The 44593-nt window shown below is 44.7% G+C and carries 29 protein-coding genes and 2 rRNA genes; 16 read left to right on the top strand and 15 right to left on the bottom strand.

The window, feature by feature from the left end; genetic code table 11:
- Positions 1 to 197: 197 nt before the first annotated feature.
- On the top strand, positions 198 to 1952 hold the full coding sequence (locus HUJ21_RS00230) for a PQQ-dependent sugar dehydrogenase (protein WP_291366266.1): 1755 nt from the start codon (positions 198 to 200) through the stop codon (positions 1950 to 1952).
- Here the strand turns inward: HUJ21_RS00230 and HUJ21_RS00225 are convergent.
- Entirely contained in the window at positions 1944 to 3224 is a 1281-nt protein-coding gene (locus HUJ21_RS00225) for an Nramp family divalent metal transporter (RefSeq protein ID WP_291366264.1), read from the bottom strand. The genes HUJ21_RS00230 and HUJ21_RS00225 overlap by 9 nt on opposite strands.
- 345 nt (positions 3225 to 3569) lie before the next feature.
- Here HUJ21_RS00225 and HUJ21_RS00220 point away from each other — a divergent pair, with 345 nt between their 5' ends.
- From HUJ21_RS00220 to egtD, 6 genes are all read left to right on the top strand, one after another.
- Positions 3570 to 4853: an amidohydrolase/deacetylase family metallohydrolase gene (locus HUJ21_RS00220; protein ID WP_291366262.1), complete on the top strand. Its 1284-nt coding sequence runs from the start codon at positions 3570 to 3572 to the stop codon at positions 4851 to 4853.
- Between the two features lie 10 nt (positions 4854 to 4863).
- On the top strand, positions 4864 to 6087 hold the full coding sequence (locus HUJ21_RS00215) for an amidohydrolase/deacetylase family metallohydrolase (protein ID WP_291366261.1): 1224 nt from the start codon (positions 4864 to 4866) through the stop codon (positions 6085 to 6087).
- Positions 6056 to 7708: an aminotransferase class V-fold PLP-dependent enzyme gene (locus HUJ21_RS00210; RefSeq protein WP_291366260.1), complete on the top strand. Its 1653-nt coding sequence runs from the start codon at positions 6056 to 6058 to the stop codon at positions 7706 to 7708. Before HUJ21_RS00215 ends, HUJ21_RS00210 begins: the two co-directional genes overlap by 32 nt.
- Before the next feature lie 184 nt (positions 7709 to 7892).
- The gene (locus tag HUJ21_RS00205) at positions 7893 to 8474 is read left to right on the top strand and encodes a RidA family protein (protein WP_291366258.1); all 582 of its coding nucleotides are present in this window, start codon (positions 7893 to 7895) and stop codon (positions 8472 to 8474) included.
- A gap of 120 nt (positions 8475 to 8594) precedes the next feature.
- Complete coding sequence (gene egtB, locus HUJ21_RS00200; RefSeq protein ID WP_291366257.1) at positions 8595 to 9785, top strand: ergothioneine biosynthesis protein EgtB; 1191 nt, start codon at positions 8595 to 8597, stop codon at positions 9783 to 9785.
- Complete coding sequence (egtD, locus tag HUJ21_RS00195) at positions 9782 to 10714, top strand: L-histidine N(alpha)-methyltransferase (RefSeq protein ID WP_291366256.1); 933 nt, start codon at positions 9782 to 9784, stop codon at positions 10712 to 10714. Before egtB ends, egtD begins: the two co-directional genes overlap by 4 nt.
- A 2-nt stretch (positions 10715 to 10716) precedes the next feature.
- On the opposite strand, the gene HUJ21_RS00190 is transcribed toward egtD, so the two are convergent.
- On the bottom strand, positions 10717 to 11460 hold the full coding sequence (locus HUJ21_RS00190; RefSeq protein WP_291366255.1) for a hypothetical protein: 744 nt from the start codon (positions 11458 to 11460) through the stop codon (positions 10717 to 10719).
- 112 nt (positions 11461 to 11572) lie between these two features.
- Between HUJ21_RS00190 and phnW the strand changes: the two genes are divergently transcribed.
- Positions 11573 to 12670: a 2-aminoethylphosphonate--pyruvate transaminase gene (gene phnW / locus HUJ21_RS00185; protein ID WP_291366254.1), complete on the top strand. Its 1098-nt coding sequence runs from the start codon at positions 11573 to 11575 to the stop codon at positions 12668 to 12670.
- A gap of 75 nt (positions 12671 to 12745) precedes the next feature.
- Here the strand turns inward: phnW and HUJ21_RS00180 are convergent, their stop codons facing one another.
- The 7 genes from HUJ21_RS00180 to cysS form a co-directional block, all read right to left on the bottom strand.
- Entirely contained in the window at positions 12746 to 14200 is a 1455-nt protein-coding gene (locus tag HUJ21_RS00180) for a sialate O-acetylesterase (protein ID WP_317168788.1), read from the bottom strand.
- A 587-nt stretch (positions 14201 to 14787) separates the two neighbouring features.
- Positions 14788 to 16023: an APC family permease gene (locus HUJ21_RS00175; protein WP_291366253.1), complete on the bottom strand. Its 1236-nt coding sequence runs from the start codon at positions 16021 to 16023 to the stop codon at positions 14788 to 14790.
- Between the two features lie 365 nt (positions 16024 to 16388).
- Positions 16389 to 18011 carry a hypothetical protein gene (locus tag HUJ21_RS00170; protein WP_291366252.1) on the bottom strand — a complete coding sequence of 541 codons (1623 nt, stop codon included), beginning with the start codon at positions 18009 to 18011 and terminating at the stop codon, positions 16389 to 16391.
- 304 nt (positions 18012 to 18315) lie between these two features.
- On the bottom strand, positions 18316 to 19956 hold the full coding sequence (locus HUJ21_RS00165) for a tyrosinase family protein (RefSeq protein ID WP_291366251.1): 1641 nt from the start codon (positions 19954 to 19956) through the stop codon (positions 18316 to 18318).
- 717 nt (positions 19957 to 20673) lie between these two features.
- Positions 20674 to 21828, bottom strand: coding sequence for a galactokinase (galK, locus tag HUJ21_RS00160; RefSeq protein WP_291366250.1), 1155 nt, complete (start codon positions 21826 to 21828; stop codon positions 20674 to 20676).
- A 22-nt stretch (positions 21829 to 21850) separates the two neighbouring features.
- The gene (locus HUJ21_RS00155) at positions 21851 to 22834 is read right to left on the bottom strand and encodes a M28 family peptidase (RefSeq protein ID WP_291366249.1); all 984 of its coding nucleotides are present in this window, start codon (positions 22832 to 22834) and stop codon (positions 21851 to 21853) included.
- Entirely contained in the window at positions 22824 to 24317 is a 1494-nt protein-coding gene (gene cysS, locus HUJ21_RS00150) for a cysteine--tRNA ligase (RefSeq protein WP_291366248.1), read from the bottom strand. The genes HUJ21_RS00155 and cysS overlap by 11 nt, the downstream gene beginning before the upstream one ends.
- Before the next feature lie 156 nt (positions 24318 to 24473).
- On the opposite strand from cysS, the gene HUJ21_RS00145 reads away from it, so the two are divergent.
- The 3 genes from HUJ21_RS00145 to infB all read left to right on the top strand — a co-directional run bounded on the left by HUJ21_RS00145 (position 24474) and on the right by infB (position 29244).
- Positions 24474 to 24944 carry a ribosome maturation factor RimP gene (locus HUJ21_RS00145; protein ID WP_291366247.1) on the top strand — a complete coding sequence of 157 codons (471 nt, stop codon included), beginning with the start codon at positions 24474 to 24476 and terminating at the stop codon, positions 24942 to 24944.
- A gap of 5 nt (positions 24945 to 24949) precedes the next feature.
- The gene (nusA, locus tag HUJ21_RS00140) at positions 24950 to 26194 is read left to right on the top strand and encodes a transcription termination factor NusA (protein ID WP_166151841.1); all 1245 of its coding nucleotides are present in this window, start codon (positions 24950 to 24952) and stop codon (positions 26192 to 26194) included.
- 71 nt (positions 26195 to 26265) lie between these two features.
- Positions 26266 to 29244 carry a translation initiation factor IF-2 gene (infB, locus tag HUJ21_RS00135; RefSeq protein ID WP_291366246.1) on the top strand — a complete coding sequence of 993 codons (2979 nt, stop codon included), beginning with the start codon at positions 26266 to 26268 and terminating at the stop codon, positions 29242 to 29244.
- A 294-nt stretch (positions 29245 to 29538) separates the two neighbouring features.
- On the opposite strand, the gene HUJ21_RS00130 is transcribed toward infB, so the two are convergent.
- The 4 genes from HUJ21_RS00130 to HUJ21_RS00115 form a co-directional block, all read right to left on the bottom strand.
- Entirely contained in the window at positions 29539 to 30471 is a 933-nt protein-coding gene (locus HUJ21_RS00130; protein WP_291366245.1) for a TIM barrel protein, read from the bottom strand.
- Between the two features lie 46 nt (positions 30472 to 30517).
- The gene (locus tag HUJ21_RS00125; RefSeq protein WP_291366244.1) at positions 30518 to 31402 is read right to left on the bottom strand and encodes a metallophosphoesterase; all 885 of its coding nucleotides are present in this window, start codon (positions 31400 to 31402) and stop codon (positions 30518 to 30520) included.
- A 540-nt stretch (positions 31403 to 31942) separates the two neighbouring features.
- Positions 31943 to 33130, bottom strand: coding sequence for a class I SAM-dependent methyltransferase (locus tag HUJ21_RS00120; RefSeq protein WP_291366243.1), 1188 nt, complete (start codon positions 33128 to 33130; stop codon positions 31943 to 31945).
- Positions 33131 to 34120 carry an aspartate-semialdehyde dehydrogenase gene (locus tag HUJ21_RS00115; protein ID WP_291366242.1) on the bottom strand — a complete coding sequence of 330 codons (990 nt, stop codon included), beginning with the start codon at positions 34118 to 34120 and terminating at the stop codon, positions 33131 to 33133.
- Between the two features lie 102 nt (positions 34121 to 34222).
- Between HUJ21_RS00115 and HUJ21_RS00110 the strand changes: the two genes are divergently transcribed.
- The 5 genes from HUJ21_RS00110 to HUJ21_RS00090 all read left to right on the top strand — a co-directional run bounded on the left by HUJ21_RS00110 (position 34223) and on the right by HUJ21_RS00090 (position 42933).
- Positions 34223 to 39493 (top strand): lamin tail domain-containing protein, encoded by a 5271-nt coding sequence (locus HUJ21_RS00110; RefSeq protein ID WP_291366241.1) that lies wholly within the window; start codon positions 34223 to 34225, stop codon positions 39491 to 39493.
- A gap of 90 nt (positions 39494 to 39583) precedes the next feature.
- On the top strand, positions 39584 to 40573 hold the full coding sequence (locus tag HUJ21_RS00105; RefSeq protein WP_291366240.1) for a TRAP transporter substrate-binding protein: 990 nt from the start codon (positions 39584 to 39586) through the stop codon (positions 40571 to 40573).
- The gene (locus tag HUJ21_RS00100; RefSeq protein ID WP_291366239.1) at positions 40570 to 41031 is read left to right on the top strand and encodes a TRAP transporter small permease; all 462 of its coding nucleotides are present in this window, start codon (positions 40570 to 40572) and stop codon (positions 41029 to 41031) included. The genes HUJ21_RS00105 and HUJ21_RS00100 overlap by 4 nt, the downstream gene beginning before the upstream one ends.
- The gene (locus HUJ21_RS00095; RefSeq protein ID WP_291366238.1) at positions 41028 to 42302 is read left to right on the top strand and encodes a TRAP transporter large permease; all 1275 of its coding nucleotides are present in this window, start codon (positions 41028 to 41030) and stop codon (positions 42300 to 42302) included. Before HUJ21_RS00100 ends, HUJ21_RS00095 begins: the two co-directional genes overlap by 4 nt.
- A 175-nt stretch (positions 42303 to 42477) precedes the next feature.
- A complete protein-coding gene (locus tag HUJ21_RS00090) occupies positions 42478 to 42933 on the top strand; it encodes an Hsp20/alpha crystallin family protein (RefSeq protein WP_291366237.1) in 456 nt (151 codons plus the stop codon).
- Between the two features lie 508 nt (positions 42934 to 43441).
- Here the strand turns inward: HUJ21_RS00090 and rrf are convergent.
- Positions 43442 to 43553: ribosomal RNA gene (rrf, locus tag HUJ21_RS00085) — 5S ribosomal RNA — on the bottom strand.
- Between the two features lie 84 nt (positions 43554 to 43637).
- Positions 43638 to 44593: ribosomal RNA gene (locus HUJ21_RS00080) — 23S ribosomal RNA — on the bottom strand; the annotation flags it as partial.

The following is a 44593-nucleotide window of genomic DNA, read 5'->3' as shown; positions in this document are numbered from 1 at the left end:
TGTTAAGTATTTTGTAGAAATAAATTAATTAAAACAACATATATATTTTTGTTTATTTATAATTAAATTCAATGCATTTTGTTCGTAAAACTTATTGATTCCATTTTAATATTTTATTTTTATATATTTTTACATTAGCATATATTGTTAAAATCAAAACTTTTTGCTATTTACCATTGAAAATTTACTATTAACCAATGAATCGCATCTCTTTACCGTCCATCTGCAGTTTCGTCCTTTCAGCCGTTTTATTTATTTTTTTTAATTCCTGTGAAAGCAGAGATTCTTTACCTCATCCCGATCCGGAAAATGGAGGCCTTTCTTTACCCGAGGGTTTCGGAGCCCTGATAGTAATAGATAGTATTGGTAAGGGCAGGCATATGGCGGTCAACGAAAATGGTGACATCTATGTAAAATTGAGATATGCGGAAGGTATGGGCAGCAATGTGGCCCTAAGGGATACCACTGGTGATGGTAAAGCAGATTTAATCAGGTATTTTGGGGATTATGAAGACGAAGGCAGTCTGGCAAACGGAATGCGAATCCATGATGGCTACCTGTATTACAGTTCTGCGAGGGTGGTCTACAGAAACAAACTGAACCAAGGCCAACTTATACCTGACACGCCCATGGAAGTAGTGCTTACCGATGATCATGAACACGGTATTCACTGGCACATCACCAAACCCGTATCTTTTGATCGGGAGGGGAATTTATATGTCCCATTTGGAAGTCCCTCAAACGCCTGCCAGGATTTGGAAAACAAACCCGGTGGCATTCCCGGATCCCAGGGACTGGATCCCTGTCCCGAACTGATCGAACATGGAGGAGTCTGGAAATTTCCTAAGGATAAAATGGGAATGACCCAGAAAGATGGTGAATTGTTTGCCACTGGGATCCGAAGTGTTGTGGCCATGGACTACAACCCGGTAGACAATCACATTTATGTGGTGATGCATGGCAGAGATAACCTGCATTTGCTTTACCCTGAAACCTTCTCTCCCTGGGAAAGTGCTGTTTTGCCTTCAGAAGAGTTTATCAAAGTAAGCCAGGGAGCAGACTATGGCTGGCCCTATTGTTACTATGACCAGATCAAAAAGAAAAAGGTCCTTGCCCCTGAGTACGGAGGGGATGGTGAAATGGTAGGCCGGTGTGCTGGTATGGACGATCCGGTCATGGGCTTCCCGGGCCACTGGGCTCCCAATGACTTGTTATTTTATACGGGAGATCAATTTCCCGACCGGTATAAAAACGGCGCTTTTATCGCCTTTCATGGTTCTACCAATCGGTCTCCATACCCACAATCAGGTTATTTTGTCGCCTTTGTACCCTTTCAAAACGGGCAAGCAGCAGGTGATTGGGAAGTTTTTGCGAATGGTTTTGCGGGAAAAGAACTAATTGTCAATACCAATGATGCTGCATTCAGGCCTATGGGTCTGGCGCAAGGACCTGATGGTTCATTGTATGTCTCTGATTCAAGAGTAGGCAAAATCTGGCGAATTTTATTTACAGGAGTAAAGGCTTCATTTGGAAAGGCTGAACTAGAAAAAATGGATGCACAAAAATTAGTAGCCAATATCCGCAACCCTCATCCCGAAGAGGACAACCTGGATAAAGGTCAACTTCCTGAAGGTAAAAAGGTATACAATACCTATTGCTCCCCCTGTCACCAAAGAGATGGCAACGGAGCAACAGGAAGGATACCCGGTCTTAGGCAAACGGACTGGGTTACAGGAAGCAAAAAACGGCTGATCCAATTGGTACTGGAAGGCCTGGAGGGAGAAATAGAAGTCAACGGAGAATGGTATGACAATGTAATGCCGGCCCATCAATTTTTAAGCGATGATCAAGTTTCAGAAGTATTGACCTTCATAAGGCAGAATTTCGACAATAACGCTTCGGCTGTTTCTAAAGAAGATGTAGCAAATATCAGGGCTGAAATTTCAAACTAACTCTATTAAGGCCAGAGCCCCTGTGTAGGAGATGATACAGGCAAATATAAAGGCGGTAATTAACCCAATATTCAACCAGAACCCCGCCTTGTGGTCACCCATCAACGCTTTTTGATTTACCAGGTATAGTATACAGGCGATAACCAAAGGTAAAACGAAAACAGCAGCCACCTGGGTCAATATTTGAGCAAATATGGGATTGGCACCTAAAGCAGGAACTGTCAAACCGACCAGACAAGCCACGCCCGTCAAAACCTTAAAACGGGTGGACCGGATGTCTAGCTCCCCTTCTTTATAATCCGCCACCAGTAGCGGGGCCACCATTAGTATTGGGAAAACAGAGGATAATCCGGCACTCAGTGCTCCCGTCATGAATAGCGCAACTGCAAATTTGCCGGCCACCGGCTCCAGGATATAAACCATGTCCATTACTTTTTCTATGGTTTTGCCATCTGCATAAAGTGCCCCTGTTGCCGCCGCCATGATCGAAAGATTAATTACCAGCATTAAAATTGCGCCGGTCAGCGCATCATTTGATTGTTCCCGTGTATGGGCAGGCCCCCATCCCTTGCCCTTCATCAGCAGGGGCCGCACCACAAAGGTTGGGGCTGCCATTGTCGTTCCTACAAAAGCTGCCACCAATAACCTCCCCCCTGGCACATCTGGCACGGAGGGGACAAGCCCTTTAACCATCCGCGCCGGATCAGGCAGTACCACAAACATCGAAATGATAAAGGCAATACCCATAATGGTCACAAAAACGATCAACACTTTTTCAAAAAATGAGTATTGACCAACCCATAAGAAGGAATACATCACCAAAATCAATACAACCGCAATTCCCAGAACCGGCCAGTAGGAGTTTCCCGACAAATCCGGAAAAAACAATACTGCCATTTCGTAAATGGCATTGGCACTTAACCCCAATATACCCGACAAGGAATTCCATTGCGCCAATATGATTCCGCCCACTATCAGGTAAGAAATAATTTTACCTGCTTTCAATTTAGTCTTAAAGCTGTAGATGGAAGTTTGACCAGTAACAACGGCATACCTACCATAAGCTTCCATTAGCACCCAAGAAAAAACGCAACTCAGCACCAGCACCCAAAGCAACTGCATACCGAATTCGCTCCCGGCCTTGGCCATAGAAGTTACACTTCCGGTTCCTATCGTATAGCCAATACAAAAAATCCCCGGACCGATGCCCAACATCCAAAGCCATATTTTTTGCAATAAGTTAGTATTCGGAGTTTTATTCGCTTTGTTCATAGTTTAACGGAAGAATATGATTTAGCAAGTCGTTAATTTGAATATTTTTCTCCTCAATAAAAAGGAAATCTGTAGTTTACCGGACTTTTAATAAAAGAGGGCTTTGTAAAAACAATTTTTTTTGCAATATTTCCGTAAATACCCGGTGAAAACCCTGCTTAATTTGACCTGTGCCTGGTCGGTACTTGAATGACCTTATATTTTGAGATAAGTCATGGCACAAAAATCAAATTGGCTATATGAGGCCTTTTGAAAAGCTGATATAGCTCAAAAGATGCAGCGGATTATCCGCAGGTTTTGGCTTTACTTTACGCTAATTTAACCTAAACACATTAATCTCTGCCCATGTCTGTTTTACATCTGACCAAATTGTTGTGCCTGCAATTGCTTTTGATTTGTACTGCTTTGTTATCAACCCTAACAGCCCAGGCACAGGAAATTGACCTGCTTTTAAAAGGAGGCAGGGTGCTGGACCCAAAAAACGAAATCAATGGCATCATGGACATTGCCATTTCCGGCAAAACAATACTGAAGGTAGAAAAGGACATTCCGTCAAGTAGCGCAAAAAAAACCATTGACCTCAGCGGTTTTATCGTAACCCCGGGTCTATTGGACATGCACGTGCATGTGTTTCATGGTGCCGATACGGAGGCATACATTGCCAATGGCCTCACCAGCCTGCCACCGGATGGTTTTACCTTCCGTTCAGGAGTCACTACCGTGGTAGATGCAGGATCTTCTGGCTGGAAAAATTTCCGGGAATTCAAAAAACAAACCATAGACCGTTCCCAAACGAGAATTTTGGCACTACTTAACATTGTGGGTACCGGCATGTACGGGAGATTTGAAGAACAGAATGTCATGGACATGAACCCCAGCATGACCGCTCATATGATTACCCGCCTGTTTCCTGAAATCCTTGTAGGAATAAAATCCGCCCATTACTGGGGCGATTTTACGCAGGTAGACCTGGCTGTAGAGGCGGGCACCCTCGCCAATGTCCCCGTAATGGTGGATTTTGGGGAACACCAGCCTCCCAACTCCATTGAGTCGCTTTTTATGGAACATCTCAGGCCTGGCGATATTTTTACCCATACCTTCTCTTATGGACCCAATAACAGGGAAACGATTGTGGATGAAGACCTGAAGCTTAAACCCTTTATTTTGCCGGCGCAGCAGAAAGGAATTCGTTTTGATGTGGGACATGGAGGTGGCGCCTTTTCCTTTCGACAAGCAATTCCGGCTATTCAGCAGGGCTTTCTTCCGGATGTGATCAGTTCGGACTTACATAAAGACAGCATGAACGGAGGGTTTAAGGATATGGCCAATCTACTTTCCAAATTCATGAACATGGGACTCAGCCTGGAGGATGTCATCCTGAGAGCAACCTGGAACCCTGCACAGGTAATTCACAGGGAAGACCTGGGTAACCTGGACCCGGGTTCGGAAGCAGACATTGCAGTATTCAGCCTCAGAGAAGGAAGTTTTGGCTTTCAGGATATCCGAAGGACCAAAATTGACGGAGATAAAAAACTCGAAGCGGAACTTACCATCAGGGCCGGGAGAATTGTGTGGGACCTGAACGGGCTCAGTGTACCTTATTGGGAAACAGAACTGGGCAAACGCTAGATACATCAACATGAAAAGATGGCCGCTTCTTTTTCTTCTAATCAGCCTTTGCCTGCAGCTGCGGGCTCAGGACCTGGACATATTGATCAAAGGAGCCTATCTGATCGATGCAAAAAATGGCATACGTGACAGCATGGATGTAGGTGTTTTGGCTGGAAAAATTGCCAGGGTTGCTCCGCAAATTGCTTCGGAAGATGCAAAAAAAGTGATTGATGCCTCTGGCTTGATCCTCAGCCCCGGATTGATTGACCTCCACACGCATCTATTCGTAGGCAGCCAGGCAAGAACCTTTGCAGATGGGTTTTCCAGCGTATCACCGGATGATTTCTCCTTTCGATCCGGTATTACTACCATGGTAGATGCCGGAACCTCCGGCTGGAGAAATTTTGAAACTTTCAAAAAAAATGTCATTGATGCTTCCCAAACCAGGGTACTGGCATTTTTAAATATCGCCGGTACCGGAATGAGCGGAAATCCAGAACAGGAAAACCTATTGGACATGGATCCTGAAAAAGCCTTTGAAACCCTGCTACAGTATCCTGACATTCTGGTGGGAATCAAAATCGGTCATTATACTGGTCCGGAATGGACACCCTTTGAAAATGCACTCCAGGCGACTGAGATGGCTAACAAGCCTTTGCTGGTGGAATGCCACCTGCCCCAATACACCCTGGCCCAACAATTGGAAAAAATGAGACCCGGGGATATCCTCACGCACAGCTTTGAAGAAATTGAAGAACGCATGCCCATTGTGGATGAGCAGGGCATGCTACGCAGTTTTGTCAGAGCAGCTTATGATAGGGGCATATTATTCGATGTGGGACATGGAGGGGCCGGATTTTGGTTCAGTCAGGCCATACCTGCCGTACGACAGGGTTTAACCCCACACAGCTTCGGTACAGACCTTCACCGATTCAGCATGAACTCCGGAATGAAAAACATGCTGAATGTCATGTCTAAATTTATTAATATTGGAATGGAAGTAAATGATGTGATCGAAAGGGCATCCTGGCAGGCTGCGCAAGCCATAAAACGAACTGACCTGGGCCACCTTAGTGAAGGAGCTGTGGCAGACCTTACCTTATTGAAATTACATGAAGGGGAATTTGGTTTTATTGATGCAGGAGGTAATAAAATTGAAGGAAAATATAAATTGGAAACGGAGCTTACCATGAAAGGCGGGAAAATCGTCTATGACTTGAATGGATTGGCTGCAAAAAAATATACTTATTGATATGGACAGAAGAGAAATGATCAAAAACCTGGCAATCCTACCCATGGGGGGCAGCCTGATGAGCATGTCACCAATTATGGGAAGTCAAAGAAATAAAAAGCCCAGTGGTCCTTTGGCACTTGATGAAAATATTTACCGTTCATTGGGAGTAGAACCTATCATCAATTGCAGAGGCACCTTTACCATTATTGGCGGGTCCATTGAAAGGCCTGAAGTACATCAGGCAATGGCTGCAGCAGCAAAAAACTTTGTCCAATATGATGAACTGGCCTTTGCCATTGGAGAAAGGCTTGCTGAAATCACCAAAGCCGATTTTGGTATCATAACGGCAGGTTGTGCCGCAGCTATGAAACATGCCACTGCTGCTTGTGTGACCGGCGGCAACCCGGAAAAATTACTAAAAATCCCGGACCTCAGCGGATTTGACAAAACCGAGGTTATCATTCCCAGGCATTCCAGAAATGTATACGACCATGCTGTAAGGAATATTGGCGTTACCATAGTGGAGGTTAATAGTCCCGAAGAACTGGAAAAAGCCATCAACTCTAAAACGGCAATGATTTACCTGATTTCCGGCAGGGGTGCAGATACAGGTCAGCCCTTATCCTTGGAAAACATTGCCCGTATCGCAAAAAGTAGTAATGTCCCCATCCTCATGGATGCCGCAGCGGAAAACCTGACCATTCCTTGTGTGCATTTTGAAAGGGGAGCCACCATGGTGGCTTATTCAGGCGGTAAGGCCATTTGCGGTCCGCAATGTGCCGGATTGCTACTGGGCAGAAAAGACCTGATGCTATCCGCCTGGCAAGCCAGTTCTCCGCACCATGGTCCCGGAAGGGATAATAAAGTGGGTAAAGAGGAAATGCTTGGCATGTTGGCAGCAGTGGAAGCCTGGACTACCCGGGACCATGACAAGGAATGGGATACCTGGATGGAATGGCTCAACAGCATTGCTGACAGGGCCACAAAAATCAAGGGAGTGACCCACCAGATCAACCAGCCCAGTGGATTGAATAACCGTGCCCCCATGCTTCAGATCCTTTGGGACCCGGAGCAATTGCATATTAGTGGTGAGGAAGTGGCTGAGCTTTTCGGAAGAACTGCGCCCAGGATTGCCGTTGGCAGCCGCAATCAGGACGGGCTGACATCCATTACCATAAGTCCCAACCAGATGCAGCCTGGAGAAGCCGGGGTAGTTGCAGACAGAATCCACAAAACCCTATCCGCCAAAAGAAAACCCACCGATAACGCTATGGCTGCTCCTGCAGATAATCTTAGTGGGAAGTGGGAGGTGGAAATGTCTTTTTTCAGTAGTAAAAGCACCCACAAGTGGATTCTGGAGCAGGATGGGAACTGGCTGAACGGTACACACATGAGTGATTTTGCGGACCAGGACCTGTATGGAACAATCGAAGGAAATACAGTTAAAATGCGCAGCAATTTCCGTAAACCGGGAGATTCAGTCACTTTTATGTTTACCGGCAAAATGGAAGGCAGCCAATTGAAAGGAGAAGTATTTATGGGAGAATACCTCACTGCAGAATTTACTGCCAAAAGACCGGAAGGCAGCCCAAGAAAAGAAAAAATAATGGTGCCCTCTGGTCCTCCGCTGGCCACCTGAAAAACCTTTTAAGCAGATAAAAACCCATACCGGTTACCAAAACCTTTATTAAATAAAAAAACATGAAATCGACACGATTAAAATCATCATTAAACACACAGGGCAATGATTATTTTAATCGTCAAAGATTCCATAGCCTGCCCCGACTAATCGGGGTGGCCTATTAAAAATAAATTATAAACACATGAAAAAGCTATCCTTAATTTTCCTATTGTCCGCTTTTTGTCTCATTTCCTGTGGTGAAAAAGCAACAAATGCTTCCCTAGAAAATCAGGAAACCACCGAAGAAGTGCCTAATGATGGCATAGATGCTGAACAAAGGATCAAGGACCTGGGTATAACCTTAATCCAGCCTAATGCCCCAACTGCCAATTACCTGAAAGCCAAAACCCTTGGCAATGTGGTCTACCTTGCAGGACATGGACCGGATAGACCGGATGGTACACAGGTCATAGGCAAGCTCGGCACCGAGCTGGAACTGGAACAAGGGATTGAAGCCGCACGTTTTACGGGCATTTCCCTGCTTTCTTCACTCAAAGCTGAAATCGGTGATCTGAACAGGGTAAAAAACATCATCAGGGCACAGGGCATGGTCAATGCTGCCCCTGACTTTAAACAGCACTCACAAGTCATCAACGGCTTTTCGGATTTAATGGTAGAAGTATTTGGGGAAAAAGGAAAACATGCCAGGGCTGCCATAGGCATGAGCTCTCTACCCAATAATATTGCCGTAGAAATCGACATGATTGTCGAACTCTATGAATAAAAAATGATGGAAATTGCCAAAACAAACTATTTCAGCCTGAATCTTGCTTTTGTTTAGGGGTAGCGCAAAACTTTAGCCCTATTCATTAGTTTCATTCATCCAATCAAATCCATTCACCGCATGTCAGTGAAATTGAGCCAATCTGAAACCAAATCAACATTACTATTAAATCAATTTAAAAACTGCAGGGAGCAAACCGAAAAGATTTGTGCTCCCCTCGAACTGGAGGATTATGTTCCCCAGCCTATGGCGGATGTTTCTCCTCCTAAATGGCATTTGGCACATAGCAACTGGTTTTTTGAACAATTTCTGCTCAGTACCTTTAAGCAGGGATATACCGTTTATGACTCCGACTTTGCCTATTTGTTTAACAGTTATTACAACAACGCAGGAGATAGGGTGTTGCGTCCTAACAGAGGTTTGATGAGCCGGCCACCGGTACGTGATGTAATGGCCTACAGGGACTATGTAACAAAGGAAGTCCTGGATTTTATTGGCTCAGGCGAGGCTGAAAAGGAAGCATTGGATATCCTTGAATTGGGAATCAATCATGAACAACAGCACCAGGAGTTGCTGGTGTATGATATCAAATACATCCTGGGCCACCAGCCGACATTTCCGGTATATGGGGATACTTTCAATCTGCTGCAGGAAAGCCAGGAGCAGCGATGGATTTCCATGGAGGAAGGGCTTTATGCTATCGGGTTTTCCGGAAATGGTTTTTCTTATGATAATGAAAATGCCAGACATAGGGTTTTCCTTGAGTCCTACCAGATTTCTAACAAACTGGTAAGCAATGCAGCATACATGGAATTTATCAGTGCCGGTGCCTACCAGGACTTTAACTTGTGGCATGCTGATGGATGGGATTTCATCCAAAATCAACAAATCAAAGCTCCCCTTTACTGGCACCAAAAAGGAGGGGAATGGCGACAATATACCTTTAGGGGCTTAGAACCCATAGACCCAAACTTACCGGTTCAACACCTGAGTTTTTACGAAGCCTATGCCTTTGCGGAATGGAAAGGCATGCGCCTACCTACTGAATTTGAATGGGAGGCAGCATCCCAACATTTTACCTGGGGGCAACTTTGGGAATGGACCGGCAGTGCCTACCTTCCCTACCCGGGATTTCAAAAAGCAGCAGGAGCACTGGGAGAATACAATGGCAAATTTATGGTCAATCAGCATGTTTTGCGAGGGGCATCTGTAGCTACTCCGCAAGGACATAGCCGGGCTACCTACCGCAACTTTTTTGCACCACCGTCCAGATGGATTTTTTCAGGAATCAGACTTGCTAAAACAAAATGACACAAACCAACTTTGAAAAAGACATCCTCAATGGTTTACAATCGAACCCTAAAAGGTTATTTTCAAAATACTTTTATGATGAAAAGGGTTCTGCCATCTTTCAGGAGATCATGCACATGCCGGAATATTATCTGCCCGGCTGTGAAACAGAGATTTTAAGGCTACGTGCAAAAGATATTATCAGAGAACTTCCCAGCAAAGGCTACGATGTGGTGGAACTGGGAGCAGGTGACGGAACAAAAACGGCACTTTTTCTGGATGCCTTACTCCGCGAGAAAAAAAACATTACTTATATCCCACTGGATATTTCCCCAGATATCCTTTCGGTAAATGAACAATTCATGCGCCAAGAGCTTCCGGAATTAGCTGTAAAACCCATTGCCGGAGATTACTTTGACACCCTCAAAAGCATCAAGGAGAGGGATAAACCAAAAGTCATTCTTTTTCTTGGTAGCAATATTGGAAATTTTGAAGGGGAAAAAGCCCTGGACTTTATTCAATTTGTAAAGTCCTTTATGGCAAAGGGAGACTACTTCATGCTGGGAGTGGATCTAAAAAAACATCCCAAAACCATACTCTCCGCCTATGATGATCCCGCAGGTATAACCAAGAAGTTTAATATCAACCTTTTGGAAAGAATCAACCGGGAATTAGGTGCTGATTTTGACACAGCCGGGTTTGACCATTATGCCAGTTATGATCCCCTGAGTGGGACCACGAAAAGTTTCCTGATCAGTAACATTACGCAAAAAGTGCAGGTGGCTGGTCAGACCATTGGCTTTCATGCATTTGAACCCATTCACATGGAGGTATCACAAAAATACAGTTTGGAAGACCTGGACCAGATCAGGTTTAAAGCAGGTTTCAGCGCGGACCATCATTTTACCGATAGCAAATCCTATTTCAGCATCAGCCTATTTGAAGTATAATTTCATTCATCAAATCCGGGCCTGATAAAATGATCCATGTTTGGAAATGCCATTTCCAACACCTGTTGGGCTTGCTGCAAACTGGCTAAAATCCGAAAAATCGCACTTTCTTCTTCCTCAAAAAAACCCAGTAAACTTGCCCATGCCCGCATCGACCTTTCGATCGCAATCCTGGCTATTTTGGCGCTTCCGTTATAATCCCGTTCCTCTTCAGCAAAGTGTTTATTATATTCATCCTCTTTTCCCAGCAGTGCCCTGTGGCATTTGGCAGCGATAAATGGTTGGTACCAGCGGATTACTTCCAGGCTGTCTCTGAGGAGCAAAATTTCTCTTTCGCCTTCCTGCATGCTCTTTATTCCAAGGTTTACCTCTTGAAAAATTTTATCGGTATTGTCTTTCACCTGACCTTTTTCCAGCCATTCCCGGGAGAGTTCTATGTAGTCCATGGATTTTTTCATTAAAGGATGATTCTCTACCCTTGATTTTTTGTCTGCCCGCTCCTCTTCAGATTCCTGATCCGTTTCAGACAAGTTAATGCCTTCCTCATTTGCCATTCTCTCCAGCATCATCCTGGCTTCTTCCAGGGTTTTGGTAATGGGTTCAAGGGAGGTCTCCCATTTGGGATCATGGGCGGAGATCTTTCGGTCTTTTTCCTCCATGTAAAAAACCCTGCACCTGTCGGTAAATACACACCGCTCACACCACCGGTCACAATAATTGTGTACACCTTCAATAAAACGTTCCATGATATTTTTAAAGGTTATAGAATAAATATAAGGAATTCCAGGCAGACCCCTGAAATTGTTTGGGGGAAACCCTATATTTAATCCCAATATTCATCCTGTTATTACCATTCCCATGATACCAGAAAACCCCTACCTGCTGCTAACCCCTGGACCATTAAGTACCAGCAAAACTGTCCGTGCCGCCATGGACAGGGACTGGTGCACCTGGGATACGGACTATAAGTCCATCGTTCAAAAAATCCGGGAATACATACTGGATTTAAGCCATGGCGGTGAAGCCTATACCAACGTTTTGATGCAAGGAAGCGGTACCTTCTCCGTGGAGGCAGTCTTGTGGACAAGCCTCAGGCCAAAAAGCAAAATCCTGGTGCTTTCCAACGGAGCATATGGCCAAAGGATGGCCAGGATAGCTACATCAATGCAGGCAGCAACGGTAGTTGTCGAATTTCCGGAGAATAAGCAAGCAGATCCCGAAACTGTAGAAAAAACCTTACAAACCCATCCCGACATCACACATATTGGCATGGTCCATTGTGAAACCACTACCGGCATGCTCAATAATTACGCCCCCATTGCAGCATTGGCGGCCCGATGGGGAAAGGTATTCATACTGGATGCCATGAGTAGCTTTGGAGGGATTCCATTGGATGTCAAGTGGCCGGAAATTGATTTTTTGATCAGCAGTGCCAATAAATGCATACAGGGAGTTCCGGGCTTCGGATTTGTTATTGCCAAAAAAAGTACCCTTCAGGAATGCAAAGGAAATTCGAGAAGCCACTCTCTTGATTTATACGATCAATGGGAAACCATGGAAAAAGATCCTGGCAAATGGCGGTTTACCTCCCCTACGCATACTGTGAGGGCATTTTTACAAGCACTTACTGAATTGGAAAATGAGGGTGGCATATCCGCCAGGCATGCACGGTACGCAGCAAATCACCAAACCCTGGTGAGCGGAATGGAAAAAATCGGCATAAAGCCTTTTTTAGAAACCAAAGACCAGTCTCCCATCATTACCGCCTTTCATGAGCCTCAAAGCACTGCCTTTTCTTTCGAAAAACTTTATCAGTTGCTAAAATCAGAGGGGTTTGTGATCTATCCTGGCAAGGTATCTCAGGCAGCAACCTTCAGAATTGGCCATATAGGCCATGTATTTCCGGAAGACATTCACCGCCTGGTAGCTGCAGTGGAAAAGATAAAATTTTGGTAAAAAAATAGTGTCCGGAGATCAAATGCTTCGCACCTGGTAATGCCCGGACACTATTTGGATTAAAACCATTCGACTTTATTTTTTTCCGTAGGTAATTCCCTGCCATTCATCTGTACGAAATGGATTGGCAGGTAAACCCTCTTTGTTGTAAAGATTTACATCATCAGGGTTATCTGCCCAGGCATACCTGACAGCAACAGGATCATCGATATCTCCGGTTTCCAAAACGATCTGGTTTCCATCCTGAAAGCCTTTGACCCAGTGGAATTTTTTGTCCGCTCCAGCCACTGCAAATCCTTTTACATAACCATACTTGTCCTTAACCATCAAACCGGAGCCAATATGGTCAAAGCTAATTCTGATTTGATCACCCTGAATTTCCATGGATTTAAAAGTAGGTCCACTATACACTACATCCATGCCATAAGCTATTTTTTTGGCGGCCTTTGCCAGTCTTTCACCAACGGTCCATTTGTCTCTTGGGTGTATGTCATCAGCTTCTCCCTTGTCTATGATTACTGCCTGCCCTGTATTGGGTAGGGATAAAGTCATGCTCTGGGCTTCCCGAAGTTCTGCCCAGTCACTGTCAGCAGGTTCATCTTTTGGCTGTCTGAAATTGGCCAGCTGAACCCATAAAAAAGGGAAATCTCCTTGTCCCCATTTATCCCTCCAGTCAGTAATCAGCAAAGGAAATATTTCCCTGTACTGATAAGCCCTGCCTGCATTGGATTCTCCCTGGTACCAGAGGGCACCTTTGATCGCAAATGGAATAACAGGCTCCAGCATGCCATAATACAGGCTGGTCGGCCAAAGATTGGGTTTCCTTACCTCTGGATCCGAAAAATCCTTAGGCCCTTCTGTTTGGTTGGTAACCACCCGCTCTCTGAAGTCCTCATGGCTCATCAGGGCTTCCGGACTGGTCCATGCCTCAGATAGGGTCCCTCCCCAGTTGATGTCCAACAGACCTATGGGTACATCTAAATCAGTTTGTATCCTTCTGGCAAAATAATAGCCGATAGCTGAAAAATTTTCCACCGTTTCTGGAGAACAAACAGACCACTTCGCCTCAGGGACATCATCTATGGGTTCCAGGCTAAGGTTTCTTCCTACTTCAAACAATCGAATGTCAGGGTGCTTGGCGGTCTTGATGCTATCTTCACCATTATTGGTGTTTTTCAAAGCCCATTCCATATTGGATTGGCCTCCCAGCAACCAAACGTCTCCTATCATGACATTCTCATAGGTAACGGATTCATCTCTTGTGGTTACGGTAAGGGTATAGGGCCCTCCCTTTGACAGCGCATCCATTTTGAGCTCCCAGTTTCCTTCCCGGTCTGCCCTCACGCGATACTCTTTGCCTTGAAAGGATACCGTCACGCGCTCCCTCGAGTCAGCGGATCCCCATACAGGAATTTCTTGTCCTCGTTGCAAAACCATATGATCCGCAAATACCCGCGGTAATCTAAGTTCCGCCTGTACCTGAAACATCCATAGGCATAAGGCGATAACCATTCCAATTTTTCTCATCATTATCTGGATTTAGTTTAATTGAAAAAAGAATTGATAATATACGATTTTTGACCTAAAATTCAGAAATCCACCATTTTTAACTTTTAGGTTTTTTTATAATTATTTTTCCCAAATGAACTGAAATACCATGTTTCGGGTCGTATGGTACTAGTTTTCCCCATTCAAAGCGTCGTTTTTTTTTTCATTAACTGACTTATTAATTTATCCGTCAAGTTTTTCCAGAATCCGATATATGGTTCCAAATAATCCCTAAAATCAATTTCTTTAGGTGGATGGTAGCTTGTTCTCAAATGTTCAGATTCAATTAATGGGCCTATAACAATGCATACAGCAGGTTCAAAGACTACTCTTGGAATGACGCTTGTTGTTGATATGCCTACCGTATATTTCTAATTCTTCAGTCATCTTCCAGCCACACTTGAGCTTTGGATCATCCATGAACTCTTCTTTATCGTATTGTCTCAACCTGGTGAGTCCAAATTCAGTTAACACAAACATCGCGTTCATGAGAATCAAAAACGACTCCACTCAAAAATCTTAGGCCAATATGGAGGGCACTCATAACAGTTAGATTTTATTAGGTCGCATTAACCGATCAAATTATAAATATTATAAACAAAAAGCCCTATAATCGTTATCAGAGCCAGAACCGTAGGAGCGGGAATATTATTGACGTTTAAAGGGATTTTAAAAATACCTTCTTGATTTCCTTCTTTGGAATTTGAAGCCCTGAACTTCAGCAGTGCCACATTTACCATCCCAAAAACAGTAAAGACAAAAATATTACTGATGGACGCTACTACCTTTAAATTACCTATAAGACCAAAGGCGATCGTAACAATCGTGATGGCTATAATGGCATAATTAGGAGTATTGACCCCTATTCCCTCTAAGGTGGTAAATTTCTTCAACCATTTTATACCGCTGTCGCGTGATACGTCATAAAGCAGGCGGGAAGTACCCAGTATATTGCTTAAAATGGTTTTACTGGTTGCAAAAAGAGCAACGATGGCAAGCACGGTTCCACCTATCGGTCCCCATTGAGAATTGATCACTGCGGCAAGCGGCCCATCAGATTCGGCAAGGCGCTCTGACCCAAGAACACTGATAGCACTAATTGCAATCAAAACATAGAGTATCAAAACTATGATACCGCTTAGTAGAACGCCTCTGGGTAGATTTTTCTTGGCGTCTTTGGTCTCTTCTGCCATTTTAACCAGATCCTCAAAACCTACATAACTGAAAAATATAAGAGCTGATCCTGATAAAATTCCAGTCATGCTCGTACCCTCCATGTTCATCAGATCTATCGAGCCCCATTCGGGGATACAAAATGCGATGACAATTCCCAGCCCGGCAATTGTTATTGCGGTTGCTATTGTATTATAATGAGAACTGATTTTTGTGCCGAAAATATTAAATAGACCCATAGCAATTATGATTGCCACTATTGCTATCCATTTAGGGACCTCAACCAGCCTTCCCAGGTATTCTGCAAAGCTTATCGCAATCGCTGCCGGTGCAACAATTCCCGTAAAGGTCATCGCTATCGATAGCACCATTGCGGTACGTTTTCCCAACCCTTGTTTGATATATTCAAAGCTTCCACCAGCATCTGGGAATCGGCTTACAAACTCTGCATATGATAATCCTGTTAATAGCGCTACCGCTGCTGCTATGGCAAAGCTGATCCATAAAGCGTTTCCCGCCAGTCCTGCTGCCTGTCCTATGATGGCATATATCCCAGCACCTACAATGCCCCCTACACCAAACATGAGAATGTTCCAGAAACCTAGAGATCTTTTCAGATTTTTGTCAGCCATAGAAAATTAATTTCGCAAAAGATTAAGCGTATATGCAAATGATTAAGTTAAGTAATTTAAGTTTATGCTAAGAGTCGATAAAGGTTAACAGTACCTTAGCATGTTCAAAATTTTTATGTGGTAAACGCAAATTGTTTGGTTCTTGACCATTACAATACTGCGTTGAAATCAGCAGAAAACAAAATTCAAATGGCCTTATTGAGCTGGCTCACCTTTTTTTCTGCTTTTATTTCTTCGAAGCAGCACAATCGCCGTCTCAGGAAATCTTTTGCGATTTAGCTGTAATATTGTCTTTTATTTAGTTCGGGAGAAAAGACCATCACCCGGCGGTATAGCCGAATGGAATTTATATTTAGTCTGCTTTTTTACTTCTGAATCGGGTGGGGAGGCGGAATTGAATCGTTGTACTTGGCTTTACCTAAAAGCCAGCTAAAATCTCCAGAGAGTTGCGGTCCGTTATTACTGACTTCACCATCTATAATTTTATAGATCCCAGCACTTGAATGACAACCCATACAGCTTTCGGTTCCAAAAATGGTTATTGCGTTTTTGGGATTGCCTTCCATTAAATCAGATGCACTTTGGTTTCCTCCCTGAAAAAATGTCTCCATAGTTAAATTGGTTAGCAAAGTAATATTTGGATCTCCACCCGGCTTGTTTACTACAGACTCAGGAACCGTATTGTCGTCATTACCATAAGGTCCAGGTAGCGCGTTTTGATTTAACGGGTACTGTGTGTCCACTAGCATATAATACTGCCATATACTACCTTCTTGTGCAAAATAGGCTTGCATTTGTTTGTTAATGTTTTTTACACGAACTGGAATGTCAACCATTCTAAAAGCCTGCGTTTTCATTACCTTTTCCGATGCCCAATACTGCGCTGGGTAAATACTATCTTGTTTTTGCTGATCCTTACCTGTTAATTGCCAATAATTCCCTTGTGAGTCTTCCTCAAATTTAAAGGTGGTACCGTTAGACACATCGTAATTTACCGGGCAAATTTCGCAATTCGGATCACGTAGGGTTGGGTGAATTAATTTTCGTTTACCATTAACTTCAATAACATTCTGATCCAGGTTATCGACGTGCTCAAAAGTGGACCAAACCCACTGCTTTGCGGTTGGCGTTTTTTGGCTTATATGCATTCCAATTAACCCAATGTCTTTTTTGACTAAATCTCCGGCATCATTATATACGTACCCTTCGTCCTGGTAGTAGCGGGATTTAATGTCTGTGTCTTCCAAAATCTTCCATGCAAATTTAATTTCTACTGCTCCTAAATTTCCAGCGTTGTAATCTCCGGCAGGAAAGTCCGCAATCGCACCTGTACTTGTAAAATCTAATTGACCATTTATGTTGTACAATTGTTTCTCTACTACATAATCAAATTCAATTTGATTCATAAGTACCTCGTATACTACCACATTCCCGTTTTGATCGTACAACTTCCCAGCAAAAGCTTGATCGGTTTCATCGGCTATATTGCTAAAATTGTCGGGATGGGTTGGTGTGTTCGATGATAGTACAATTCTAGCGTCAGCATCAGCTAAAACCTCTTTGGGAATTTTCAGGCCAAAGTCTGTTCTGGGAGCTCCCCATGGAGCTGGTTTTTGACCATCTTCCCGATACACCTGAAAGGCCTCTTTCCAACCTAACCAGGCTGGTTCACCAGCATCTGTAAATTTAGATTTAGGGGTTCCATCTTCAGCTACGGGCCATTGAATAGCCATAAATGCTTGCCAGCTGTAGCGATTAAAGCTTTCATTTAAGGCGTAAATATCCCCTTCTTTTTTTAGTTTTTCTTGTAATGCAGGGTCAACATCGACGGGAATATTAGGTGAAAATGTAACTGGCGGAGGAATTTCATCATGGCTCCCTCCCTCTTCACAGGAGAAGAGCATCATTCCCACAAATACGAAAAAAAAGAGGCTCAGTTTAGTCGTAAATAGATGTGACACTCGTTTAAAACAAATTGATCGTTCCATAATGGTGAGTTATTTGAATAATATTAATTTTATGATGCTGCCTTTTCTACGGTTCCAAAATCGAAATTTTCGAAATCGTTTTTCTTCGGAATAATTGGCATGCAGCTTTTTTGGTAATTCAGATACTGCTTACTCATAATCCGATCTTATTTCAGAAGCCCTATAGGCTCTCCATTCAAACAACCTAAAGTAGCATCGGCTCCATAAATACTAACAGATACCATAGTTTTCACTACCATGAGGAATTTAAGCTTTTTCTCCTGGCCTATCTACTCATTTCTTTATAATAGTAGATGGTATCCGATTAGTGTATGAGGCGAATATTGATAGTAGGATTGCCTATTTCCCTAAAAGGAATCACTGGGCGGTTACCTTCTTCGTCCGTACGTGAAAGTTGTATCTCGACCTTTACTTTTCCGTCTGCTTTTTGCAGCCTTTCGTTTTCAAATTCAAAATCAAAGCTGACAAGTGCTTGTTTCACACAATTAGCACAATTTCCTGGTTCTGTCGCCTGGAAGAAGAATCTCTTTTGTAGAAATTCCCCTCCTAAATACAAGGAAACTGTAAACGAACCAGGTATTTTTAAGCGATTTACATCTTTCACTCTGAGAGATACATAAGACATATTGCTTAGTGTAAACTCATTTTTGTTGGATTGGCCTTTATTAGCACTACGATGTGAAGGCATTTCATCGGCTGAAAAATTTTCAGGCTTTGTTAGCGGAAGTGGAGGCTCCACATAGTTGACTCCCATTTTATTTAGATCGATGGTCTGATCCACTGTAAGTCCTAACGTTTCCGTAAAGGGATCCATAATATTTAGTCCAACTCCGTCAATCCAATCTGTAGTATCACCACAAGCTTTGACATTTTTCTTAAAATCCTCCACGTTGGTCGTATGGTGTAATTTTTGCCATTGCCACATCAAACGATCCCAGTTTGCATGGAATAACCAAAATACGGGTTCAAAACCAGTTACGTCCTGATTTGCAGTAGTAGCCCCGTTGCTGTTATGGATCATATCATGTGCATGCATCAATGATTCTGATGCAACATATACTCCTTTATTAGTTAATCCGTTAAAGGCATTCCACGTTGGAAATTGAATAATTTTATCAAGATATACCTTATTCGTATTTGTAGGATCGTGGGTGGCATCTCTGAGATATTTCCATTTTTCCTCATTGTAGGTGGCAGCATCATTCCGAATAATACTTCCATCTGCCTTTAGTGATCCATTTTTAACCTCCTGCGGGTACTGATTTATAAACTCCTGAGGCACTTTATACGTAGCGAATGGTCCTTCCGAGAAGATTTCAGGATATCGATCATCCGAAATGTCCCAGTAAGGAAGGGTCACATCCTCACATCCGGGAATAGCGCGTAATGCATTTTCAAATTGAAGAATATATGCCCGATGCCAAGCTAAAAAGGGATGAATATGGTGTTCACAATAGGTGGGGGCCGGATACCAATGGATTCCTCCTAATTGGTAAAAACTATTTGGATCATTGTTATCCAAATCCATGATGCCCTGAAATGCTTTGAGGAGGTTTTCCTTTTCAACCCCTTGAATGTCATTTACATTTTTCCTGTGACGCAGGCTTGTATCTTCGGCAATAGCAACTTGCTTCTTTTTGAATGCATCCAAAGCTGCTTGATCTTTGGGACAGCCATGGGTAAGCCAGTTACGAAATGAGTAGGCCTTATTTTCGTTCCAGGGAGTTGGTTTTGGCCCCCAGGGCGCCGGCATCATTTTATAATAGACGTAGTAATATATTTTCGCGCTCAAGCTACTGACCTCCTGGTAGCTAGCGAGATCAATAATACCTTTCATATGAGGTACGTCATAGTCCTCTCTGAAAAACCATTGAACTTCATTATCCCAGATGGGTTCGGCGATAATAGACGGAAAATCAGGGTTGTTTAGTTCTGCTTTGGTCATAATAGTTTCTCTTTAGTGTAAAAAATTTGTTTGTACAGCAGATAGTATTTCTTTTTTCTATTTGCTGCCATAGCGTAGGCGTACCGAGCCTTACTCAAGGCACCGATGACTCCAATCCTTCAGGGATATGATCTGAAACCCCGTAGTCTGAGCCTTTAATAATTTCTTTTTATTACCGTCCAATATAAGAAATTATGTTCTATTTCTTTTATTTTTACCAAATAAAAGAAATCACCAAACCCCTACCATTTTGGTTTTGGGACTACTACACAGGTAAGCAATTGGGGAGAGAAAACCAGAACTACTCCGCGCTTTTAATTCAGCTGGTATAACCAGGTCTAAACTATTTATTTCATCCATTATTTCTAGAACAAGACGATTGATTTGATGTTGGTGCCTAAAATACGAATAAAGTGCACCCTGCACTTTATTTGCCTATCACCTAATACAAACGAATATTTTATAATATAAAATAAATAAGGGCCGTAAAGGCATAAAGTACCGTGTTTCGGGTAGCCTGTTGCTAACTAGAGCTGATTTACCAAACCGTTTGTAAATGTCTAAAAACGGATAAAAACTCCATCAACCGAAGGTTTGGTCTTTCACCGCATACTCTGCCGGAGCATTTTTTTCTTTTTGGACAAATTGGTGATTCAGAACAGATAAAGTGAGAGTGGATTGGTAATGTACAATCCCTGGTAGGTAAATTTTAGTTTTTTATACAAAAAATACTCCGGTCCCATCAGCGACCTTGACCTCATAGGTTTCCATTTGCAGGCCAAATTTCTCCAGGTAAGCTGCCGTAATGGAAGCGATAAAACCTTTTGTAGAAGACTTCTCTAAGAGATTTAGGGTACAGCCTCCAAATCCGCCACCCATCATCCTGGCACCTAACACATAGGGCAAGTCTCTGGTATAGTCCACCAAAAAATCAAGTTCAGGGCAACTGACTTCATATGCTTCAGAGAGCCCCTCATGTGAGCCGTACAGCAATTGCCCAACCGCTTCCAGGTCACCATCAGCAAGGGCATCGCAGGTAGTTATCAGGCGTTCGTTCTCCAGGATCACATAAGCGCAACGCTTGTAAACCACAGGAGACATTTCCCCTTTTGCCTTTTCCAGCATTTGGGGAGTAACATCTCTGAGACTTTTTACCTCAGGAAACTGCTCCTTCACCTTATTTACCCCTGCCTGGCATTCTTCCCTTCTTTTGTTGTAGGCTGATTCGGCCAAGGTATGGGCTACTTTGGTATTGCAAAGGAGCAATTGAAAATCCCCGAGCTCCAGAGGAAAGTAAGAGTGTTCCAGCGAACGACAATCCAGCCTGATCACCTGATCCTTCCTGCCCATCATGGAAGCAAACATGTCCATAATGCCACAATTTACACCGGCAAAGGTATGTTCTGCTTGTTGAGAATACCGGACCAGATCCAACTTTTCGATGTGCAGCTCAAATAACTCCGACAACCCCAAGCCAACGCCATTTTCCAACGCTGCGGAAGAAGATAAGCCCGCGCCTATGGGGATGTCGCCTCCAAAAACACAGTCAAACCCTTCCAGATTATGCCCCGCCTGTTTCAATTGCGCTGCCACTCCCATGACAAAATTGATCCAGCCCTTCCTGGGTTTCATATCCTCCAGCAAAAAGCTTTCCTCCTCCCCGAAGTCGAGTGAATACACCCGGCATTTTCGGCTGTTATTTTTAGCAAATCCCAGGTAGATGTACTTGTCAATGGCTGCCGGAAGCACATAGCCCTCATTGTAATCGGTATGTTCTCCGATCAGGTTGATCCTACCGGGAGAGCGGATCAGTAAGGCTTCCCTATGGTATTTATTCTGAAAAAGAGTTTTAATCTCACCTGCAATTGACATGAAAAAGGGTTTTATGAATGAATTATTCTTCCTGAAAAATGGTAAAGAGAACGGTTTCCCCTACGACCTCCAGGCTTTTCCGGTCGATCAGGTCCATATTGTCCTGATGCGTGTGGTGGTAATGGCCAAATCCGTACTCGGGACTGAATTCGATGATATTGATCATGGGAATATTGGCGTCCTGGTTGACAAACAGGTGATCGTCCGTGATGGCCTCGGTACGGCGCATGGGAAAAAACTCCCCATACCCCAACCTATGGGCATAATTCCAGACCCTGTCTACCAGGTTTTTTGCATATTGCATGGAATAACCCTCCTTGTAAAACCGGGCATTTTTACCTCCCACCATATCCAGCAAAATACCATAATAGGCGGAATACCCGGGAGAATGGGGGTTTTTGGACCAGTGCTGAGAACCCAGACACCACCATACCTGGCTATTGTCCCTGAAGTTCCGGTGTTCCGGCTCTCCATCGTCTTCCCCATCAAAGAAAATAATATCAATCCCCACATCAGGTTGCAGGGAATCTGCATGCAGCACCCTGGCAATTTCCAATAAAACGCCCACTCCACTTCCGCCATCATTGGCCCCATCTATGGGTTCATCCAGGCGTTCTGTATCCTTGTCCGCAATTCTCCTGGTGTCCCAGTGCGCAGCCAGCAGAATCCTTTTTCCAGCCTCCGGCTGAAAGCTCCCAATAATATTCCTCAATTGCAGTTCCTTGCCATCATAGGCCCTGGCCGTAAACTCCTGTTCGCTCACTGAAAACCCATAGGATTTTAATTTTTCGGTTAACCAATCGCCGGTTTCCCTGTGTGCGGCTGTGTTGGGAACTCTGGGGCCAAAATCCACCTGTTTTTTCACAAAAGCATAGGCAGAATCGGCATTGAAGGCAGGGACAGGTTTGAGGGATAATTCTTCTTCCGCTTTTTCTTCCCGGACGCTTTGCTCTCCACAGGACCAATAAATGAGCCCAAAAATTAAAATGACCAATCTACTCTTCATAAGCCCAATCTACTTTGTCTTTCATGTCCTTGATGATCAAACCCGCAGATTTTAGCGCCTTGCGGATCTCGTCTACCTTATGGTATTCCCGGGCAGTTTTTGCCTTCCCATACAGTTCCAGTATCACCTTGAGCAACTCTTCCTGATGATCCCCTTTCTCTTCCACCAGACCCAGTATATCTGTGACAAAGGAATCGAAAGTACGGATCAACTCATCAAATACCTTCTCACCCAACTGGGCAGGATGCAGCTGACCGGTATACATACTATTGATTTTTTTAAGCAAGTTAAACAAATGTCCAATGGCCTGTGCGGTATTGAAATCATCATCCATGGATGCAAAAGCATCCGCAATGCTTTTTTCTACCTGCTTAATCTGATTGTCATCCAGGGAAATAGCGGAATCATCCTGATAGGTCAATAATTTCCCAATGCGATGACCATTAATCAGCTTCTTATACCCTTTTTGTGCGGCCTGCAAGGCTTGATTGGAAAAATCCAGGGTGGACCGATAATGGGCCGTCAGGATAAAATACCGCACCGTCATGGGGCTGTAGGCTTGTTCCAGTTTATCATGTTCGCCTGTAAACAGTTGCTGCAGGGTGATAAAATTACCCAGCGACTTGCCCATTTTTTGCCCATTGATGGTTATCATGTTATTGTGCATCCAGTATTTGGCGGGATCCGCATGGTGGCAGGCGTTGCCCTGGGCAATTTCACACTCATGATGCGGAAACATCAAGTCCATCCCTCCCCCATGTATATCAAATTGGTTGCCCAGGTATTTGGCACTCATTGCAGTACATTCCAGGTGCCAGCCCGGAAATCCAACACTCCAGGGAGAATCCCATTTCATCAGGTGTTCCGGAGCGGCTTTTTTCCAAAGGGCGAAATCCAGGGGATTTCTTTTTTCCGATTGCCCATCCAGCTCCCGGCTTCCGCTCATCAATTCCTCCACCACCCTGCCTGATAAGCGACCATATTTTTTGGTTTCATTGTATTTCAACACATCAAAATAAACGCTTCCATTTACCACATATGCCAGGCCTTCCTCCAGAATTTTTTCCACTAATTTAATCTGTTCCGGAATATGACCGGTGGCTCGGGGCTCGATGCTGGGCCTGATGGTATTCAGCAGGTTCATGTCCTGGTGATAGGAGGTAGCATATTGCTGGGCCACCTCCATGGGTTCCAGCTGCTCCAGTTTGGCTTTTTTGGCAATTTTGTCTTCCCCATCGTCCGCATCAGCCTCCAAATGACCTACATCGGTAATATTGCGGACATACCTGACCTTGTATCCCAGAAAAGAAAGGTAGCGGTACACGCCGTCAAAGGTAACTGCAGCCCTGGCATGTCCCAGATGTGCATCGCCATATACCGTAGGCCCGCAAACATACATGCCCACATGAGGGGGACTGAGAGGCTCAAAAAATTCCTTTTTTCTGGATAGGGTATTGTATATTTTCAACTTTTTTGAATGCATGGGGCAAATTTATCAAACTTTCAATACTTTTTTTAGGAAAATAATTTTATTACATTTGTGCATGAATTAAGTAATGAAACAAGAGGGGACAGGCAGTCCCCTCTTTCATTATGAATCATTTTGGGAACAAAGCTTGGAGCAAGTAAGCAAAAAGATATGAATTTGAGGCAAACGATAGCGGAAATAGTGGAGAAACACCTCCCTGATAGCAGCCATTTTGTGGTGGATATCCAAATCGTAGAGAAAGGCCCTAAAAAATCCCTTAAAATTTTGATTGATGCAGACCATGGCATTAATATTGACACTTGTGCCCTGGTAAGCAGGGCCGTAGGGGAAGAAATTGAAGCTAAGGAGCTAATGGATACGGCTTATGTCATTGAGGTATCCTCTCCCGGGGTGGATTTCCCTTTGAGCTCCAGGAGGCAATACCAAAAGAATATTGGTAGAAACCTGCAAGTGGTCCTGGCCAACGATCAAATCCTTGAAGGAAAATTAACCGAGGTAGATCAAAGGGGCATTCAGTTATTGTCAATGAAAAAAGAAAAAGGAAAAAAAGGGGTTGAGGAAAGCCTTAATTTTACTTTTGACCAAATTAAGAAATCTATAGTATTAGTCTCTTTCAAATAAAAACAATGGATGCTAAAGTTCTGATTGAATCATTTGCAGAGTTTGCAAGATCAAAAAATGTGGACAGACCAACAATGATCCGCATACTTGAAGATGTATTTAGGGCAATGATTCGGAAAAAGTACGAAACAGATGAAAACTTTGATGTCATCATCAATGCGGACAAGGGTGATTTGGAAATTGTAAGAATCAGGGAGATTGTGGATGACAATTCCGAGGACATCTGGGATTATGATAAAATCAGTTTGTCAGAGGCAAAGAAAATTGAGCCTGATTTTGAAATTGGGGAAGAAACCTACGAAAAAATCGAATTGGAAGATTTTGGAAGGAGAGCAGTGATGATGGCCAGACAAACCCTGATCCAAAGGATCAAGGATTTGGAGAAAGACTTGCTTTTCCAGCAATATGAAGAATTAGTCGGAGAAATCATCAATGCTGAGGTGTATCAGATATTGGGCAGGGAAGTGCTGCTAATGGATGGAGAAGGAAATGAGTTGATCATGCCAAAGTCTGAGCAGATACCCAAGGACCGTTTCCGGAAAGGTGATGCTGTGCGGGCCATAGTACACAAGGTGGAAATGATCAATGGCAACCCAAGGATCGTTTTGTCCAGAACCTCACCTATATTTTTGGAGAGGTTGTTTGAAAACGAGGTTCCTGAGGTATATGATGGTTTGATCACCATAAAAAAGATAGTAAGAGAGCCCGGTGAAAGAGCCAAGGTAGCTGTAGAGTCTTACGATGACCGCATCGACCCTGTGGGTGCCTGTGTAGGCATGAAGGGAAGCAGGATCCATGCTGTGGTGAGGGAACTGCAGAATGAGAATATTGACGTTATCAATTATACGGAAAACCTGGATTTATATGTTTCCAGGGCATTGAGCCCGGCAAAGGTTTCTTCCCTACAAGTCAATGAGGAAGAGAAAAGGATTTCGGTTTACCTTAAACCTGATCAGGTTTCTCTGGCCATAGGCAAAGGGGGCTTCAATATCAGGTTGGCCAGCCGCCTGGTGGGGTATGAAATTGACGTTTTCAGGGAACTGTCAGGTTATGAAGACGAGGAAGATGTGGATTTGTCGGAATTTTCTGATGAAATTGAGGCTTGGGTCATCGAGGAATTCAAGAAAACAGGGCTGGATACAGCAAAAAGCGTGCTGGCACTGACCAAAGAAGACCTGTTGAGAAGAACTGAATTGGAAGAAGAAACGATTGATGATGTATTTAAAATATTAAAACAAGAATTTGAATAGCAAATAGCGATAGATAATTCGTTATCCCCTTTATATTTGCATTATATTAAAATACAGGAATAGGTATTAGTATGTCAGAAGAAAAAATGATGCGATTAGGCCAGGTAGCCAGAAAGCTCAATGTAGGGGTAGCAACCATCGTTGAGTCCATGGCGAAGAAGGGCTTTGAGGTAGAAAGCAACCCGAACTCAAAAATAAGTTTGGAGCATTTCAATATGCTTGCCAAAGAGTTCCGGTCTTCTGCCCAGGAGAAGGAAGAGGCCTCTCATCTGTCCATTGGTAAAAGACACAACGAGAATTTTACCATTCGCGCTGAATCTGAGTCTGAACCGGAAAAGGAAATCAAAAAACCTGAACCTGAAAAACCAGCTCCAGCGGCCAAAGAGGAGAAAAAGCCAGCCGAAAAAGATACTGACAAAATACCTACTGATGCACCTAAACTACAAGGGATAAAAGTTGTAGGAAAAATTGATTTGGAGGGTAAAAGCCCCAAACCAGGCGAAGGGGAGAAAAAAAGTGCTGAAGAACCAAAACCTCAGCAACCTGAGACAAAAGCCCCGGAAAGGAAAGTTTCCGAGCCTGAGAAACCTGAAAAAGAGGTAATAGAAGAAAAACCCAAGGCCGAGGAAAAAGCAGCCAAAGCACCTGAAAAGGCAAAGGAGGAAGAGTCCGTTAAGGAATCTACCAAACCCGAGCCATCCGCAAGTAAGGTGGAAGAAAAACCTGAAGCAGAAAAGAAACCAGAAGCAGAGAAACCGGCGGAAGAGAAACCTGCAGCAGAAGAAAAGCCTGCAACAGCCCAAAAGCCAGCCGAAGAGCCGCAAAAACCCGCTGAAAAATCAGAGGACCGTGTTATTTCAGCCAGAGCCGATTCCCTGAAGGGATTGACGGTTTTAGGAAAAATAGAGTTGCCTAAAGACAAGTCCAAAAAGAAAACCAAACCGGTGGCATCTTCGGATGAGCGCAATAAAGAAAAGAAAAAACGTCCGAGAAAACGCATAGATAACCGACCTGCCAGAGGAGCCGAAGGGGCCAAGCCGGGAGCACCTGGTGCAGCGGGAAAAGGCCCTGCCCAGGGTGCCAGAAAAGGCAACAACAGAGGAGCAACAGGCCGTCCGGGAGGAAGACCCGGAAATGCCAGGTTCCAGAAAGAAGAACCTACCCAAAAAGAAATACAGGATCAAATCAAACAAACCCTTGCCCGACTACAAGGTGGGGGTAAATCCGGAGGTAAAGGAAAAAACCGCAGGGATAAACGTTCAGAAAGATCCAAGGAGGTAAGCGATACCCCGGAGGAAAGCAAAGTTTTAAAGGTAACAGAATTTATTTCTGCCAATGACCTTGCTTCCCTGATGGATGTTTCCGTCAATGAGGTTATATCCGTGTGCATGGGATTGGGCATGTTCGTGTCCATCAACCAGCGTTTGGATGCCGAGGCCATTACCATTATTGCAGATGAGTTCAACTATGACGTTGAATTTACCAAATCCGATGAGGAAGAGGCCGAGATAAAGGTAGAAGAAGACCCAGAGCAATTGGTGGAAAGAGCCCCTATCGTCACCATCATGGGACATGTGGATCATGGTAAAACTTCTCTTCTGGATTATATCAGGAGATCCAAGGTGACCCATGGAGAAGCTGGAGGGATTACCCAGCATATCGGCGCCTATGATGTGGAAACAACTGATGGCCATAAAATAGCCTTCCTGGATACACCAGGACACGAAGCATTTACAGCCATGCGGGCCAGGGGTGCCAAAATCACCGACGTAGCCATCATCGTGATCGCTGCTGATGATAGTGTGATGCCACAAACCAAAGAAGCCATCAACCATGCACAGGTAGCCGGTGTCCCAATGATTTTTGCGATCAATAAAATAGATCGACCCAATGCAAACGCAGATAAAATCAGGGAGGAATTGGCCAATATGAACTTATTGGTGGAAGATTGGGGCGGAAAATACCAGTCTCAGGAAATTTCGGCTAAGACAGGAATGGGTATAGATGACCTGTTGGAAAAGGTACTGTTGGAATCTGAAATCCTGGAGCTCAAAGCCAATCCTAAGAAAAATGCAGTAGGCACAGTGGTAGAAGCCTCTCTGGATAAAGGAAGGGGTTATGTGACCACCATTATGGTACAAGGTGGAACCTTAAAGGTAGGCGACACCATCCTTGCAGGCCAGCATTATGGCCGGGTAAAGGCCATGTTTGACCATTTGGGACAAAAGGTTGAAGCAGCAGGACCCTCTACTCCGGTACAGGTACTGGGATTAAGTGGTGCTCCCCAGGCTGGAGATGTGTTTAAAGTTTACGATTCTGAGCGTGAAGCAAGAGAAATCGCCAATTCACGGGAACAAATCCAAAGAGAGCAAAGCCTCAGAACCAAGAAACACATTACCCTGGATGAAATTGGCCGAAGGCTGGCCATAGGTAGCTTTAAGGAGCTCAACATCATCATCAAAGGTGATGTGGACGGATCGGTGGAAGCCCTGTCAGATTCCTTGTTAAAGCTTTCCAAAGAAGAGGTGAAGGTGAGTATTATCCATCAGGGTGTGGGTCAGATTTCGGAATCAGACGTATTGCTTGCTTCCGCTTCAGATGCCATCATCCTGGGGTTCCAGGTAAGACCGTCCGCCAATGCCAAGCGATTGGCCGAACAGGAAGAAATCGAGATCAGACACTATTCCATCATTTATGATGCCATTAACCAGATTAAGGATGCCATTGAAGGCATGCTGGAACCTGAGTTTGAAGAAGTCATTACCGGTAATATTGAAGTAAGGGAGGTATTCAAGATCTCCAAGGTAGGAACAGTGGCCGGTGCTTATGTTACCGATGGGTACCTTCACCGAAAAAACAAAATCAGGGTCATCAGAGATGGTATCGTTATTCATGAGGGTGAAATCAGTGCCCTCAAACGTTTCAAAGATGATGTGGCCGAAGTCAAATACGGCTACGAGTGTGGTGTTTCTATCAAAGGTTTCAATGACCTGCAGGTGGGCGACACTTTTGAAGGTTATAAAATGGAAGAAATCAAGCGTAAAAAATAAAGCATCCCAAACTCCAAATGTGACAATACAGGATATGCCGGAGTTAAGTTTATTATTTATTTATTGATAAAAGGACAGCCTACAGCTGTCCTTTTGTGGTCTTATGGAAACCCTTATTGCAAGTCTGAAAATCTTATTCCTGCTGGCCGGTCTTGGCCTGGTCCTGGGATTTATTCGCCCGGTACTGGTACTTTGGTTCTTGCACCGCTGCAACCGCCTTATAGTCTTGAAATATTATGGGATTCCGGCATTGCTGCTGTTCCTGAGTCTGCTGTCAATCGGAGTCCTGCAAGATTAAACCGTAATTCCGATTTTCTTCCCCTCTGAACGGATATACCTTGCTGCCAGGTCATATTCTTCGGCAGAGCTGAGGTGCTCCATCATCAGGGGGATACCTGAAAGCTGGCTCAGCTCCTGAAGAAACACCTGATAATCCATTACCCCGAGGCCTGGCCGTACTTCCGTAAACTGGGGCATGTAATAATCTTCCCGTATTTGTATATCCTTGGCATGGCAACTCCGGATATGGGGACCCAGTTTTTTAAAACAGGATTTGATCATGTCTGCATTGCCATAGTACAAGCCGGGTGTAATGATCAGGTTCATGGGGTCCATGTGTACCCCAAAGGCCTTGCGGTCAATAGCCCGGATCAGGTCCAGGTAGCTGTCTGCCGAGTCCGGAAAAGCCCAGGGCATGGGTTCCAGTGCAAAGTGGGTCCTTTTGGGTTGCACTTCATCGATGATTTTGCGGGTCACCTCTACTACCTGATCAAATGTATCCGAGGTAAGGTTGTCCTTGTGAGGACCTGCCCAATGTTCCGGGTTTTTTGAGCCGCTGATATTCACACAGCAGTTGGCACCAATGGCATCGGCCAGCTGCAGGGATTGCGTGCACTTGTCGAATGAGGCCCTGGCCATCTCCGCATCAGGGCTGATGGGATTACTCCAGGCCCCTACCTCCGCAATGACGATATCGGCTTTTTTGGCCGCTGCTTCAAAAAGCCGGATTTCATCGCTTCCGGCATCCAAACTTACCGGACAGTAGGCTGCCCTGTAATTTTTATTTAGAACGGCAGCTACCCAGTCGTCCGGAGACTGGTAGTTTTGGTAGATAGGGCCTCCTAGTCTGACGCTTCCTTGTGGAAGGCCAAAAGCAGAAAGGTAAGGTGATATTCCGGCCATGGCCAGACCCATTGCGGTTTTCCTGGTAAAGTTTCTTCGGTTCATTTTCAGGTTTATTGGTTCAGATAGGGAAGATAAAGAAAAAAATCCTTCATACATACACCAGCTTGTCATTGGACAATTTCAGGCTTTCATCCATTCGGTAAGCGGCCAGATATCCTCCGTTACCCATCCCGAAATCCAGGCAGCACACATTGTGCCGGATAATAGAAGAAAATCCCGCCCGCCCATAATGGCCAAAAAATACCGGCTTTTCTCCTTCCCCATAATATTGCCTGTCCTTTATCAGTGACAGGTCCAGAGCAAGGTCGGGCAAATCCACCGGATCCACACTGAAATCTTTATAGCTCATTTGTGCGGGATCCTCCCACCATTTGTACCTGATCCTGGTACCCGCTGCAAAACCTGCTTCCTGAATGGAGGCATTTATGGGCAATGCCAACTCCTTTCCATTGAGGGTCTCTGTAAGTGCCCTGTTACATTCAGGTGTTTTTGTGATCAACTCTCCTGTAAGTGCTTTTCCAGTTAAGTTTTCCTTTAAAAGACTGATCTGCCCAGGGTCCCAACAGGCATGAACAGCACGAAAATAGTCGTTTTCATAAAAAAGAGGCAGGTTTTTAAACCAATCCACGTAATATTTGAATTCATTTAAGTTATTATCAAATGCCAAAAGGCTGTCTTCCCACTGGAAAGATTGGTCTGCCGGCAAGCTTTCATTTTCTAGTCGAAACAGGTCCCAAATGGCATTAAACTCATGGTTACCCATTAAAGCGATGGCGGAACCCTTGTCTGCCATGGCCTTTACAATTTCCAGTGTTTCTTTGATTTTTGGTCCTTTATTGATATAGTCTCCTAAAAAAAGTACGGTCCTTTGCGGGTGAAAATAGACTCCTCCCTCCTTCCTGTATCCCAGTTTGAGTAGCAATGCCTCCAATTGATCACTGTATCCGTGAATATCTCCTATGATGTCGATCATGTCAGATTTGTCTCATTTAGTGAGTTTTCAGGACTCCTAAAATGCATTATCTTTGAAATAAATCAAAAAAAGCAGCTTTTAAACAACTTCTCAAGGTGTGTCCCATTCCGCTTTTTAACACCTTGGTTTGAAAGTGAATTAAGGGAAATTCCCGATCATCAAAAAAACAAAATGATCTCTGATTCTTCAATGAGTTCTCCATACCACCCCCCGAATTTTTGCCCCTATACAATAGCAGAGGGCACCATTACCATACATCCTCAGTGGAAAAGCTATTTTTACGTTCACCTGCCCATTTTACAAAAGTTTGTTTTTTGGGGATTGGTAGCCTATTTACAAAAGAACAACCCAAACGTGCCTGGTTTAACGGAAAAAATATTCCAAGAAGCTTAAGCAGTAGACAATTATATAAAATCTATATCTGCCCATTACAAATCAAACCATGCTTTCGACAAGCTTCCTTCGACAAGCCCAGGAACCTTAGGCACCCCAGTCACTGCAGCCCCGGCATATCCATCAGCACATCGACACATCAGCACATCAAACCATCCTGCAACGCCAAACCCCCGTCTTTCCATTCATTACCGTGACTGCAAGCAAAAATTCATCTCCCCCATCTCTTAGCCGGAATTTCTTTTTGAATGCGTCGGCCTTTAAGGGATGATTTCGGGAAATTATATGGGCCAAGCCCTCCGGATAAAGCTTTTTTATCAATTTCTTGTCCGCTTTGATTTCCTCCAACACCTCGAAAACCCTCCCGGGAACGGCCTCAGGAAATTGATCGGTGGTGTACACGTGGGTGTGGGGATGTAGTTTGGCCAATCCCTGCTTGACCGCAAAACTTTTAAATGCCCCTGCTTTTAATATTCCGGCATAGGGAATGACCAGATATTTTTGGGGAAAGGAAAATACGGGTGCCGCATTGAGCTCTTCTTCCGGGGTAAAAGAAAAAACACTTTGGTCCTGACCATTGATTTCCACGGCTATAATCTTCAGCGGCTGATGCGAGCCATTGTACAAAAGCAACAATTCCCTGACCTCATTTTTTACGCTTACCACATGAATTTCTGAGAGACCAGGTAATTCCCGTCCTGCCATGCTGATGTCCAGCATGGGGGAGGCCTTGATCAGGATTTTGGCCGCTTTCTTCTGCAGCAAGGTCCAATTTTCCACTACATCCGGTTCCAGGTCCTGCAGCCGGTACAGCTTCCGATTGTCTTTTCCCCTTCTGGCAGGATCCACGAAGAGCAGGTCAAATTTTTCCCTGGTTTGATGGAGAAAAGCGATGCCATCTTGGTGGATAATCCTCAATTGCCGGCTATTCAAAAGTTGGGGAAGGTTATGCCTGGCCAGTTCCACCAATTCATCCTGTTGCTCTATATAGGTGAGCTGAGTAAAGTTTTCTCCTAAATAAACAATATCCACCCCAAAGCCTCCGGTGAGGTCAGCCAAGGTATTCCCCTGAAACAAACTGCTTTTATACCGGGCCGTAGCCTCTGAGGAGCATTGCTCCATAGAAAGTGCCGGTGGAAAAATCAGGGAAGGGTTAGCCGACCAGGAAGGCAGTTTTTGTCTGGCTTTTTGCCGCATGGCGATTTGCCGGGCAGCTGCCTTGATGTCCAGGCCGGGAATTTCCTTATGCCTTAAAAGCAATTGTGCAGGATCTTCATCAAGATGATCCTGCACAAACTGCTTCAATTGGGAATCGTATGTAGCTTGTAGTGCCACTTATACCATGCTGTGTTCCATCAGGTATTCGGCAATCTGCACCGCATTGGTAGCAGCACCCTTTCTCAGGTTGTCCGCCACAATCCACATGTTAAGCGTATTGGGCTGGGTTTCATCCCGGCGCAATCTACCTACAAAAACTTCATCTTTCTTATGGGCATTCAGGGGCATGGGGTAGATATTGTTGGCCGGATCATCTTCCACAATAACACCAGGGGTATGGGACAACAATTCTTTCACTTCATCCAGGTCAAAATCTTTATGGAATTCCACATTCACCGCTTCTGAGTGGCCACCCATCACGGGGATTCTTACGGCAGTGGCGGTCACCCGAATGCTGTCGTCTCCGAAGATTTTTTTGGTTTCGTTGATCATCTTCATCTCTTCTTTGGTGTAGCCGTTATCTTGAAAAACGTCAATGTGCGGCAATACATTCAAGTCGATTTTATAAGGATACACCATATTGGCTTCCTCACCCTTTCTTTCGGCCATCATTTGGTCCACGGCATCTTTACCCGTTCCGGTCACGGACTGATAAGTAGATACCACGATCCTTTTGATACCATATTTTTCCCTGAGAGGGGCAAGGGCCAGCACCATCTGAATGGTGGAACAATTGGGATTGGCAATAATGCGGTCATCAATCCGAAGGACTTTGCCATTGATTTCGGGAACTACCAATTTTTTACTGGGGTCCATTCTCCAGGCAGAGGAATTGTCGATGACAATGGCTCCCACTTCAGCAAACTGTGGAGCCCATTCCTTGGAGGTATTTCCCCCTGCAGAAAAAATGGCGATGTCCGGCTTCTCCGACACGGCCTGCTTGAGACCTATGACCGTATATTCCTTGCCCTTAAAAGTAATCTTTTTCCCTGCAGTACGCTCGGAAGCGACCAACAAGAGTTCATCAAAAGGGAAATTGTGCTCATCAAGCACTTCAAGAATCTCTGAGCCCACCAGGCCGGTGGCTCCTACTACGGCTAACTTCATGTTGATTAAATTTTGACCGGTTTTGTTTTCCTGCTTTGTGATCAGAAAAACATTTTTTATTTACGAATACTTATTTTATATACTTTTAGTTATATTCATTCTGTGAAAGCCATCATTTCCGTATGGAGTTTCATTGCTTTTTCCATACTAGGTTTTGTGCAGCTGCCTAAAACCGAAACTTTTGAGGTTCAGGATTTTGAAAGCAAATTTACCACCATCAACCATCCTGAAGAATTTCTGCCTGCTTGGTCAGCCAATGAGCTGAGCACAGGTACTGCCAGGGTTTTTCAGGCTGCCGGCGAAGGACTGAACCAGTCCAATGCGCTGGGTATTCAAACCATCGGTAGTTTCAATGCGCAAATTTACATAAAAACATCGACTGAAGGGTTACAAAACCCTATAATTTCCTTTTATGCCAAAACCAGCAAAAACGGGTCGGGCAACAGGCCGGTACTGCTCTATCTTTCCCTGTCAATAGACCCGGAGCAGGGCTTTGGTGAAAGGATCCAGATTGCGGATGACAACACCTTTCCCAATTCGGATACTCCCTATGCCCTATTCAGCCAGGAAATTCCTGTAGCCTTTCAGGATTTAAAACAGGTAACCCTACTATTGGAAGCGGTCTATGGTTCGGGAAACGGCTCAGCTGCCCGTTTATTTCTGGATGATTTCAGCATAGGGGGGCGACAGGATCAAACGAAAACCCTGGCCATCAATCAAGTGGAAAGCGGCGGACCCAATTCCTTGCTGCTGCATTTTAACCAGCCCATTGAATTGCCCAGGGAGGGCGTCAGTCTGGACAATGACTATGGTAATGCCAAAAATGCAACGCGCATCGATTCGTCAAAAATTCTATTGGAGTTTGAGGACTACCTGCACACCAACAGCTATACCCTGAAGTTTGAACAGATCACCGGTTTAGAGGAAGGAAGTACACATGAGGATTGGGAACATTCTTTTGACCTGCACACAGCCAGCCCCGCAGGTACCCTGATCATCAATGAAATCATGCCTGATCCCAACCCCAAAGGACTTCTTCCTCCGGATCCGGTACTGCCTGCCCAGACCAATGCTGAGTATATAGAGCTGTTTAACCGCAGCGAGAAACCTGTTTTACTCAAAGATTTTACACTCAATGGAGGACTTGTGGAGGAGGTCCTGATGGAACCAAAATCGTATCTCATTCTTTCCGTCAATTCCAATAAACCCCAGTTTGCACCTTTTGGCCCGGTGGCGGCTGTCGATGCTTTTCCCAACCTGGCCAACAATTCGGCTGCGCTCATGCTCAGGGATGGCTTTGATAATTTGGTAGACAGCCTTGTCTACGATCTGGCATTTTATCAGAACGAAGAAAAATCCAGAGGAGGTTGGGCAATGGAAAGAATCAATCCCTTCCAGACCTGCAGCGATTCCTTTAACTGGAAAGCTTCCGACTCGGACCAGGGAGGAACACCAGGACAAAAAAATGCGGTTTTCAGTGAAGCTTTAGATAACCGGCCTTTTGAAATAACAAAAGTAAGCCCTTTATCCCCAGATCAAATCCTCCTTTCCTTTTCCAAACCTTTGCCCCCTGTACTGGAATCCCTGCCTTATTTTTCCCTTTCAGGCGAAGAGCTGCTTGTTTTGGATTATTCGGATCAATCCATGGTCCTGAAGTTGGCCACGACCATGGAATCCGACCAAACCTATACCCTGGAAATAACCCAGTTGACTGATTGCTTTGGCGTTTCCCTGGCTACCAATTCCATTTCTTTTCTGTATGATACCTCTCCTCCCAAAATAGAAGAAATTTGGGGAATAAGCGGGAAAGTGCTTTTGTTGGTTTTTGATGAAGCGCTTGACCTGCAACAAGCATCGATGCCGGGAAATTTTCGGTTCCGGGAGGATGCTTCCGCAATCACTGCTGCTCATATTGATGAAAGTGCTCCCCATAAAATCAGGCTGGAATTGGACAGTCCACTTCAAATGGGCAGCAGTTACGAATTGATTGCAGACAGCATACCCGACCGTTATGGCAACTATTTGCTTGATAAGCCCATTTCTTTTTACTGGGAAGATGTATTGGATAGTATTTTTTATTCATCTCCAAATATCCTTAAGGTTATTTATAAAATCCCCCTTGACCAAAAAACCATTTTAATTCCGGAGAATTACAAGCTTGGTACTGAGGCCTGGCAGCCACGGCGGATTTTACCTGTGGGAGATGAAGAAAATAGCTATTTGCTGGTTTTTGACAGGGAATTTCCCCAGGATCAAAACCTAATTCTGGAGGTAAGTGGTATCAGGGACCCGGAGGGGGTAAACCGGTTTACCCTGAACAAGGCGTTTTTTTGGGATACCCGAAATATCAACCTCAGTGAATTGACCATTCCAGCTGCTAATAGCCTTTTGTTGACTTTTAACAAAGCACTGGATCCCAAATGGGCACTGATAGCCCAGCACTATGAAGTAAATGAAGGGATAGGCTTTCCCCAATCATTGGTCATGTCCGGCACCAATCAGGTAAAGCTTGAATTCGCCTCTTCCTGGGTTCCGGGTAAAGCTTACCGGATCAGCATGAATCAGTTGAAAGACCTTTATGGCAAGGAAATGACCCGAAGCATCAACCGGGATTTTACCTGGGACACCCTTCCACCGGTGATTGATACGGCATTTTTATTGTCACCCTTTGCGCTTGAAATGGTATGGAACAAGGCCATTGTCTTACCGGATCAGGTATTGGTAAATGGCTTACAGGCCGAAAATATAGTCCTATCGGAAGATGGTTTGAGCCTGACCCTCGCTTCAGAAAAACCCCTGGTGGAGGATGAAATTCAGGTAGCGATTCCGGTGGTATGGGCCAAAACAGGAGAATTGGCTTCGAACATCGACATTATTTTGGACAACAGCCTTTTGCGCCCTGGGGCTGTGGAAATTTGGGATGAGCAGCATCTTATGGTAACTTTTACTGATTTCCCTGATCCGGCTTCCCTGGTTTTTCCCGAAAATTACCAGATTAATTTTTCCCCGGCAAAAAGTGCCCTGCTCATGGAAAACGGATTTCAGGTAAAGGTGGAATTGCGGGAACAATTGACACTGGAGGACAGCGTTTTCATTTCCATCCATGCTGTAAAATCCAAAAGCGGGAAAGAGGGTCTTCCCTATCAGGGAAGCTTACATTATGCCGACGGGATCTACGAGCTTTGGGTCCAAAATTCCCAGTTGGTCCAAATCAACCTGCTGGAACCTCTCGATACGATTAATCCCTGGGAGGGGACGTTCAGTTTTCTGGAAGACGAGCGGAGCATTACACCACTGCTCAGCAAAAGCCGGGGCAATCATATTCAATTGATCATTGATGCACCCCTGCCCGAGAGAAGCCTGTGGACTTTAAAAATCCCTCCCCGACTGGGAGAAGATGGAAGCCGTATGCCTGGAAGTCTCAGGACCGTGGAGTGGGATCCATTGCCTCCGGAATTATTGGAAGTAGAGCCCTTACCTGAAAACCGCCTGCTTTTGTATTTCGATCAGGTTCTAAACCCAATATTGGCCGTAGTACCGGATTTTTATTCCATTGAAGGTATTTCACCATCCTCCATATCTTTGGAAAATAATGGCAAAGAGATATTACTGACCTTTGAAAATGGATGGGAAGCCGGGCAGGTAATCACCCTGGAAATCCGGGAATTGGAAGATATGGATGGGCATGCCATAAAGAGACAGTCACTGACTTTTTCCTACCTTCCTCCCGAAATTCCCCAATTTAAAGAATTGGTTATCAATGAAATCATGCCCGCTCCCCGGCCTGGCAGCCCCTTACCGAACACGGAATATATTGAAATCTACAATCCAACGGACAAATTATTTCATCTGGGGGGGATGAAAATCGCCAATTCAAGAAATGAAAGTAGTCTACCCAGGGCAACGGTTGCACCGGGAGGCTTCCTTATCCTATGCCCCGAAGCGGATAAGAAAGCCTTTGATCCATTTGCTCAGGTACTGGGATTAAAGCACTGGCCTACCCTGCTCAATGGGGGAGATGAAATTTCCCTCTACAATACCCATGGGGACCTGGTTGACAGATTGATCTACAATCCTTCCATGCCGCTGGGAGGAGAAATAGCCAATAATGGCTTTAGCCTGGAGGTAATCAATCCAGTTTATCCCTGCGAATCTCAAGAGAATTATGCTCCATCTATCAGCCCACAAAGAGGCACACCCGGAGCCATCAATACGGCATTTGACGATAGTCCTGACCGCAGGCCCCCTCGACTTCTGTCAGCCATGCCCAAGGGGGTGGATCAGCTTCTATTGCGGTTTTCTAAACCCGTAGGACCCCATAACGCCAGCAGTGAATTTCAACTTTCTCCTCAAATTGATGTCAAAGACTCCTATCCTGATTCCCTTGACCGCTTTCAGTGGATCATCCTGCTGGAAATGCCTCTGATGGAAAACCAGGCTTATCAGTTACAGGTTAATACTTGGCGGGACTGTGTGGGGAATGCCATTTCCCCGGAGGCAAACCTGGCCTGGATCAAAATACCGGCTGAGGCGGAAGAGGGAAATCTGGTTTTGAATGAAATCCTTTTCAACCCTGCCACAGGCGCCCCCAAGTTTGTAGAAATTTATAACCATTCATCCAAATTATTGAACCTGAAAAACTGGAAATTGGCCAATGAAGAATCAGGAGAGCTGGCAAACAGGAGGGTTATTTCCGGGGATGACTTGATCATTGATCCATTTAGCTACCTGGTACTCACTACGGATGTGGAAAAGCTGGCAGCGCAATATCCAAAGGGTGTAAAGGAAAGTTTTCTTGAAATGGCCTTGCCAAGCTATCCCATTCGATCCGGAACTGTGATACTATTGGACCCGGAGGAGCAATGGGAAGAAAAACTGGATTACAATGAAGACATGCATCATGGATTTTTGAGGGATGTAAAAGGGATCTCGCTGGAAAGATTTTCGGTTCTTTCTCCTGCCAATGAGCCAGAAAACTGGCATTCGGCGGCAGCACATGTGGGCTATGCCAGTCCTGGATTCAAAAACTCACAGGTGTATGACAGCCCTTCTCATGATTTGGGCATACACATCTCCCCCGAGGTATTTGTACCTCTGGCCGCCGGAGAGCAGCCTTTTACTACCATCTCCTACAAAATGGACAGGCCCGGCTACCAGGCCACTTTAAGGATCTTTTCACCTACCGGTATACCCATCAGGGAATTGTGCCAAAATGAAATTTGGGGAAGCAATGGATTTTATACCTGGGATGGTACCAATGAAAGAGGAGAAAAAGTCAATGCGGGCTATTATATTGTTTCCGGTGAATTGTTCCACCCGGACGGGGAGGTAATACAAGTCAAAAAAACCGTGGTGGTGGGAGCCAAATTTTAAAAAATAAGGGGCTGTGACAAATATTTTTTTGTACTTTGAATTCAATTTGAAAAGCAATAACCCATACCAATTGTTTTGATGTCAAAAACAATGCACCCAAATTCTGATCTGACTGTATTTATATTTTGCCTCGTCTTATTACTCACGGGGTGTAAAGAGGCAAGTGAAAATCAACCCGAATATGTACTCAGGTTTGGTCACCTGGCCAACAGCCAACATGGCTGGCACCAGGCAAGTCTGAAGTTTGCCGAGGAAGTTAAAAAAAGATCCAATGGCCGGCTGGAAGTAAAAGTCTATCCCAATGAACAACTGGGGAAAGAAATGGATGTCCTTACCGGACTCCTTGTAGGTAGTGCCGACATCATGATTACGGGTGAATCCCTGCAAAGCTGGAGCCTGCCCAAATCCATATTGTGTGCCACCCCCTTCGCCATCCGCGATTCCGATCACCTGAAAAAGGTAGCCGGAGGGCCATTGGGAAAAGAAATCGAGCAACATATACTGGACATTGCAGGCTTCAGGCCCATCGCCTGGTTTGAAAGAGGTGCCAGAAATCTTACGGCAAACAGGCCCATCAGGCATCCGGATGAACTGCAGGGCATGATACTGCGGGTACCGGCCGTCTCCCTTTACGTGGATACCTGGAGCGCTTTAGGTGCCAAGCCTACCCCCATGGCCTTTTCAGAGGTCTTTACGGCATTGCAACAATCTACCATACATGGTCAGGAAAACCCATTCGCCCTGATCAAGGATGCGGGGTTGTACGAAGTCCAGCAATATTGCATGCTGACCGAACATGTGAAAAGCTGGGCCTATGTGGTCATGAGCAATAAAAAGTATGAAATGTTGCCCCCTGACCTTCAGCAAGTCATCGATGAAGCTGCTGCAGTGATGCAGGAATATGAGCATGAATTGTTTCTTATACAGGAAAAGAAAGATTACCAATTTCTTTTGGACCAGGGCATGGAATTCATTGAAGTGGACAAAGAGGCGTTCCGGAAGGCCTCCAACAAGGCCGTTATGGAAGCTTTTGATGCCGATCAGATCGATTTGTTAAACAGAATCCAGCAGGTACAATGATCAAAACTTACTTTCCCGTTTTGGATAAAATTCTGGGATTCTTTTTGAATCTGAGTTTCGTATTGATGATCGCAGTTGTTGTACTGCAGATCATTGCCAGGTATGCCCTGCCCTGGTCACCAAACTGGACTGAAGAATTGGCCAGATTTTGTTTTATTTACCTGGTGAGTATCGGAGCAGCATTGGCCGTAAAAGACAAGGGATATGTCAGTGTGAACACCTTTCTGGACCGGCTTTCCCCAAAAGCAAAATCAAAAATGGAAGCCTGCATCTTGGTTTTGGTCATTTGCCTGATGCTTACCCAATTTATTTTCAGTCTTCCTCTGATGGATATCGTTACTTTGCAAAAATCACCTTCCCTGAACCTCAATATGGCTATCATGTATGGATCAATGGCCATAATGGGTTTATTTGTCAGCCTGTACAGCATTTTTGAACTACTAAAAAAATTCAAATGACCGTTTTGCTTTTTGTGGTGTTCCTGATTTTACTGATCCTGGGTTTCCCTATAGCTTTTGCCTTGGGGATTTCCGCTTTCACTTACCTGATCTTTAGCGATATTCCATTAATGGTCATACCTCAAAAGATGTATGCCGGCATTGATGTGTTTGTTTTACTCTCCATTCCCGGATTTATCCTGGCTGGCAACCTGATGAATGCCAGTGGAATTACCCAAAGGATCATTAATTTTTGTAATGCCCTCCTGGGACATATCAGAGGAGGACTGGGGCTGGCCAATGTTGGTGCCTCTATGTTATTTGGGGGAATTTCGGGTACGGCCATTGCTGATACTGCCAGTATAGGTTCAGTAATGATCCCTGCTATGAAAAAAGAAGGCTACGATGCCCCTTTTTCCTGTGCCGTAACCGCCTCATCTTCCACCATTGGACCCGTTATTCCTCCCAGCCTTCCCATGATCATTGCGGCTACTTTGACAGGCTTATCCGTTGGTAAACTATTCGTTGCAGGTATCATTCCAGGTTTGTTATTGGGCGTAGGATTTATGATCACTACCTATTTGATCGCCGTCAAAAAGAAATATCCCAAAAGTAGTCGTAAACCGATAAAATTTATTTTCAAGAGTTTCTTTCAGGCCTTTTGGGCAATAATGATGACTTTTGTAATTCTTTTTGGCATCATTGGTGGGGTTTTCACTCCCACTGAAGCTTCTATAGTCGCGGTCATTTATGCCATCGCCATCGGTCTTTGGGTTTACAGGGAGTTGAAATTAAAGATGATACCAGCCATTTTGCTCCAATCGGCGAAAACCACTGCAGCCCTGATGGTATTGGTAGGTTTTGCCAACCTCTTTGCCTGGATCATGACGGTGGAAGAATTACCACTCCTGATTGCCAACAGCTTACTCGAACTCACCGAAAACAAATGGATCTTATTGTTATTGATCAATTTACTCCTGATTTTTATAGGTGCCTTTATGGAAACCATAGCAGCATTGTTAATTCTTTTTCCAGTGCTGCTGGGAGTGGCCGTTCAGGTAGGTGTGGATCCTGTACAATTTGCCATTATCATGGTTTTTAATTTGGTGATAGGCCTTACTACACCTCCCGTGGGCGTTTGTCTGTTTGTTGCCTCCAGTATAGGGCAGGTTTCAATAGAAAAAATTGCCAAGGCAGGTTTACCCTTTTTATTGGTCAGTTTGGGAGTTTTGATGCTGCTTACTTACATTCCGGCAATCAGCCTTTGGCTTCCAGGGCTATTTTACGACTGATCACTGCATAGACATTTTGGCATTATTTCAAAATAAAATTAGACAATTTGACTTATTTAAGCGTTCACGCATGACTTATTGTCTTAATTTTCAGTGGTTTATAGCTAAATAAACATTGGCATTTGATTTGATTTTGGAGAAGAAAAAGCATTATAAACCAAAAACTATTATAGCCATGACACTGATGAAAGTAGCAAACAACGGAAAAAAATCCCAAGTCCCTGCATTTGACAATTTGTTTGACAGGTTATTCGACATGCCTTCGGCTTTTGACCTGGGTGCGCCCCTGAGCCGTTTCAAAGCCAGCGTACCGGCAGTAAATATCAAAGAAAATGAAAAGAATTACTTGCTGGAACTGGCTGTACCTGGCCTGAAAAAAGAAGATTTTAAAATCTCTTATGAAAACGAGCACCTGGTGATCGCCTCAGAAAAGAAATCCGAAGAGCAGGAAGAAAAAGATCAGGTAACCAGAAGGGAATTTCATTATGAATCCTTCCAAAGATCCTTTTTCCTACCTGAAGAGAAGGCTGACATTGACAACATCAATGCGCAGTACAAAGACGGAATCCTTTTGGTCAGCATACCCAAAAAGCAAATCCAGAACAAGGTAAAGCAAATCACTGTAGGGTAAATTAAAAATCCCGAAAATTAGTCTGAATGCCTCCCCTACCAGGGAGGCTTTTTTATTTGATCCCTTCCTAAAAGCTATTTGTGCCAATCTGCGTGATCTGTGGTAGGCATGTGGGATTTGCCACAATATTTTCTGATTCCAATGAAACCTTATATTTCCTTATATCACTTATATGGTTCAAAAAAAAGGAGAACCATATAAGGAATAGAAGAACATAGAAGTGGGCTTGTATTTGATTTTCTCTGTTCTAATCCGTGGTGGGAACAAAGGATTCACCACAGATAAACCCAGATTACCACAGATTTTTTTTTGTAGCCTAAACCTTATATTTCCTTATATGTCTTATATGGTTCTAAAAATAAGGGAACCATATAAGGAATAGAAGAACATAGAAGGGAGGTTGCTTTTGATTTTCTCTGTGTTAATCCGTGTAATCTGTGGTGAACATTTCTTTTGCTCCGGGCATAAAAAAAGCCCTTGTGGCGTTAACCAAAGGGCTTTTGAATAAATGAGGCGGCGACCTACTCTCCCGGGTGTAACCCCAGTACCATCGGCGCTGCAGGGCTTAACTTCTCTGTTCGGGATGGGAAGAGGTGGGTCCCCTGCGCCGGGCCGCCTATGTCTTTACGGAGCCACCTGGGCTTTCCGCTAATCTCTTGTGTTCTTCTATGACAGTGTCTCGCGGAAAATGCAATGTGTCAAAGGTGTTCAAGCTTTCGGGCTATTAGTACTGCTCGGCTTTGCCATCTCTGGCTTTACACCTGCAGCCTATCAACGTCATCGTCTCTGACGGCCCTGTTTGGAAGTCTCATCTTGGGGCGAGTTTCGCACTTAGATGCTTTCAGCGCTTATCTCTTCCCGACTTAGCTACCCGGCGGTGCAGTTGGCACCACAACCGGTACACCAGCGGTCGGTCCATCCCGGTCCTCTCGTACTAAGGACAGCCCCCCGCAGACTTCCCACGCCCGCAACAGATAGGGACCGAACTGTCTCACGACGTTCTGAACCCAGCTCGCGTGCCACTTTAATGGGCGAACAGCCCAACCCTTGGGACCTTCTCCAGCCCCAGGATGTGACGAGCCGACATCGAGGTGCCAAACCTCCCCGTCGATATGAGCTCTTGGGGGAGATCAGCCTGTTATCCCCAGAGTACCTTTTATCCTTTGAGCGACGGCCCTTCCATTCGGTACCGCCGGATCACTATACCCGACTTTCGTCCCTGCCCGGCATGTACGCCTCACAGTCAAGCTCCCTTATGCTATTGCACTCCACGCACGGTTACCAAGCGTGCTGAGGGAACCTTTGGAAGCCTCCGTTACTCTTTTGGAGGCGACCACCCCAGTCAAACTACCCACCAAACAATGTCTCCCACTTACGGGGATTAGACACCAGGCACACAGAGGGCCGTATTTCAACGGTGGCTCCACAACGCCTGGCGACGCCGCTTCATTGCCTCCGGCCTATCCTACACACCGTGTACCCGATGCCAATGTTAAGCTGCAGTAAAGGTTCATGGGGTCTTTCCGTCCCGTTGCGGGTACGCGGCATCTTCACCGCGACTACAATTTCACCGAGCTCATGGCTGAGACAGTGCCCAGATCGTTACACCATTCGTGCAGGTCGGAACTTACCCGACAAGGAATTTCGCTACCTTAGGACC

This window comes from Cyclobacterium sp., from assembly GCF_014762705.1.
Classification (GTDB): Bacteria; Bacteroidota; Bacteroidia; order Cytophagales; family Cyclobacteriaceae; genus Cyclobacterium.
Note: the sequence above shows the minus strand (reverse complement) of the source record. Positions and strands in the feature narration are given on the sequence as shown.

What these genes read in the sequence shown, in the direction of transcription:
- HUJ21_RS00225 (WP_291366264.1), bottom strand. Translation starts at nt 3,224, where the DNA reads ATGAACAAAGCGAATAAAACTCCGAATACTAACTTATTGCAAAAAATA.
- egtB (WP_291366257.1), top strand. Translation starts at nt 8,595, where the DNA reads ATGTCAGTGAAATTGAGCCAATCTGAAACCAAATCAACATTACTATTA.
- galK (WP_291366250.1), bottom strand. Translation starts at nt 21,828, where the DNA reads ATGTCAATTGCAGGTGAGATTAAAACTCTTTTTCAGAATAAATACCAT.
- HUJ21_RS00115 (WP_291366242.1), bottom strand. Translation starts at nt 34,120, where the DNA reads ATGAAGTTAGCCGTAGTAGGAGCCACCGGCCTGGTGGGCTCAGAGATT.
- HUJ21_RS00210 (WP_291366260.1), top strand. Translation starts at nt 6,056, where the DNA reads ATGGATTGGCTGCAAAAAAATATACTTATTGATATGGACAGAAGAGAA.
- HUJ21_RS00155 (WP_291366249.1), bottom strand. Translation starts at nt 22,834, where the DNA reads ATGAAGAGTAGATTGGTCATTTTAATTTTTGGGCTCATTTATTGGTCC.
- egtD (WP_291366256.1), top strand. Translation starts at nt 9,782, where the DNA reads ATGACACAAACCAACTTTGAAAAAGACATCCTCAATGGTTTACAATCG.
- cysS (WP_291366248.1), bottom strand. Translation starts at nt 24,317, where the DNA reads ATGCATTCAAAAAAGTTGAAAATATACAATACCCTATCCAGAAAAAAG.
- HUJ21_RS00105 (WP_291366240.1), top strand. Translation starts at nt 39,584, where the DNA reads ATGCACCCAAATTCTGATCTGACTGTATTTATATTTTGCCTCGTCTTA.
- nusA (WP_166151841.1), top strand. Translation starts at nt 24,950, where the DNA reads ATGGATGCTAAAGTTCTGATTGAATCATTTGCAGAGTTTGCAAGATCA.
- HUJ21_RS00205 (WP_291366258.1), top strand. Translation starts at nt 7,893, where the DNA reads ATGAAAAAGCTATCCTTAATTTTCCTATTGTCCGCTTTTTGTCTCATT.
- infB (WP_291366246.1), top strand. Translation starts at nt 26,266, where the DNA reads ATGTCAGAAGAAAAAATGATGCGATTAGGCCAGGTAGCCAGAAAGCTC.
- HUJ21_RS00175 (WP_291366253.1), bottom strand. Translation starts at nt 16,023, where the DNA reads ATGGCTGACAAAAATCTGAAAAGATCTCTAGGTTTCTGGAACATTCTC.
- HUJ21_RS00090 (WP_291366237.1), top strand. Translation starts at nt 42,478, where the DNA reads ATGACACTGATGAAAGTAGCAAACAACGGAAAAAAATCCCAAGTCCCT.
- HUJ21_RS00220 (WP_291366262.1), top strand. Translation starts at nt 3,570, where the DNA reads ATGTCTGTTTTACATCTGACCAAATTGTTGTGCCTGCAATTGCTTTTG.
- phnW (WP_291366254.1), top strand. Translation starts at nt 11,573, where the DNA reads ATGATACCAGAAAACCCCTACCTGCTGCTAACCCCTGGACCATTAAGT.
- HUJ21_RS00100 (WP_291366239.1), top strand. Translation starts at nt 40,570, where the DNA reads ATGATCAAAACTTACTTTCCCGTTTTGGATAAAATTCTGGGATTCTTT.
- HUJ21_RS00095 (WP_291366238.1), top strand. Translation starts at nt 41,028, where the DNA reads ATGACCGTTTTGCTTTTTGTGGTGTTCCTGATTTTACTGATCCTGGGT.
- HUJ21_RS00215 (WP_291366261.1), top strand. Translation starts at nt 4,864, where the DNA reads ATGAAAAGATGGCCGCTTCTTTTTCTTCTAATCAGCCTTTGCCTGCAG.
- HUJ21_RS00165 (WP_291366251.1), bottom strand. Translation starts at nt 19,956, where the DNA reads ATGACCAAAGCAGAACTAAACAACCCTGATTTTCCGTCTATTATCGCC.
- HUJ21_RS00180 (WP_317168788.1), bottom strand. Translation starts at nt 14,200, where the DNA reads ATGATGAGAAAAATTGGAATGGTTATCGCCTTATGCCTATGGATGTTT.
- HUJ21_RS00130 (WP_291366245.1), bottom strand. Translation starts at nt 30,471, where the DNA reads ATGAACCGAAGAAACTTTACCAGGAAAACCGCAATGGGTCTGGCCATG.
- HUJ21_RS00145 (WP_291366247.1), top strand. Translation starts at nt 24,474, where the DNA reads ATGAATTTGAGGCAAACGATAGCGGAAATAGTGGAGAAACACCTCCCT.
- HUJ21_RS00190 (WP_291366255.1), bottom strand. Translation starts at nt 11,460, where the DNA reads ATGGAACGTTTTATTGAAGGTGTACACAATTATTGTGACCGGTGGTGT.
- HUJ21_RS00125 (WP_291366244.1), bottom strand. Translation starts at nt 31,402, where the DNA reads ATGATCGACATCATAGGAGATATTCACGGATACAGTGATCAATTGGAG.
- HUJ21_RS00230 (WP_291366266.1), top strand. Translation starts at nt 198, where the DNA reads ATGAATCGCATCTCTTTACCGTCCATCTGCAGTTTCGTCCTTTCAGCC.
- HUJ21_RS00170 (WP_291366252.1), bottom strand. Translation starts at nt 18,011, where the DNA reads ATGGAACGATCAATTTGTTTTAAACGAGTGTCACATCTATTTACGACT.